The following is a 57,671-nucleotide window of genomic DNA, read 5'->3' on the forward strand; positions in this document are numbered from 1 at the left end:
GTTAAGTGATGAGTGCCCCATGAGTTTTTGTACTGCTATTTTGTCGGCACCGACTTCCAATAGTGTTGTTGCGAATGTTCGTCTCATATCGTGCGCTGTAAAATAATTTATTTTAGTGTTATTGATTATTTGTTCTAAAATCGTACTAATTCCCATTGATGATATGCGCTTGTTTGTTATTTCATCACTCTTAAGTATTTTTGAGAATAACGGTTTATTTCGTGCGTTAATATTTTCTAGTAGTCTTTTTACGGCTACAATAGTAAAAGAGGGTAAGTATATTTTACGTGATTTGTTGCCTTTGCCATGAATAGTAATGTGATTGTTTTTTATGTCTGTTGTGTTAAGTGATAAAAGTTCACCACGCCTTAGTCCACATCCAATCCCTAACGCAAAAAGCGCATAATTACGAATACTCTTATTATCCTTTTTGTTTTTAAAGTGGTTCTGAATTTTTGTTATTTCGTCAAAAGTTAACACTCGACCAGATGCCGCGCGAGTACCTTTTATTTTTTTTATTGTTTTGATTCGAGTATAATTTTCGATGCTGATAACGTCTTGTTTCCAACATTCATAAGCAACATTTTTTAATGCTGATAACGTTAGGTTAATGCTTGTGTGTGCTTTATCGTTGTTTTCTTCAAACCGCATGTATTTAAGTACAGCAAAGTGATTTAATTTCGACCAATCGCATTTACTGAAATCTCTACAATTAAAATAATAATCACAAAAAATTAACAATCTAGAGTAATATGTTTTGACGCTAAATTTAGATTCAAGAGTTAAAAGAAACGAATAAACAGGGTTATTTTCAGGTGAGCTTAAAAAAAGTTTCATTTTTTTGCCTTATTTTTAATAAAAACACAATAAAGCAAAGTTTGTACCTTTTAGCTGTTTCGATGTGTAAGAACAATGAAACGACTAAAAGGTAAAATATAACTGTTAATAACTTTCATTATGCACACTTAACACGGCACGACCAGAAGGATCAGCATTATTGCTAAAGCTTTCATCCCACGCTAGTGCTTCTTGTGTACTACAAGCAACAGATTTACCACCAATAACACAATCAGCAGCAGAAGGTAGCGGGTATTTTTCTTCGAAAACACAACGATAAAAATAGGCTTCTTTACTGTCTGGTGTATTAACAGGAAACTTGAATGCAGCACTTTCCAATTGTTGATCGGTAACTTGTGATTCTACATAATCTTTTAAACCATCAATCCAAGAGTAACCAACACCGTCAGAAAATTGCTCTTTTTGACGCCATAAAATTTCTTTTGGTAAATAGCCTTCAAAAGCAGAACGCAAAATGGCTTTTTCCATTTTGCCATTTCCACACATTTTATCTTCAGGGTTGATGCGCATAGCAACATCCATAAAGTGTTTATCTAAGAATGGAACACGCGCTTCAATACCCCAAGCAGACATTGATTTATTGGCACGCAAACAATCAAATTTGTGAAGACGGTCAAGTTTACGGTTAAGTTCTTCATGAAATTCTTGTGCGTTAGGCGCTTTATGGAAATATAAATAGCCACCAAAAATTTCGTCAGCACCTTCGCCAGACAATACCATTTTAATGCCCATGGCTTTGATTTTACGAGCCATTAGGTACATTGGAGTTGAGGCACGAATGGTGGTTACATCGTATGTTTCAAGGTGATAAATCACTTCTTTTAGCGCATCAATACCTTCTTGCTCAGTAAAAATAACACTGTGATGGATAGTTCCAATACTGTCAGCAACGGTTTGCGCAGCAACAAGATCGGGAGAACCTTCTAAACCACAGGCAAATGAGTGTACCTTAGGCCACCAAGCCTCACTTAAATCATTTTCTTCAATACGACGAGCAGCAAATTTTTGCGTAATAGCAGAAATTAATGATGAATCTAACCCACCTGAAAGTAACACACCGTAAGGTACATCAGTCATTAAATGGCTTTTTACTGATTCTTCTAGTGCTTCGCGAATTTTAGTTTTACTGGTTGTATTGTCTTTTATTGCGTCATACTTTTGCCAGTTACGTTTATAATAACGTTGTAATTCGCCAACATTACTATCAAAAATATGACCTGGAGGAAATTCACTAACCGTTTTACATACAGGCATTAACGCTTTCATTTCAGAAGCAACATAGAAGTTACCGTCAGCATCATAACCTGTGTATAAAGGAATAATACCAATATGATCACGCGCAATTAAGTAAGAGTTATTTGTTTCATCATAAATAATAAACGCGAACATACCTTGTAATTTATCAACAAAGTTAACGCCATGCTCTTTATATAAAGGAAGAATTACTTCACAGTCAGACGCTGTTTGAAATTCGTAATCTACCGTTAATTCACTTGCAAGCGTTTTATGATTATAGATCTCACCATTGACGGCTAAAACGTGGGTTTTATTCTCGTTATATAGTGGTTGAGCGCCATGCTCAGTATCAACAATAGATAAACGTTCATGCACTAAAATAGCATGTTCATTATTATATATTCCTGACCAATCAGGGCCACGGTGACGAAGAAGACGAGAACATTCTAAAGCTTTTGGACGAAGTGCATCAGCACCTGTTTTTATATCTAATATACCAAAGATCGAACACATTGAAGCGCTACTCCTTTAATTAATAGTAAGTCAAATTGTGAGAGGATTAGTGCAACAACACTAATCGCTGAGTGACACTGTGCCAGTTCGACAAAAAAAAGCAACAATAATCTGAATAATTACTAAATTAATTGAATATTTACCATTATTAGCCGAATTTTAGAGCAATAGATAAAAATTTTGCATTCTTAAGTATTCTTTAAGAAAGCAATACTAAGATATGCTTTAATGATGAAATGATTAAACTTTATATATCGAGCAGCACATTGAAACATTCATTAAAACAACTATATCTTGGCGTTTTTATACTTCTTGTATTGTTAACAAATAGTTCACATGTTAATTCACAAGAAATGTTGAATAGCAAAGCAGAGTTAGAGCAAGCGTTGATTAAACATAGGGGCGAGGTCGTATATATTGATTTTTGGGCATCGTGGTGTGGGCCTTGTCGAAAGTCTTTTCCTTGGATGAATAAAATACAAAGTCAATATCAATCGCAAGGCTTTACTATTATCAGTATCAATTTAGATGCGGATAAAAATTTAGCCAATAAATTTCTTTTAGAAACACCTGCAAATTTTGCTGTTATTTATGATCCTAAAGGAAAAATAGCTAAACATTTTAAAATACAAGGTATGCCAAGCAGTATGCTAATTGGCCGTGATGGTAAGATAAAATCACGACATACGGGTTTCTTTACGAACAAAATTTCAACTTATGAACAAGAAATAGAAGAATTATTAACCACTCACAACGAGTGAAATAAACGGGTGAACTAAATGATGAAAACAAAAATCCAACGCATGTTACTCATTTCAACGCTGGTTGCAATGTCAGGCTGTTCTAGTTTAGGTGTAGAACCATGGGAACGTGACTTATTAGCAAAAGATGAAATGTCTTTAAGTGCAGAGCCTATTGACGCTGCCCTTGATGATCATATTTATTTCAGTAAAGAAGCATCAAGTGGTGGAAAGGGGTTTGGCGGTGGTGGATGTGGTTGTAATTAAAGTCACTCGTTCTGTCGTCATGTTTTAGAAGTTACCCTAAGAATAAATAATTGGTAAGCATAATATGAAAAGTAAAATAGATAAAATAAATATCAAATCAGCATTAACCGTTGCTACCGTAGCACTGTTAGGAACAAGTAGTTTAGCGCAAGCTGAATCTTCTTCAACGTCAAGTGCTCAGGATAGTTCATGGGAATTTGACAGCGCGTTTTTGTTTTACAGTGAAGTAGACAGAGTGAGCGCAGGTGAAGCGATTTTAAATGCTAAAAAGACGTTTGATAATGATGAAGTATTGAATCTTAAATTAACAATCGATACGTTAACAGGTGCATCAGCAAATGGTGCTGTAGCTCAACCTACTGTTCAAACTTTCACACGTCCTTCAGGTAACGGTCAATATGATATTGCGGCAGGTGACACACCACTTGATGATACTTTTCATGATACCCGTGTACAACTTAATGGTCAGTGGACCCAACCTTTAGCGCCTGATTATACGGTGAGTGGTGGATTTCACCTATCTAAAGAATATGATTATTTATCTTTAGGTATAAATGGAAATATTGCCGTTGACTTTGACCGTAAAAATTCTACATTTTCAGCAGGCTTTAGTTATTTTCAAGATACTTTTACACCAGAAGGGGGAATTCCTAATCCTTTGACTTCTATGTTAATTGGGAATAGTGACGCATCTACATGGGATGACAGTTTTGCACAAACTCGAATCGGTAGTGAAGATGATAAAACGACAACAGATATATTACTTGGTTTCACCCAAGTGATTAATCGTAGAATGTTAATGCAGTTTAATTATTCTTACTCAATGGTTGATGGTTACTTAACTGATCCTTTTAAAATATTATCTGTCGTTAATAATACTGGAAAAACGCAAGATTATTTATACGAGTCACGGCCTGACTCACGTGTTAAACAAAGTGTGTTTGCACAATCCCTTTATCATTTTGATTCCTCAGTATTAGATGTGTCTTATCGATATATGTGGGATGATTGGGAAATAACTTCTCATACAATTGACTCGCGTTTTAGAATTCCATTAGGGGATGGTTTTGGTAAAGAAAGTTACATACAACCACATTTAAGAATTTACCAACAAAGTGCTGCTGATTTTTACCGACCTTTTATTACAGACGATGAAGCATTACCTGCTTTTGCGAGTGCTGATTATCGAATAGGTGAAATGACAGCGATAACGGTTGGATTCAAATACGGTATGTTGGTTAATAATGGTCATGAATTATCATTTCGATTAGAGTATTACCGACAAACACCGACAAATGCAGGTTTTGATGAACCTGGTGTATTAAATGATGTTGAACTTTATCCAACGGTTGATGCTATTATAGGGCAAGTAACTTATTCATTTTAGTGTTGATTGATTAATCCCTGCTGTAGAATGTGATTAAAAATTTGCACCTGTGTTTAACTAGAGTCTTAATTGAAAAATACCAGAACAGTTAACTTAGAAAAAAACAAAGACAGCTATAACCTTAAATTTAATGCTATGGCGAGTCCTTGTGAAGTTATTATACAAACATCGGATGAAGAGCTCGCCGTAAAATTGGGTAAACTCGTGTCGGCTGAAGTTTGGCGTATTGAAGATAAATATAGCCGTTATGATCAAAATAGTCTTTGTAGTGCAATAAATAATAATGCGGGTCAATCTGTCGTAATAGACGATGAGACTTTCCAACTTTTAAGTTTTGCTGATCAATGTTATCAGCTGAGTGATGGGCTTTTTGACATAACCTCGGGTGTGTTACGTAAGGTTTGGTCTTTTCAATCTCAGTATAACTCAAAGACAAACTTTCCCTCTGCAGCACAAATTAATACAACCTTGTTAAATGTAGGTTGGAATAAAATAAATTTTGATCCCAAGCAAATAACCTTAGCGAAAGGAATGGAAATAGACTTTGGTGGTATTGGTAAAGAATACGCGGTTGACCGTGGTATTATTGTAGCTAAAGAATTAACCAATCAACCGGTATTAGTTAATCTAGGTGGCGATTTGGCTGTAACGGGTGCTAGGCTTAATAATGAAACATGGCAAGTGGCGATAGAGCCACCAGACATCGATAGTGATCTTGTTAATGGTCATGAAAAAACTATTGATATGATTGTTTCACTTAAATCAGGTGCACTTGCTACCAGCGGTGATTCAAAACGTTTTTTAATTCACAAGGGTAAACGTTATGGGCATATACTCAATGCTAAAACTGGTTGGCCTATTTCAAAAGCACCGCGTTCGATTACTGTTGTTGCACCACAGTGTATTCAAGCGGGAATACTTGCAACCTTTGCTTTATTACAAGGGGGTGATGCCGAAGAGTTTTTAACGAACCAAGAGATTAAATTTTGGGCGAGAAGGTGATGTAAAGGAGAAATGGAGATTATATGCGTATACTTTTAGTTGAAGACGATATGCCACTTGCAACTGCATTACAAAAATCGCTGCAAGATGAAGGGTTTGTTGTTAATCATGTTAATCAAGGTAAACTGGCTTTAAATGCGTTGTCTACGTCTGATCAAGACATGGTTATTCTGGATTTAGGTTTACCAGATATCGGTGGACTTGAAATCCTAAAAAAACTACGCGATAAGCAGTCTATCTTACCCGTCATTATTTTAACAGCACGAGATTCAATTGAAAGCAAAGTCAAAGGTCTTGATTATGGTGCAGACGATTACTTAACAAAACCTTTTGAAATATCTGAATTAATGGCTCGACTACGTGTTATCGAACGTCGTTTAGGTACAGCAACGTCGTCGATAATATCGATTGGGGACGTAAAGCTAGACACTTTTGCTCATAAAGTGTTTTTGTATGATCTCGAAGCAAGTAAAGAAAACGAAATTATTTTTTCTAAAAAAGAATTTATGGTACTTAAGGCGCTTATGGAAAATGCAGGCCGAATATTGTCTCGTGAAACGATAGAGTCAAAACTGTATCATTGGGGCGAGGAGGTGCTTAGTAATGCCGTTGAGGTACATATTCATAAATTAAGAAAATACCTGCCTGAAAAGTTTATCCAAAATGTTCGCGGAGTTGGCTATATTATCAATAATAATAGCAAAGGTTAAAGTACACTTATGAGCATTCGCCGTTATCTAGTGTTAACTTTATTTTCTGTATTAACATTAATTACGTTTATTGCTGCCATTCAAGGTTATAAAAAAAGTATGGCTCAAGCTGAGCAACAGTTTGATCATCAATTATTAGATCTTGCAAACACTTTACTCTCTATTCACTCTGTGCCTACTTCTCAGCAGAAAACATTACAAGTTAAGCAGCACAGTAGTTTTGCTTTTCAAGTATGGAAAAACCAAAAGCTTGTATTAAAAAGTAATAATGCACCCGATCATCGTATTGCTAATAGCAACTCTAGAGAAACAGATGCGACGGATTTTTTTGAAGTTAATTTTCTGCAAACACGCTGGCGTGCTGTCGCTTTAAAACAGGAGACTAGTCAAGGAACGTTTGCGAATTTATATATTATTGTTGCTCAACCTTTAAGAACACAGTTTGCTTTAGCACAAACTTTAATTTTAGCCGCGGTAACTCCAATGATTATTGCCGTAATCGCTTTATCAATATTAATATTTATCATTATTACACAAGGTTTAAAACCATTACATCAATTAACCAAAGAGCTTAGTAAAAGAAGAAGCAATGATTTTTCACCGTTAAAAATTACCGTGCATAATAATGAATTGGCTGACATTGTTGCGACATTAAATGAATTATTCTCTCGTTTAGCTGCCGCATTTCAACGAGAGCGACATTTTGCCTCAGATGCAGCTCATGAATTAAAAACACCGTTAAGTGTACTTAAAATTGATACCCATAATCTCATTCAAGACTTAGTAAAACGGTCATCGAACAATCAAAATTCTGTGTTAACGTCTACAGAAGTAGCAAAATTTGAATCAATACGGGCTTTGAGCAGTAGTGTTGATAGAATGGGTCATGTTATTGATCAAATATTAAATCTTAATCGAACAAATCCCATACAAATTAGTAATGCAAGTCATTGTTTTAATATTAATATATTGTTGAAACAAGTGATTTCAGATTTATATAATGATATTTTAGATAAAGATCAAATAATCACGCTTGAAAGCGATGATATCATTTTGTCCGCACATGAATTTTCAGTCAATTTACTTGCCGTTAACCTGATTTCTAATGCGAATAAGTATACGCCCAATGGCGGCGAAATTAGGGTAAGTGTTAAACAACAGAGAGATATGACAGCGAACGATCAAGGTAACACTTCGCACTCAAGTATCTGCAATAAAGTAATGTTAATTGTTGAAGATTCGGGACCAGGAATAAAGTCAAACGAATATCAACGTGTGTTCGACCGATTTTACCGAGTTGGTGGTGACCAACATGATTCAACTATCATGGGATGTGGTTTAGGATTAGCCATAGTCAAGCATATTGCAGATTTACATAGTGCTGAGATTGCCTTATCACGGTCAGCATCATTAAAAGGCTTAAAGGTTGTGGTGACATTTCCAGGTAATGTTAATGAGAAGGAAATTGGCAATGACTAATGCTTATTTTACTCGCTTAACTAGCATCATTATCAGCAGTTTATTACTTCTGTTTACTATCAATGCTATGGCACAACAACGTCCTGAATATCATATTAAAATTGAAAATCATTTATTTTATCCCGCTAAAATCGATATTCCAGTTAATACAAAAGTTAAACTTATTATTTCAAATTATGATGAAACAGTTGAAGAGTTTGACAGTTTTAGCCTAAATAGGGAAAAAGTTATTTTCCCTAATCAAAAAGCTATTATTTTTATTGGTCCTCTGCCAGAAGGTGAATACAGATTTTTTGGTGAATACCATCCGCACAGTGCTCGTGGAACAGTTGTAGTAGTAAAAAATCCATTGACTCAAACTACAGAGAGTGGAGCACAACATGTTAATTAATACGGTTATTTTATTCTTACAAAATGCACTACCCATTTTTGTTATTACCACGTTGTTATTAATTTCCTTTTCAACAAAAGAACTAGCATTGATTAACATAAAATGGTTTATTTCAGGCGTAATATTTACAGCCGTCACTACATTTATTCTTAGTAAAAATTTGGAAAATATATCGCAAACATATGATGGTATGGGGGCAGAGCTGTTCCTCTCGTTTGGCTACTTATTGATTTACGTTTTTAGCACATTTCTATTTTTATTTAATGATAAACATTATACAAAACAATTAGGTTTTCTTGTTTTCTATATCATCACTTCTATCAATGGTTCTCATTTTATCATTTATTTAGCAAATTATTGGACACAAGCTCAACAAGTTGAGTCCATGTTTATAGGTATTATTTTAGGTGGTGGGATTTGTTTAAGTATTTCAATACTATTATATTTTTTATTGAAATCTGCTGATCAAAATTTCTACTTTCAAACCTCCAAGTATTTTTTATTGTTATTTTCATTAGGTCAATTAATGCACGCTATCGTACTTTTACAGCAAGTGGATATATTATCGAGTAGCCAAGCTTTATGGGATAGCAGCCGTTTCCTTACAGAAGATTCAGAAGTCGGGCAATTACTTACCGTATTATTCGGCTATGAAAGCACACCTTCATTACTACAAGTTATTATTTACATTATTGCATTTAGTCTTCCTGTAATGATAAGCAAGCTAACTACTATTCGCTTGTATACCTGCGGAGAAAAATCATGTTAACACGTTGTTTACTCTTAATTTTTATCTTTATTGTTGCATGGGGGGAAAACGCTTATGCTGACGGTGTAGTGGTTGATAAAGTTTATCATCCCTATGTTCTGCCGTATGAACAAGAGATTGAGTGGCGCTTGTTTTCGCATAGAGAAAGTGAAAATAACAAATTAGCCCAACGTTTAGCTTATGGGCAGTCGGTTAACGAGAATCTTATGTTGGAGTTTTATCTTGTGGGTGAGCGTGATAGATACAATGACTTTACTCTAACGTCTTATGAACTTGAAGCTCGTTGGATGTTAACCGAGCAAGGTGAATATTGGGCTGATTGGGGTGTTCTTTTTGAGATTGAAAAGGACAAACAACATCAAAATTGGGAAGTTACTTCGGGCATTTTGACCGAAAAAGAATTTGGTCGTACAAGCTTAACGTTAAATGCCTTTATTATTTACGAATGGGGGAAAACCCTCAAGAGTGAATTTGAAACAGAATTTCGCTTAAAATATCGTTATCGCTACCTTGAACAATTTCAACCTGCAATTGAATTATATTCAGGTGAAAATTATTTAGGCATAGGGCCTGCTTTTATGGGGTTACAACGATTTAGCGCACAAAAACAACTAAAATGGGAATTTGGTTTTATTACAGGTATTGATAGTCGCAGTAAAGGCCATGTATTTAGGGTGGCAATTGAGTTTGAATTCTAATGTTTTTACATTACGGTCATGAAGATATTTCATGACCGTAGAGAGTGAGAGGTGTTAAATTTATCTACATTAAATTAGCTATCCGTTAAATAATAACCTACGTGCTGGTGAAGTCTAACCAGCATTTCTTCTTTATCATTTACAAAATCTAAACTTTGAGCTAACGAGCGCAGTGCTTGTTGTATTTGGTTAACAAATTTACCGTAACCGTGTGACGTTTTATCTTTTATACTTGCTACAAAAATCAATTGAACAGTATCAACTAATATATCTGAATTCCATTTACAGGTATAACCACCTGTAGTGTTATTAGGGTTGTAGCCTAACATGAGTAATTCACCACTTGCGATAACATTTTCATCTTCAGCACTTCGTACAATAGGCACTAAGCCATTAGCGATTACTGCACCATTGTTTAAATTAAAATGTTTAGCAGCACGTATAAAGGCATCTGCAATGAGGTTGTATAGTTCATTATAACGATCGGGTGTTTTGTCTTCTATATTCACTAATGAGCGTATGCGACGATTAATGGGTAAATCAACCACAGCATAAGTTAATGCATCTTTAGATTCAGGGGTTTCAAGTCCATCAGTAGCATAGCGGTCTGTCATAGGACGAAATTTGTGCACTTGTTTACCTTCTACACCTTTATCCGCAGCAAATAGGTCATACGTTAAATGTTGGTGATCACAAATTCGAATTGTGCTGGTGTCTAATTCCAATAGTTTTGCATATTCACTGATAGTTTGTTTCACTTGTTGATGGAATTTTGCCGACTGAACTCGTACATCGCCACCATTTGCAAGAAACAATAAGGTTATTTTCTTAGTTCGTTTTGTCCCGTCAAAATAAGTATTTTGGCTTGTGTGATAATTTGGATTATACAAAAATAGTAGTTGTTGCTTTGTTTCTGAGGTCATTTTTTCGGGGCTATACCGAACACGAGCAAATTTATCGTTTGCAATAAATTGAATATTATCAAGCTGAAAATTATTACATAAATCAAAGTACATATTTGCCAGTGCTTGATAAAATTCAGCATAAGGTTCAGAAGCATTAATATCTACTAACTTACTGAACTTTGCTATTAATTGATCCGTTAATGGAAATTTGACCATTAAATATTGGTTTTCGCGAACAGAACTTGGGATGTGAACTTTATGTTGAGCGTTTCTCATACGTGTAATAGACATTTTTATACCTGTTTGGTCAATTAATAATGATTTAACTGTGTTTTATTATAGTTTTAACACTTTGATTATATATGTACGAAGAATGATGTAAATAAATTTCGGAAAATAATTGATAACTCGTTGTTAGAATTTTAAATGTATGATTCACAATAAATAGGCTTGTAATTTTATTGTTTTTAACGCATCGTTATAATCAATATATTGTTTAAATTTACAAATTTATAGAGTTGTATTACCAATGAAAAAATTAAAAAATGAAGCTGAACTATTAAAAAAAGCCCTTGTGATTGGTGAAAAATATGCGGTTAACCGAGGTTATAAGAGTTTCTCTGCGACTAATTCAGCAAAAGATAAAGTTGAAAGCCTATATCGTTTATTAGTGAATGATAAATTAATTCAGCCATTACCTATTGATAATGAAGACCAACCAAACATGAAGCATAAATTAGCATTGTGGATTGCTAAACAATTACCTGCTGGCCATGCGTTGCTTGGATAATACTTTAATAAAAAGTGCTAATGATGAAATAATTGAAACTGTATTGCCATAATCTGCAATAAATTGTCATTAGTTTGTCATAATCTCGGCAGCCTCAAAACATAATTGTTCTTCATGATAAAGCTTTACTTTCTTGTAGAGCTTTATATGAAAAATAACAACAATTTAATTCTATGCCAAGCTTCATCCCCCTTTAATACATACTGGAAAATACTATTCATTATTATATTGATGACTTGTAATAGCATGTCAAATGATGTGATTGCAGAGCAATATCTAAGTCAGAATATTCCTTATGAAAACATCAGTTCTGGTAGTTTATATTTTACAACAGGTCAGGGCTATTACCCTGCTGTAACGCAAAAAAGTGACTACCAAGTGACAGTTAATGGTTTGCTCGCTCAAGTGAATTTCACTCAAACTTTCAGAAATTCAACTGACGATTTTGTAGAAGCTGTTTATGTTTTTCCATTGATTGATGATGCATCAGTATCATCCATGATAATGGAAGTTGGCGAACGACGAATTGTAGGTAAAATTAAAGCAAGGCGCCATGCTCAACAACTCTACACCAAAGCGAAACAGCAGGGCAAAAAAGTGAGTTTAGTTTCACAACAACGGCCTAATTTGTTTACCACTAAGTTGGCAAATATCGCACCAGGTGAAACAATTAAAATATCATTAACTTATATGCAATCGGTAACGTTAAATAATGAAACTTTTGCATTACGTATTCCGCTAACATTAACGCCAAGGTATATTCCTAGCGTAAGGCATTTAAAGCGTGATAAAAAAGAAGAAAGCATTGCCAGTACAGGTAATGCAGCTAATACAACAGCAGTCACTATGAACACAACCACAACTAAAATTAATGCGAACGGGTGGGCAACTAATAATGCTAGCGTACCTGATGCTAGTGAAATAACCCCTTACCAAACAAGACTTTCTACAGCTGACACCAACGAATCGACAAATCTACAACAGCATGTTTCAATTACGGTTAATGTTAATGGTGGCTTGCCTTTAACTAACATTAGCAGCTTGTATCATACAATTGCTGAAACAAAGCAATTGAATACACGACTGATTACTCTTGCAAATACGTCAGTAAGGCTTGATCAAGATTTTGTTTTACAATGGCAACTTGCTCAAGGAAATACACCTAAAGCAGCTTTCTTCCAACAAGTAGATGGACAAAACGAATATCGATATGGGTTATTAATGCTGATGCCGCCAAAAGCTATTAACGAGAAGGCACTGAACAAAGATGTTATTTACATAATTGACACCTCTGGTTCAATGGGGGGTGTAGCCATTAAGCAAGCTAAACAATCACTTAATAAAGCTTTAGACTTTTTGAAACCTTCTGATACCTTCAACATTATTGCTTTTAATGATAATACTCAACGTTTGTATGATAAAAATAAGGGGGCCAATTTAAATAATATTAACCATGCCAAACATTGGCTTTCAACATTAAAAGCAGGTGGTGGAACTGAGATGTATTCCGCTATTGAGCAAGCGTTACAAGTATCGCCCAGTGAACGTAACTATCGACAAGTTATTTTTATAACTGATGGTAGCGTTGGCAATGAAGTGGAATTATTGAGTTTAATTGAAAAAAATCTTGCTAACACGCGTTTACATACTATTGGTATTGGATCTGCCCCTAATGGTTACTTTATGTCAGAAGCTGCGAAAGTAGGGCGAGGTACTTACCGTTATATTGGTAGCATTAATGAAGTCAATGACCAAATGACACAATTATTCAGTCAAATCAGTAAACCGTTAATGCACAATATCGAACTTACATGGCCGATAGCTGATGTTGAAATGTTTCCTAATAAAATCCCTGATCTGTATGCAGGACAACCGTTGTTGATAAGTGCCCGATGGCTTAAAAAACAAAATAAAGGGCATAATAATCAAAATAATAACCAGCAACTTAATCAATTAATCCAAATTACAGGCAAGTTAGCCGATAAATCTTGGCAAGAAAAAATAGCACCGAATTTCAGTACATCAATGGTCAACAATACAACAGAGAAAGACAACGGTGTCGCGCAATGGTGGGCTAAAAGTAAACTTGACCATTTAATTAGATTACGCCATCGCAGTGATGTTGAAACTCAAACAGCCCTTAAAAAACAAATTACCCAATTGGCTATTGAACATCAATTATTGTCACCATTTACCAGTTTTATTGCTGTTGAAGAAAAAATTAGTAGAAAAAAAGACGCCGCATTAAAAACACAGCCCGTAAAAAATTTAATGCCTAAAGGGTCAACACAACCTATACCATTAGCAAACACTGCACTAGGTATAGCTCAGTATTATTATTCGGCTTTATTTTTCATTGTAATGGCGATGCTGATGCAATTGTTTAAGAAAATAAGAACATAAACTATGTTTAAAAATAAATTTAATGATGGATTTATACCCAAAATAATAAGAAAAAGCTTTTCATCATATTTAATATTATTAATGCTAATTATCGCTTTTATAAGCTTTGCACAAGGAGGTTACATGCTTTTAAAGGCTAATGTAGCGCAGTACTTATTAAAGCAAGCTTGGGAAAAGCAATCCATCTATGAGAAAAGTAACACAACAAATACAGCAGAAGGCAGGCAAATAAAACCTTGGCCTTGGGCTGATTTTTATCCTGTGGCTAAACTCAGTTTTGACCGTATGAAAATTACACAAATTGTATTAAATAATGATTCTGGTCAAGCATTAGCATTTGGTCCTGGTGTAAATCAACGATTAGTAACCAATATTGAAAGTAACCAAGAGGTTGTTGTTATTGCTGCACATAATGACACACATTTTAGTATTTTAAACGATCTACAATTAAACGATAACCTTACTTTAACCCTCAAATCAGGTGTTCAGCAGACTTTCACCGTGGATAATACTTTAGTGATTGATTTACAAACACAGCAATTAGTGATGACAACAGAACAGGGCGAGAATCACGAGCAAGCGAGTAACCACAAATCGCAAGATAAGCCCATAAAAGAGCTTATTCTAGTTACGTGTTACCCTTTTGGTGGCATAAGCAATGACACCAATTTGAGGTATGTTGTTTATTTGAGTTAATTAGTTGTTTTTGTAACTAATTAATTTTAAAGGTTAAATAAAGATGGTGGGACATATTCTTTAAAGTGAAGTCGACATAAAGCTTGATAGCGTTCATTGAAGAATAATAAAAATAGAGTTGTGGTATAAAGATAACCTGTATTTAATAATTTGCTGTTGTATCAGTACCTGCTGTAGTGCCTTGTTCAAGTGTTAAAAGTAAATTATTAAGTAAACTACTCGCACCAAATCTAAAGTGTGTGCTTGTAACCCAGTTATCACCTAAAATATTTGCGGCTAAATCTAAATAAATTTTTGCATCCATAACATCTCTAACCCCTCCAGCGGCTTTAAAACCAGTATCGACCTTAGTATTATTTGTTGCTTTAATGACTTCTAGCATCACTTTAGCTGCTTCAGGCGTTGCATTCACACTAACTTTGCCTGTAGACGTTTTAATAAAATCAGCACCCGCCCGTATAGATACTTCACTGGCCAATTTGATTAATTCGGGGGTCTTTAGTTCACCAGTTTCAATAATAACTTTTAGTAAAACCTCTTTAGGACAAACTTTTTTACATGATTCTACCAACTCTAAACCAGTATGGTAATCACCGTTAATAAGGGCTTTATACGGAAAAACCACATCGACCTCATCAGCACCATAAGCTATTGCTGCTTTTGTTTCTGCTACAGCAATAGCTACGTCATCGTTGCCATGTGGAAAGTTGGTCACTGTGGCAATTTTTACGTTGGGCGTCCCTTGTGCAGCGAGTAGTTTTTTGGCTAAAGGAATAAATCGAGGGAATATACATATAGCAGCTGTATTGCCCGCGGGAGATTTTGCTTGTTGGCAAAGTTTTTGAATGTCAGCAGAAGTTTCTTGATCTGTTAAACTGGTTAAATCCATTAAACTGATTGCTTGTGTAGCTATTTTTTTTTGTGATTTAATTTGAGTAGTCATATGTGCGTTTTAAAAGTTAGGTTAAATATTGAGTGTAGTAAACACGATTAGGGTAAAGATGTGTTAAAGCGATAGAAATAAGCCAGCAATTGCAGCGCTCATTAAATTAGCAAGGGTTGCAGCAATCATAGCTTTTAACCCTAATTTTGCAATATCGGGTCTTCTATTAGGCGCCATAGAACCAATACCACCGAGTAAAATAGCGATAGAAGATAAGTTGGCAAAGCCACACAAGGCAAACGTAATAATTGCTTGTGTTGAAACACTTAAAGTGTCTTTAATTTCAACAAAGTTTACATAAGCAAAAAATTCATTTACAACAATTTTTTGCCCTATAAAGCTACCCGCTTGCAACATTTCATTACTTGGTACACCAATAATAAAGGCAATTGGCGCAAACAAATACCCTAAAAGCAATTCAATAGTAATGCCTTCAAAGCCTAATAAACTAGCGGTACCACCAACAAGTGTGTTTATTAATGCAATTAGCGCAATAAAAGCTAATAACATTGCACCTACATTGACAGCGAGTTTTAGTCCTGATGCTGCACCTGAAGCCGCTGCGTCAATAACATTAACAGGTTTGTTTCCAATATCTTCCGTAATTAAATCTTCTTGTGATAATTTTTCGTGTTCTGTTTCAGGTAAAATAATTTTAGCCATAAGCAGGCCACCAGGGGCAGCCATGAAAGATGCAGCGATTAAATACTTTAAATCAATTCCTAAACCTGCATATCCAGCTAAAATAGAACCAGCAACAGAGGCTAAACCACCCACCATAATGGCAAATAGTTCAGATTGTGTCATGTTAGCTATATATGGGCGTATTACCAAAGGAGCTTCTGTTTGACCTACAAAAATATTGGCTGTTGCGGATAATGATTCAGGCTTACTTGTTTTTAGTAATTTTTGTAAGGCGCCACCAATAATTTTTACAACCCATTGCATTACGCCTAAATAATATAACACAGCGATGAGGGATGAAAAAAAGATAATAACGGGTAATACGCGAACGGCAAAAACAAAGCCAACACCATTAGCAAACATAGCGTCTGTACCTAATCCGCCAAATAAAAAAGCAATACCAATATTAGCGCTATCAATGACTTGTTGTACACCACCAGAAATGGATGCTAAAACATCTTTGCCAAAGGGAATATATAGTACAAAAGCACCTAGACTTAATTGTAATAAAAACGCCCAACCTACAGTGCGAAGGTCAATCGCTTTTCGTTTTTTAGATAAAAACATGGCAATAGCCAGTAAAGCAAAAATACCAAATAAGCTGCGTAGTACTGTTAAATCCATGAAAACCTCAAGTTACTTTGTTGTTTATTATTATGTTACATGTTCTGAGTTATTTTCTAAGTGACAATTGGCGTATTTTGGCTTTTATTACTTCTATCGCCATTCTGTTTTTTCCGCCACGAGTAATAACAAGGTCTGCCCATGCTTTAGAAGGTTCAATAAATTGGTAATACATTGGACGCACCGTTGTTAAATATTGATTAGTAATAGACTCTAAACTTCGTTCACGCTCTTGTGTATCACGTTTTATGCGCCTAATTAAACAAATGTCTAGAGGAGTGTCCATGTAAACTTTTATATCAAAGCAATCCCTAAGTTGAGGGTTAGACAATAGCAAAATACCTTCAACTAATATTATTTTAGTTGGTCTTATCGTCATTGTATTTTCGGTTCTTGTATGCGTTTTATAGCAATAAACAGGGCACTGTATTTCTGTTTGTTCAACGAGTGTATTTATTTGACTACAAAGTAACTCATGTTCAAATGCTTTAGGATGGTCATAATTAGTTTTATTTCTCTCATCCATATTCAAATGCGATTGATCTCGATAATAAGCATCTTCTTTGATAATAGATATCCCATTAGCACCAAGTTCTGGTAATAATTCTTTATAAATAGTTTCAGCAAAAAGTGATTTTCCTGATGCCGAAGCGCCCGCGATAGCGATTACGGTCGTTTTACTTGGTTGTGTCATTAATGAATCCGTAGAAAAATTCTGGTTATCGCCATGAATAATTTGAGTTGAGTAAACAGTGTACTCTATCTGCATATAAATTATTTATTGGTTATCTTAACTAGACAAAAACAGCTCGGCAATACTCTCCTTGACGGCAAAGTAATAAAAAGCCCGAGAAATAGCTTGGCTAATCATAGTAAAAGCATTAAATTATCACAAGTTGACTAAGTGGTCATGTTTTTTTTGATTTTAAGGTGTTTTGTAATGGCAAGAGCAATAATTTTAGTGCTTGATAGTTTTGGTGTTGGTTATGCAAGTGACGCAACTAATTTTGGTGATGTTGGTGCCAATACTTTTATCAATATTGCTAAACGTTATTTAAAAGAACAAAACAAAGTTCTTCACTTGCCAAATCTTGGTGCCCTAGGTTTATATGAACTAAGCCAACACGCTAGCAGTGTTAGTATATGGCAAGAGTATGCGCAAGATTTAACAAACTCGAATATTGATCTAAATGACTTTTATGTAGAACCAACCCAAGGCGCTTTTGGTGCTATGGCAGAAATAAGTACAGGTAAAGATACGCCCAGTGGTCATTGGGAAATGGCTGGTGTACCCGTGTTATTTGATTGGACCTATTTTTCTAACAAAATAAATTCATTTTCTGCAGAGTTAATCGCAGAAATTAATAATAAAACAGGTTATGCAGGGCTTTTGGGTAACTGCCACGCATCAGGCACAGACATTATTAATCGTTTGGGATATGAACATATAAAAACAGGTTTACCAATATGCTATACCTCTGCCGACAGTGTTTTTCAAGTTGCAGCGCACGAAGAACACTTTGGTTTAGACAACCTATATCACTACTGTGAACAAGTGCGAGAATTATTATCAGCTGGGAATCTTAATATTGGTCGTGTTATTGCTAGACCCTTTGTTGGTGAAATATTACCTAATGATGAAAATACCTTTGTACGTACTGGTAACAGACGAGATTATTCAGTATTACCCCCAGCAACAACAGTATTAGAAAAAATTACTCAAGCAGGGGGACAAGTGATCAGTGTTGGCAAAATTGCAGATATTTTTGCGCACCAAGGTATTACTCAAAAAACTAAAGCTACAGGTATTGATGCATTGGTAGATGCCACTATAGCGCATATAAAAACAGCAGAAGATAATAGCTTGATCTTTACCAATTTAGTGAACTTTGACCAAGATTATGGTCACCGTAGAGACCCTATAGGTTATGCGCAAGCTCTAGAAAGCTTTGACAAACGTTTACCTGAAATATACAAACAAATGCATGACAATGATCTTTTATTGTTAACTGCAGATCATGGTTGTGATCCAACTTGGCCAGGTAGTGATCACACGCGCGAGCTTGTCCCTGTACTTGCTTATCATCATCAAATACAATCAGTTAATTTAGGCCTGAGAACAAGCTTTGCCGATTTAGGACAAACACTTGCTGAGTTATTTAAGGTAAGTCCTATGCAATATGGTAAAAGTTTTCTGTCTGACATATTGAGAAATAAGTAAATTACCTTTAATCTTTAAAACGTTGGAAAATGATAAAGATAAAAGGCTTATTAGAAAATAAGCCTTTTTAAATTTAGTAAATTGGTATCTTCGCGTTAGCTTGCAAGCCAAGTTTTAAATAAAGACCAAGCAATAAACCACATGACCAAGCCAATAGCAAAATCAATGGTACTTTTAACTTTTGGTTTGCTCAAATACACCGAAAGCTTCGCTGCGCTCAATGCCAAGGTTGAAAACCAAACGAATGAAGCGGTAATAGCACCAAGCAAAAAGTAAATTTTCGAATCACCATTATATTGCCCTCCAACACTACCAATAACCATTACAGTATCAATATATGCGTGTGGATTCAAAAAGGTAACAATCAAACTAGTTAGCACAATTACTTTCCAAGACTTTTGAGTTTGAATTTTATTTTTGCCTGTTTTTATACCATCAACTGATGCTTTAAATGACATAGCACCGTAAGATAATAAAAATAGAATCCCCCCCCAAGTTAGTAATGTGAAAAGTAAGGGGTTAGCTGACAATATCAAACTGCCACCTAATACGCCCAACGAAATTAAAAGCGCATCGTAGAGTATAAATAAACCTGCAGTCATCAAGTGATGGTTTTTATTAATTCCCTGAGAAAGTAACATTGAATTTTGACTTCCGATAGGAATGATCATACTCAAACTGAGCGTAAAGCCTTTAAGTGCTGCTAAAATGATCATGGTAATTACCTTTAAAATGTGAACATATCGAACATAGTTATTGACGAAATTTACTTGTTGTTGAAAGCTGTTATAAAAGAAAATGCAGTTTGCATTGTTCACAAAAATAAATATAATTAATAAATCTTAATTATTATAAGTAAATCTTATGTAGAGGTTCAGTTAGTTGGATTACAAATTACTAGCCGCTCTTGCTGCCATTGTAGAAACGCAAAACTTTGAATTAGCAGCAAATAAATTGCATATATCACAATCAGCCATTTCTCAACGTATTAAATTATTAGAGGAAAATTTTGGCCATCCTATGCTAATTCGTAGCCAACCCATTGAATTAACTTCTGTTGGAGAACAATTATTAAGCCATTTTAGAAAAGTTCAGCAGTTAGAAAGTGAAATTTTGCCTGAATTACTGCCTGACAAACCAAGCAAACCAATGAAAATAGCACTGGCTGTAAGCGCTGACAGTATTGCAACGTGGTTTCTTAAAGCGGTTACACCTGTGTTAAAAGAGCATTTAGTAGAACTCAATTTACTTATTGAGCATGAAGAGCGAACGATAGACAAATTACGATCAGGAGAGGCTATTGGTGCGGTTTGTTCTTATGAAACACCATTAAAGGGATATCGCTCATTTGAATTAGGCAAAATGAACTATTGCTTAGTTGCTTCAAAAAGCTTTCAACAAAAATATTTTAGTAAAGGTGTAACCCGTGATACGTTAAAAATGGCACCTGCTATTAGCTTTGACCATAAAGACGATATGCATGTACGTTTTATTGCTCAGCATTTTGATTTAGCCGCTAGTGAATATTACTGCCATAGCATACCTTCGTCAGAAGCTTTTGTGGAGTTGGCAAAACAGGGCGTGGCCTATTGTTTATTACCAGAATTGCAAATTAAAAACGAACTTGCGTCTGGCGAACTTGTCAGATTGTGCCCAGAAAAACAACTCATTGAAACATTGTATTGGCATAGTTGGGTTTTAGTAAAAGGAATAAATAAGAAAATATCACAAGAAATAATACGGGTAGGGCAAGCAATGCTAAATTGATGCGGTGTTAAATTAATATACATAGCGCTTAGGCTCACACAACGAGGTTAAGCGCAATGTATAATTAGCGATGAGAAAAGCGGGACTTATAAAACACTTTCTAATGTTAATTCCATCATATCTTTAAACGTACTTTCGCGTTCATCAGCGGTAGTTTTCTCACCTGTTTTAATGTGATCAGATACTGTTAGCACTGTTAAGGCTTTTTTGCCTAGCTCTGCAGCAACACCGTATAAACCTGCCGCCTCCATTTCAACAGCTAAAATGCCATGTTTTTCCATCACAGCAAACATTTCAGGTTGCGGTGTGTAAAACAAATCAGCTGTAAAAATATTACCCACATGTACTGGTTTATTTAAGCGCTCGGCAGTATTTACCACTTTATGTAAAAGTGAAAAATCAGCAATAGCAGCAAAATCATAGTTATTAAAACGCATTCTATTAATATTTGAGTCTGTACTTGCCCCCATGCCAATAATAACGTCACGAATGTTAATATCATCACGTACCGCGCCACATGAACCAATACGAATGATGTTCTCTACGCCAAATTCGTTATAAAGTTCAGTAGCATATATTGAAATAGAAGGAACGCCCATACCTGATCCCATTACTGATACTTGTTTGCCTTTATATGTGCCAGTGTAACCAAACATGTTACGAACACTGGTAACGCATTTGGCGTCCTCTAAAAAGTTTTCAGCGATAAATTTAGCTCTAAGCGGATCGCCAGGCATTAATACGGTTTGGGCGAAATCGCCTAAGTTTGCAGAAATATGTGGTGTGCTCATGAAATGTCCCTTGTTTAAGCTTTCGAAATAAAAGCATAATTCAAATATAAATCAGCAAGTTTTTAGCCTGAATTTCTTACATAAATACCATAATAAAGGTATTTTGGTGAAAATCGCTATCAAGGGTGTTTCACTGATCTTGTTATTTTACGAGTAGAATATTAGCAACTTGGTTGTAAAAATCAAATACTCACCTCAATTTTTGCTGTGTTATTTGTTATGTTAATTACACGCTTTTTAATAATGCTTTTTTCTCGCTATCTGATAAAAAGCACACATCAAGTGCATTTTCTTGTAATTGTCTAATGTCATCTTCACTTAGTAGTAATACCTGTTGTGCCACAGTGTATTCATTTCTTATTTCAATACCTTGTACCGCAGGATCATCGGTATTTAAACAGGCCTTAATGCCAAAATTAAGAAAAGCTTTTAACGGATGTTGGCTTAAATCGGTAACGGTACCTGTTTGAAAATTTGATGTTAAGCATGATTCAATAGCAATATTATTATTCACCATATATGTCATGAGTTTTTCATCTTCGATGGTTGCAACACCATGGCCAATACGTGTTGCACCTAAATCATTAATGGCTTGCCAAACACTTGCCGCACCGCCTGCTTCTCCTGCGTGTACGGTAACTTGTAATCCTGCGTTGCGTACTTGTTTAAAGTGTTCAACAAATAATTCTCCAGGAAAGTTAAATTCGTCTCCTGCTAAATCAACAGCAACAAGGTTGTTTTTATGAACTAATAGAGCGTCTAATTCCAATTGACATTGCTTAACACCAAAAGTACGGCTTAAAATACCAATAATATTAATGCTAATATCGAACGTTTTCATGCCTAATTTAACGCCATCAATAACCGCAGCAACTACGTCACTAATCGGTAAATTATGGTTCATTGACATATAATAGGGAGAGAACCGTAGTTCGGCATAGTTTAATCCAGCATGATATGCATCTTCTACGTTTTCAAACGCAATGCGCTTTACATCATCAAGAGATTTTAAAACAGCAACACCCCAATCTAACTTTTTCAAAAAAGCCAACAAGTCAGATTCACTGCCTTGTACTTGCACATGCGGTATAAAATCGTCGAACTGTGTTGCGGGTAAAACAATATCGTTTTTGGTTGCTAATTGCCAAATTGTGGCGGGTCGAATATTACCGTCTAAGTGCCTATGAAGGTCAAGCAAGGGCAAAGAAGTATCAATCATTCGCTATTTCTCTCTTGTTTTAGTATAAAGCGATTAATTATAGCGTTTTTTACTGGCTTGTTCATTCAAATATACTAGTAATAGCGCCTTAACACTGTTAAATTGACATCGGGATTATTTATTTGGATGTCTAGACGTAAATTAAGATAAATTAACCTACTAACATACAAATTAATTTAGTAGAGCAAAGAAAAGAGAAAGAACTATGTATCAAACTGACGATGTGCGCATCAATAAAATAAAAGACTTATTACCTCCTATCGCATTACTGGAACGATTTCCAGCGTCAGAGCAAGCCATTAAGTCGGTCGTTTCTGGACGAGCTGCAATTCACAATATATTTAACAATAAAGATGATCGCTTGTTGGTTGTGATTGGACCTTGTTCTATTCATGATCCTGAAGCGGCATTTGATTATGCTCAGCGATTAGTTGAACTACGAAATAAATATAAAGACAGTTTAGAAATAGTCATGCGTGTTTATTTTGAAAAACCAAGAACAACCGTTGGTTGGAAAGGGCTAATCAATGACCCATATATGGACAACAGCTTTAAGCTTAATGACGGTTTACGTATTGGCAGAAAGTTACTACTTGAAATTAACGAACTTGGTTTACCAACTGCGGGCGAATTTTTAGATATGATTACACCACAATACATGGCTGACTTTATGTGTTGGGGTGCTATCGGTGCTCGTACTACAGAATCACAAGTGCATCGTGAATTAGCATCAGGTCTTTCTTGCCCTGTTGGCTTTAAAAATGGCACTGATGGTACGATTAAAGTTGCCATTGATGCGATTGGCTCTGCGGCTGCTTCGCATCATTTTTTATCAGTAACTAAATTTGGTCACGCTGCTATTGTTGAAACAACGGGTAATAATGATTGCCATATAATTTTGCGTGGTGGTAGAACAACTAACTTTGACGCAGACAGCGTAAAAGAAGTAACCGAACAGTTAGACAAAAAAGGGTTGAATACTAAAATAATGATTGATTTTAGTCATGCAAACTCAAGTAAGAAATTTGAAAACCAAATGTTGGTTTCAACCGATGTTAGCAAGCAAATAAGCCAAGGCAATCACAATATTTTTGGTGTTATGGTTGAAAGTCACTTAGTAGAAGGAAATCAAAAGCTTGTAGACGGAAAAGCGCAAGTTTATGGTCAAAGTATTACCGATGCCTGTATAGGTTGGAATGATACAGAAACTTTATTAGCGCAACTAAGTGACGCGGTGATTACAAGACGTAGCCTGTAAATCATACATAAAACAGCATAAGCTATTAAAAAAGCTTAAAGCATGTTACAAAGTCTACTTAAATTAATTATTTATGTAGACTTTTTTTATGTCTGAGCTAATGCCTAAATTGAAACAGAAACCTGATTTAAAACCTGAGTTGATGCAAAATACCATTAAAACTATTTTAGCTGAAATAGAAACAGTAGTATTAGGTAAACCGACAGAATGCCGTTTAGCACTTACCTGTATACTTGCCAAAGGGCACTTACTTATTGAAGATTTACCTGGTATGGGTAAAACTACATTGGCGCATACATTAGCTCATACTTTAAATTTAAGTTACCAGCGCACACAATTTACCAGTGATTTGCTTCCGGCTGACATTTTGGGTATATCAATTTTTAATACCAATACTCATAGTTTTGAATTACACAAAGGCCCCATTTTTAATCAGGTTGTTTTAGCTGATGAGATTAATCGCGCGAGTCCTAAAACACAAAGTGCATTGCTTGAAGCAATGGAAGATTATCAAGTAAGTATTGATGGGGCAACGCATCAATTACCTAATCCATTTTTTGTTATTGCTACCCAAAACCCCTTGTATCATGCGGGTACTTATCCGCTACCTGAATCTCAGTTAGATCGTTTCATGATCAGAATATCATTAGGGTTTCCAAATGTAGAGGCTGAAAAAAATATTTTGCTTTCTAAAGCGTCGCCACTAAAAAATAATGCTAAGGATAACGGTAATGGCCTTATCAATGTAGAAGACTTGCTTGCCATGCAGGCAGCTGTTCAACAAGTTCATGCATCTGACACTATTATTGAATACATTATAGCTCTGTGCCATGTTAGTCGAAATGAAAATACCATTGCATGCAATCCTTTATCTCCTCGAGCTGGTAAAGCTATTTTAGCAGCGGCTAAGGCATGGGCATTCATTGATAACCGAGATTATTTGTTACCAGATGATATTAAGGCGGTTTTTCATTGTGTTTGTGAACATAGATTAGTGTTAAATGCGCAAGAGCAACAATTTGCAATCAGTGTAAGTGAACAAATACTGCAATTAGTTAATGTGTTAAACCCCTTAAATTGCTAGATAAAAAACCCTTTGTTATGAATGTGTTTAGCTTATTATCACGTATAATTGCGCAACCTACAAAAACGTTTATATCTAAACGTATTGACCGTTGGCTTAGTAAGCGCGTGCCAAGTAATTTTGAACATAAACTGTCAAACCGTAATATTTTTATTATGCCCACACGGTTTGGCTTGGCATATTTGTTTTTTGATATTTTATTATTTTTGCTTGGCACTAATTACCAAAACAACACCATTTTACTATTAAGTTATTTACTTGCGAGTTTATTTATTACCGTAATGATGCACAGCTTTTATAATTTTTCTCAGTTAACCTTTGCCTCAACACCAATTCAATATACTTTTGCTAACCAACAAACTTTTTTCCCAATAACCGTTAAAGCAAAAAAAATTCATTATGACCTTAATTTCCTGTTTCCTGCACAAAATCAGCAGGTAAGTTTAAATCTATCGCAAAAAGCGCGCTCAGTTACGGTTGAACATTGTGATATTGGTAAAACCCAGATTTTAATCCCTTATTTAGCTACAAAACGAGGCGTTATTAAATTAGGGCGAGTGAAGGTGTTCAGTGAGTATTCGTTAGGTTTTTTTATTACGTGGGCAATGTTAGATTTTTCACATCAACTGATAGTATTTCCTCAACCCAAAAAACTGACCAATAGCCAAAATTATTTGTCTGGACTTGAAGGTGAAGACCAACAAAACCAAAACAAACTAAATAATACTTTTTTAGGAAACGATGATTTTTCTGAACTAAAAAATTATATAACAGGCGAGTCACAAGCACGTGTTGCATGGAAACAACTTGCCCGTGGGCAAGGCAAACTTAGCAAGCATTATGAAACTCAAGAAGGAGGTTTACGTTGGTTAAAACTAAGCGATATGCCAAGTTTTGATCTAGAAACGAAACTAGGCTATTTGTGTTATTTAATTGTGGAATATAGTAAAAGTGATAATGATTTTGGATTAATATTAGATATTGATTCGTCGAGTAGAGTTAGAAATACAGCAATAAAAATTATGCCAAGCTCAGGCTACCAACATCAACAAAATTGTTTAATTGCGTTAGCTAAATTTAACCCACAAAGTGCAGGGTAAATAGCAATGTTGAATGTATCAATAAACAAAAAAAAACAGAGTCAACCATTTCAGTTAACACACCGCAATACATGGCTTTTATGGTGTTGTCAAATAATTAATATTGGTTGTTTAGCTGAAGAAATTAGTACTTGGATGTTAGCTATTTTAGCGTTATGTTTGTGTTGGCAAGCTCTTTTCAATATTAGGAAAATATCCCCTAAAAACAACAGCAGTAACAAAGTTATTATAAAAGATAAAACTAAAATAGCTTCTATTTTATTAACACTATTCGCCTTAAGTGGTTGTATAGCCATAGCCATAACGGCTACTAGCCTTGGTATATTAATTAGTATGGTACATTTGCTTACCTTTGCTTATGTGCTTAAAGCGTTTGAGATAAAACAAAGAAAAGATTTTTATCAAGTTTGTTTGCTTGGAATATTTTTATTAGCGTCAGCACTCATTTTTAAACAAAACTTACTGTTTTCGGTGTTAATTGCATTCGTTTTAATTGTTAATTTGATGGTTTTACTGCAGGCATTCTCACCCAAGCAAACATTATCCGTATCGGCAAAAACTATCGTGGTACTCTTAATACAAAGCTCATTACTTGCTATTGTTTTATTTGTTGTTTTTCCACGTTTAACGCCATTTTGGCAAGTACCTAATGCACAGTCAGCAAAAACAGGGCTGAGTAATGAAGTAAGTCCAGGAGATATAGCAAACCTTGCCTTATCGAGTGATTTAGCCTTCCGGGTAGATTTTAACGGAAAGAAAATTCCTCAATACGACAAACTGTATTGGCGTGCTATGACGTTAGAAAATTACGATGGTATAAAATGGACACGCACTAATCTACATGACAATAATGAGTTTACTGAAACACAGAAACTATTTACCCCAGTTACGTCTGGAGAAGGGCTTAATTACAATATCATTGTAGAACCAAATCATCAAAGTTGGTTGTTTGGCTTATCTGTAATTACAACTGACAACAGCAATGTACGTTTAATGGATGACTACACAGTGCAAAGCAAATCAGTGTTGAGCCAAATTAGTCATTATGAATTAATAAGTTACTTACAAACACCGTTAGATTTAAAAATTAGTAATAGAAAAAAACAGCGTAATTTACACATTGTGAATGGCAGTAACCCTAGGCTAGAACAATTAGCATATGAATTAAAACAAACATATGCTGACCCTGTTGATAGGTCTAATGCTGTTTTGGCATTATTTCGTGAACAAAACTATTTTTACACCTTAAAACCACCATTATTAGTTAACAATAGCTTAGACCAATTCTTTTTTGACACCAAAGCGGGGTTTTGTGTTTATTATGCAAGTGCTTATACCTATTTAATGCGTGCGGCAGGTGTTCCTGCGCGTATTGTTACGGGATATTTAGGAGGTGAATATAATGGTACAAGTGCTTTACAAGAAACAATTACAGAAGCTAACCCAATAGAAGACGATAAAAGGGATAATACAAAGCAGGGCGGTCATTTAAGTATTTATCAATATGACGCTCATGCATGGTCAGAAATTTGGCTAGAAGGCATTGGTTGGCAACGAGTAGACCCGACCGCAGCAGTTGACCCCCAACGGGTAGAAAGTGGTTGGTCTACTGAATTATTGTCTCAGCAATCTTCTTTAAATAACGACTTTTTAGGGCTGTATCAATACCGAAAAATGGCTTGGTTAAATGCAATTAGATTACAATTTGATGCACTTGATTACCAATGGACACGATGGGTATTAGCTTATTCAAGCGCACAACAATATGATCTTCTCAAACGCTGGTTTGAAGGTAATATACAATGGAAAGCAATAGCAATAGTGCTTGCCACATTGATACTGATAATGGTTTTATTAACCTTATTGTATCGCGTTAATGTTAATTTATTTAAACGTAAAAAATTAACAACGTGGTCATGCTTGTATCAACGTGTATTGAAAAAATTAGCAAAAAAAGGTACTAAAAAACCTATAAATATGTCTCCATCAGACTTTGCAAAACTCGTTGCACAACAACACCCTGAACTAGCAAAACAATTTAAAGAGTTTACTATAACCTTTGAAACACTAATGTATAGAGATTTGAATAACAAACAACAAACGGTTTATTTATCACGTCTTAAACAACAATATATTAGGTTAAAAAATATGTAAACATTACCAATTAATTAGAAATTTTATGTTACTACCTTGGAAAAAGGCTGAATATCTTTTACAACGAAGATAATTTACTCAAATTGACATTTTTATTATTGTTTTGTTAATTAATCCTTTACAAATAAGTCGTTAGTATTTAATATTCGCACCGTCTTTTAGCAAGCTACTTTTTGCATTAGATAATTGGTGAGATGGCTGAGTGGTCGAAAGCACCGGTCTTGAAAACCGGCAAGGGTTTGTAGCCCTTCTAGAGTTCAAATCTCTATCTCACCGCCACACTTTATAGATAAGCCTCTGTTTTTACAGGGGCTTTTTTATGTCTACAGGTTTCTGAACCGTCAAGAAGACCGTCAAATGTTCACCTTACTATAAAAATATACCTTATATAAAATTAATCGAACCTGTTCTTCGAACAGAACCCCATAACTTTCTATAAGGTTGCAGGTAAGCGCATTTACCTTCCTTTATTGTCCTTTTCAGTACAAACTGTCTCGCTGGTGAGCTTGAAAGGATTCCTGCTGATGCTTTTAATCGACTAGGAAAAACCATTGCGTTAACGGTTAACACCTGTAATGACAAAAAACAAATAGATCACTTTTCTAATATACAGTACATCATCAATTAAAAATTATTGGTCTTTAATACGATCTGAAAGTATTGCGAATGGATCTTTTTGGCTCTTATGTATTAAATTATATTTTTTGTCATTTAGTAGGGTATAATCTAAATTTTAATTACTAATTAAGTTGGATAACTTGTGGCAAATGAAAGGATTACAGAGAACTTTGTTCGAGAAAAATTGAGAGAAAAAAATTACTTTCAAGCCGATAACGGTATCGTTATTGAAGAACAAAAGTCTCAAATAAAACGAGTTCAAAATCTTTTAAAGACAGCAAGTAAAGCCAACACAGGTAAAGGCGGTTATCCTGAGTTTATTATAACTTGGGAATCTGATCCTAACTTTCTAATTGTTGTTGAGTGTAAGGCTGATACGAAGTTTCACGAAAGTAAAAACTTAGATAAAGCTAAAGATTATGCTGTTGATGGTGTATTACACTATGCAAAGTTCCTTTCTAAAGACTATACAGTGTTGGCACTTGCGGTAAGTGGAACATCAGAAGACTACACTTTAGTATCTAATTATTTAGTCCCGTGTGGTTCTAGTGAACATTCAGTGTTAACAAATGAAGAAGGTCTTGCAGTTAAGGAAATCTTACCTTTTGAAGACTATTATCGTTTAGCTTCTTATGACCCTCTTGTAGAAAGAAAACGACATAGTGATTTGCTCGCTTTTGCTAAAGAATTGCACGAACTTATTTGGACAGCCGCAAAGATTTCAGAAGAGGATAAACCTCTTTTAGTCAGTGGTACATTGATAGCTTTGATGAATCAGCCATTTCTCAAATCATTTCAATTTTATAGTGCAGAAGATATGCCCCGAAAGTGGCTTGAAGCTATTAAAGACGAACTTGATCGAGCTGATATCCCACAAGCAAAAAAAGATACTATGCTACAACCATACGCAGGTGTAGCAGGTCAACCAAATCTAGGTAAGCCCGATTCAAAAACTTCTAAAAAATATCCTCAAGGTGTTCTTAATGAAGTTATTAAAGAAATAAATGATAACGTATGGCCTTTTATCAGTATTTATCATAATTTTGACGTTGTAGGGCATTTCTATGGTGAGTTTTTGAAATATACTGCTGGAGATAAAAAATCACTAGGTATTGTTTTAACCCCAAGACATATAACAGAACTATTTTGCGATATAGCTAATATAACTAAGAATGATACTGTAATTGATATCTGTGCAGGAACTGGTGGTTTTTTGATATCAGCAATGCACGCAATGCTTAAAACAGCAATGACAGATGAAGAAAGGTTTGATATTAAGAAAAACCGCTTAATCGGTATTGAAAATAGCCCTAAAATGTTTGCTTTAGCAGCTAGTAATATGATTTTAAGGGGGGATGGCAAAGCAAACCTACATCAAAGCAGTTGTTTTGAACCCACTCTTAAAAAAGCCATTATTGAACCAGACAAGAATCGTGGCGTAAAACGACCAAATATTGGCTTATTAAACCCTCCTTATGCACAATCAAAAAGTGATGCCGAACTACACGAACTTTACTTCGTAAAGGAAATGTTGGATCTCCTTGAAAAAGGTGGGTTGGGTGTGGCTATCATTCCTGTAAGTTGTGTTATTAGCAATAACGAAGCGAAGAATGCAATTTTAGAAAAACACACACTTAAAGCTGTTATGTCGATGGCAAGTGAGCTTTTTTATCCTGTAGGTACTGTAACTTGTATCGTAGTATTTGAAGCACATAAACCACATAAAGAAACAAATAAAAAAACGTGGTTTGGTTATTGGAGAGATGACGGCTACATCAAAACAAAACATATGGGGCGTATAGACTTAAACCATCAGTGGCAAGACATTAAATCTCGCTGGTTAGAAGCATATAACAATAATGAGGTTCATACTGGTGAATCTGTAACCGCATATGTTGAAGCAGAAGATGAATGGATTGCAGAGGCTTATATGGAGACAGACTATACAAAATTAAAAAAGAGTGATTTTGAACAAATCGTTAAAAACTACGGTATATTCAAGTTAATGAGTAAGGTTTAAAGATGGTTGAGCTACAAGATATCTTTAATGTAATAAATGGAATTGCTGCAACTGGTTTAAAAGAAAAAGATCAGCCTTTCGAAGGTAGTATCGCTTATATTCGCCCCGCTAGTACCCAAGCTAGAACATTTAGAAGCTATATTAGTAAAGATTCTGTTTTAGAAGAGAAGCTTTTTCCTGAAGAGACTCTGTTCGTTTCAACTAACGGAGAGGGTAGCCATAGTTACTCTTATGTATCAACTTGTGAGTTTGTACCGAATAGTGATGTTTCTGTTTTGATTCCGAAATATGACCTTACTATTGAAGAGAAGCTGTTTTACGCTCAATGTATTACTGCTAATAGGTATCTTTTTTCTTATGGTAGAAAACCTAAAGGAAATAAATTAAAAACTCTTAAAATACCACACATCAATAATTTTCCTGATTGGGTAAATGATGTTTGTCTATCTACATTTACAGATGTACCTGTAAAGAAAAGTAGTAAAAACCCTCTTAATTATATTAATGATTGGAAAGAGTTTGCACTCGAAGAGTTATTCGACTTTAAAAAAGGTAAACGCTTAACAAAAGCAAATATGTTAGAAGGTAATACACCATTCATAGGGTCTACAGATAGTAATAATGGAGTAACTAATACTGTAGGGCAAGATGCTATTCACGATGGAAATGTTATATCGGTAAATTACAATGGTTCTGTTGGGGAGGCATTTTATCAACCTGTAGATTTTTGGGCATCGGATGACGTTAATGTTTTATACCCCAAAGAGGATTGCTTTAGTAGATTCAATTCGTATATAGCTTTATTTATAATCCCAATTATTAGGCTTAATAAGTTTAAGTTTAGTTATGGGCGTAAATGGCATATGGATAGAATGAAAGAGTCCCAAATTGTTTTACCCGTGAAAGATGGCCAACTTGATTTAAAAGTTATGGAAGACTTTGTTAAGTCTTTACCTTATAGCACCAACATTTAATCAACTTTCATTACAAGACTATGTGTAAGGTCACTAATACTCGTAGATAAGCTGATAACCAGCAACTAACCATTAGTAGCTGGTATCAATGATTACCCATCATTATATCTACGGGGTTAATAGTGGCCACTCATACTGTAAGGCTTACCGCACATATATCCCGTAGTTATATCAACAGCCAATCACTAGTATTAATAGCTAATGGTTACTTTATCTTCGGGGACTGAGGCGGTAACATCTGGTACAAGATAACCAACTACATTCATAGTCATTTGTCTGTTAAAAGCTGATACATAAAGTAATAGGCACCAGTATTTATTCTCATTGTATCGACTACAACTTATCTTAACTAAGAGTAGTAATAAGTACTTGATAATTGATCAGGAACGGCACATGTACCCGTAGTTATGAGAGCCGTCAATCGCTAGTATTAATCGTTAACGGTTAGCTAAGGTACAGCGATTACTGAACATCTTCAATAAATCAAACAATAACCAATAGTGCCTGTAGTTATGAGTACCGCTAAGCGTATCCTTGCTTAACTACGAGTAAGCGCAGTATTACTGTGAGTTGTCATTTAAACGGTTTAAATCTCATAGTTAAGTATTGGTATTTATTAAAGGTTTTATGGCTTTAAATCATTGTGTATTAACCCTAGGGCAGAACCACGATACAAAACTACTCCCTTGCCAGCTTAACTACGTTGGTAATAGTGATATAAATATTAACCTTTTAAAACTAGCGGTTGATTTATCTTATCGAGATTATTTGTTTCATTGAGTACTTACTAATTAGTGTGCTAATGCCTGTAGTTATGAGGATGGGTAATCGATAGCTATTACCATTTTTATTATATATAATAGGAGAAATCTATATATAGAAGGGGTTTCGGTAAGGTTTTATACCTATTTATTGTGGGTATACAAGCCCATGATTAAGGGGTATACTTTTAAGTACGTTCTACCCAGTGAATAATTAATATGACGGATAGTAATAGTGCTAAACTGAGTATACATCTCGATAAAGGTGAGCACTTAGAAACAAGAAAAGTAAAAAGTACTAAAAACCCTAATTTTACAAAAGTAGGTAATGGCACAATGAATAAACACGGTATAGAGTCTATAGACTTTTTGCAAGAACTTATGGACATGACCAAAGCTGAACAGCTGGTGATAACGACTATAAAAAACTTATACGAATGGGATAGCACTACAGGTGAAGTACACATCCCCTTGAGCAAAATGTTCGATAAACAAAATACTAAAACATTTTTAAAAGGTTTCGGGTTACTTAAAAAGAAAGACTTGGTTAGGCGAACAAAAACAGGACATTACATGGTAAATCCTAACGCTATATTCTTGCAGAACTACAAAGAAGGTTTAGTTTTATGGAACAAGGTTGAAGGTACACAATAACCCATATGTACCAGTAGTTATGAGAACCGCTAAGCCTGTACCAGCTTAACTAGGTGTAAGTGTAGTGCTACTAATCAATCAACAGTATTGCCTATTATACCCATAGCTACGGGTTAGCATGTGGTAGTAACTTTTAGTACAATCATGACCCCATCTGTACCGTAGTTAAGAGACAGGTAATCCATACCCCTACTAATACCCGTAGTTATTAGAGGCGCTACTCAATACCACATATATGGGTTTTATATTTTTTGTCATTAGCATTTGGCTTTTAAACACTGAACCTTACGCATCCATTTCACAGAACATTTCGCTTCACTAACACTACTCATTTCATTCACTTGCTTCGCAAGTTCATTCATTCGTAGTTTAGTTTGCTCAATTTCTGTTCATGGTGCGTCGGTCAGTGTTATGGGTTTACGTGGGGCGATTTAGTGAAATAACGTCTAAGTACACTTAAACTAAAAATTTAGTGAAATATCGCCAATTAGGCACATTCCCAATTAAGTACACCAACCTACACACTCGCTATATTGAAATATTTCTGCATTTTTTATCAAAATAGTACTTCCTTTGCGGCATATAAGGATATTGACCACCCCCCCTTAGTTCTCTAAAAGCCAAATTGAAATAGGGCATTAAGTACAAGTAAGGGGGGGTCTAGCGCAGTTATCTTTACCTACATAGACTTACACATAATAAAGCATACATATTTCGTTTTAATGCTTAATAGTTAAGCTTCCTCTTGGTTAGCTATACAGTCAGAAATCCAATCATTTATACTTGATTCTAGCCAACCAACAGCTGCTCCACCTTTAATTAACCTAATGCTCTTAGGAAATTTACCTTCCTTTGCTAAGGCGTAAATATACGATTTTGATAAGCCTGTACGTGAAGTTACTTCTTTAATTCGGATGATTTTAGTCATTTTAATACCTTAATAAATATACTCTGAACACCTATGTACTCAGTAGTTGAAGTAATTTTAAAGGGACTTTGTGAATAAAAAAATATGGGTATAGTGGTAAAGTTAAATACCACTATTTATGGTTAGATGTTTACTAGGAATTTATTTTATAGTGGTATTTTGGTTACCACTATTTATTAACAGTTTTTACGTTTTCCGACTTTAAACTTTACTTCAACACGCTTGTCTTTGTAAAAGGCATCAAGTCCACTGGTGAAAATATTCGAATCATTAGGATAATTTTTTTTATATTCATGACTTAGTAAATTGTAAAATGTTTCTTTTGTCAGCTCATTATCATATTCAGCTATGAATTGATCAAGTGGGACATCTGGTAGGGTTCTCTGAGTCCATTCATTTAGAAACTTGTATCGTTGATCAAGAGGAGAATGTTTTAATACCTCTTGTCGTGATGCTGATACGCAATCACTTACCTCTTTCTTGAAATTAATGAAATCTGACCTTTTGACAAATACTTTAGATAAGTCGATAAAAAGCTCACCAACATCATTGTTATTATCATTAACAACTTGAAATGATTCTCCATTTACTTTAAACCAATTAATACACGTGGTTGCTTTTTCTGCCGTTAAATAATAATGGTTTAATTTGAATTTAATTAAGTAAAACTCTTCAACATTTTGCTCTTCAGCATCATAATGATCTATGAATTCATTTCCATCATATATATCACCAAGAGGTATATTAATTGGCAATCCTTTTACTTCTTTATGGGTGCTCAATAATAAATCGCTTTCAAGAGAATACCTCTTCAGAATGTCAAGCTTTGCTCGTTGTTGCATGCTTGAAATACCCAATAACTCAAAAAGAACATTAATAGGTATTTGTTCAGGAATAATTATTTCATTTGTCATTAGACATAAGCCTTTTTATTTATTGGTGTAACATTACCTTCGCTTTTTAACCCGTCAAGATAGTCAGCCCAAGATTGCATCATATTGATACGCTTTTCCATCCATTGAGCTTTGTTATACGTAGCTCTTATACGATCTTTATTCGTATGAGCTAACTGTAATTCAATGATATCTGAATGGTAACCTAATTCATTAAGCATTGTACTTGCTGTGTGTCTAAAGCCGTGAGAGGTCATAAAACCAGAGCCAAACGGTTTACCTGTTATTGGGTTGATTAAGCGTTGAATAGCTCTTGTAGTTGTATTCTCGCTTAATGGCGTGTCTTTACTTCTGCTAGTAACAAATACGTATTCTTTATCACCTGTTACAGCCTTCATATCTTCCAAAATTTCGATAGCTTGATATGCTAAAGGTACATCAAGAGGCTTATTGTTCTTAAGCTCAGTTGCTGGAATATTGATAATACGATCATCAAAATTGATATATTCCCACTTTAAAAACCTGATGTTATAAGGACGAAGAAATATTAAAGGCATCAACTTTAATGCTTGAGTCACTGCAAAGTCTTGTTTGCCCGTAGGGCTGTCAATTTGGTTTAATAACACTCTTAAATCTACTGTAGATGTTATATGACCGAAGTTATTATCAATACGTCTATCAGGCTTAGGTAATAGCTCAGCTAAACCTTGTGCAGGGTTATTGTCAATGATACCTAAAATTAATATCTCGTTGAATACTCGCCTTAATATGTTCGCTAAACGAATAGCCGTTTCCTTAGCTCCTCGTTTACTGATACGTTGCATTACACCAAGCAAGTCAGCAGTAGTGTATTCGTTGATATACTTACCGTCTAAATACGGTATAAGGTTCTTATCAATACGTTGTTTTAAATCAGAGTAGGTTGCTTTAGCTAAAACTTGCTTGTCTAACCATTGGTTCATGTAAAAGCTAAATCGTTTGTTTTTAAGCTCGTCTTTTACTTTACGCTGTATTTTAATCTGCTTAGGGTTGATTCCCATAGCAACTAGTTCACGTGCTTCACGATGTTCTTCACGAGCTTTTTTTAAGCTAATATCAGGGTAGTTACCAATAGTATAACTACCTCTGGTGTTATCGAGCCTGAAGTCATATTTCCAACTTTTATAGCCTGTAGGTTTAATAAGTAAATATAAGCCACCACCATCTGATAACTTTCGAGGTTTATCTTCTGGTTTAGCATTTTTAACTGCGGTGTCTGTTAGTGACATAATATTTACCTGTATTTTAACAATGTGAGTGTGGCTTGCTGAAAAGACCGTCAGAAAGACCGTCATTTTCAGTTGTTAGTATAATACAATAAAGATCGCTATGGAAGGGTACTTCTTTATTTTCAATGAGTTATGTTGTAGTCGTGGACTCTATAATACGCTAAGAACCCTTGTGGGACGTTCTATCTCACCGCCACATTAAGAAAAACCCGTTAACCGAAAGATTGGCGGGTTTTTTGCTTTTCAGGGTTTATGGAAAAAGAGAATGGGTTTGTAGCGCTAAACCTTGAGTAGGGTTTAAATCTCTATTAATTGTAAGCTTTTGTAGTACGTTGAGCATACATATATTCTTGATCATTGTTAAAATAGGTGATTTATAAAGATAAGATGATATAAATGAGGGGTCCATGTACACACAGTATTTATGATTTTGTCCAATAACATTTTCACGAATCATTTTGAAGGTGTAACAACAAAGTTAATTTTATAATGCATTTAATTAACTGTTTACAAAAAGGTTTTTTGATGGAATTGTTAACACATGTGATATACGCCGTTTTTGGGTGTTATAAACGACCAAAATGGTGTTGAATAAGCTGTTATATTTCAAGGAGCACTCTTGACAGTCATTAACAATCAATCAGCTGAGCATTATACTTGGGGCAGTGAATGTGATGGTTGGCACCTTGTAAAGTCTGAAAGGCTAAGTGTAATCCAAGAAAGAGTTCCCTCTGGTTGTTCTGAACTTCGTCATTTCCACGCCAAAGCAGAACAATTCTTTTTTATCTTATCTGGTATCGCAACTATGGAACTTGAGGGAAAAATCTTCAGAGTAAAGCCAAATGAGGGTATTCATATCCCTGCTGGGTCAAGGCACCAGTTAAGCAACCAACACGAAACGGACTTAGTATTTACAGTAACATCGACACCACCAAGTCATGGTGATCGAATTGAAATATAATAAGAAATTCTACAGTCTCGTTAGCAGTATCAGGAGTATTGTTCTAGATGAATTCACCAGAATTATCAATTATATTATTAAGTCTAGTAATAGTTTTAGTTGCATACCTTTCTGTTTACCCTAAGTTAGCCGGAAATAGTTTTAATAGAATTTCATTTTATGACATTTTCACTTCAGGTTTTGCCTTGCTGGTCGTAGGTTTGAATTATTGGGGCAGCGGACATGAATTCAATTTGCTAATTTCTAATGTTAATTGGTTTTGGTTTACCCTAATTACGTACGGAGCAATTGAAATACCTATTGCCATTTGGTACTTCAAAAAACAAAATGTTAAAGTGTAAATACTAAAGTTTTATCTAAAAAGGGAGGTTCTAGTGTTTTTACATCTAAAGATTTTCCTAATTCAATTATAGATTTTAACGTAGAAGAGGCTGAGGATTCAAAACGAGTAATTACACAAGCTCGTTAGGAACCACGCAAGGGAGGAATATATGCGAAATTTAGCGGAAAAAATCTGGATTTTTGATGGAGATGCGGTATCTTTTTTATGCCTTCCATTTACCACTAGAATGACTGTTATTAAGTTATCAAATGGCGAGTTATGGATCCATAGTCCAATTAAACTAACAGGAGCTATTCAAGCTCAAATACAGCAGTTGGGAAAAGTTAAATATTTAATTGCTCCTAACCATTTACATCATTTGTTTTTAGCTGAATGGCAACTAATATATCCAGAAGCAATCTGTTATGGAACAAATGAGGTCATTAAAAAACGTAGTGATATAACGTTTCATTCTTCGCTGAATGAAGAACAAGAATGGCCTTGGGTTAAAGAAATAAGCCAAGAGTTGTTTTCGGGTTCACCGTTAATGGAAGAATGTGTGTTTTTCCATCGTGCTGAAAGTGTTCTAATAGTTACGGATTTAGTAGAAAACTTCACTGGTAAGGACTTTAACTATTGGCAACGACTTGTCGCGAAAATGGTTGGTATATTGGCACCTCATGGAAAAATGCCACTAGATTGGCGATTAAGCTTTATGTTTGGTAAATCTCAAGCACGCAAGCATATATCAAAAATATTTGATTGGGAGCCTAAAATAGTTGTCATGTCACACGGTGTTATTGTTGAACAAAATGCAAAAGATTTTTTAAAGAACAGCTTTAGATGGCTGACTTAACCTATTTGCACCTAATAAGCCACTGAACTCGGAATTGAGGTTATATGAAAAAATTAAGTCTATTTTTATTTATATTTTTATCAATGCCATCATTGGCTAATGAAGCTTCTTTGGAAGACAGAATGAAAGTTCTTGATACAGAGCTTTTTGAATCTTTTAACAACTGTCAGAGCCCTGAAGAGTTAGAAAAACATGCTAGTTATTTTTCTCCTGATGTAGAGTTTTATCACGATAACAGTGGTGTTACTTGGGATCGGAAAAGTATGATCTCAAATACTAAAAAAAACGCATGCGGTAACTACACTCGTACACTTGTAGCAGGTTCCTTCAAAGCCTATCCAATTAACAAGTTTGGTGCAATCACTGAAGGTGTTCACATTTTTTGTGAAACTAAAACTAAAAAATGTGAAGGAAAAGCTGATTTTGTTATGGTTTGGCGTAATGTAAATAATAAATGGGAAATTACTCGAGCATTGAGTTACGGGCATCGTGAAAACAAAGTATTTGACCCACTTGTTGAGCGCTAATGTTATTATTCTTATATATTTTGTCTTTCGGCTAAAGCGTTCGTGCTATACCAATATAGTGCATTATGATGAAACAACGCAAGCTTGCTAATGTCCTACAGACAATGCATGAGCAAACCGCTAATAAAGGCATGAACAAATCTATCGCCTCAATCAGCAATAGTTCATATCGCAACAAAGTAAAAAGTAAAGATTTTTGATTGTTAAGCGAAAATAATCCAGTTAAAGTAATTTTATTAAATAATAATATGAAAACGGGTAATTCTACAAGTTCGTTAGCTATACAAGGAAATTCAGTATCAAACTTCTGGCACTATTTACACTACTTATTCCTGCGATTGTACATGCTGGAAAAATCTATGAACAATTCCCAGACAAAGTAGATCCCAATGGCAAATATGTATTCTATTCGCATGGAAAAATTGTTGAAGGAAAAAATACTAATCCAATACACCCTAGTTGGGGGGAATATGACTTCCCGAAAGTTAAAGAGACTCTATCAAGTAAAAGCTACACTCTAGTTGCTTATCACAGACCTGAAAAGACCAACCCCAAAAAATTCAGTCTAAAATTGTCAAATGACGTTAAAAAATTAATTTCTCTTGGCGTTAAACCCCACAACATATCACTTGTAGGATTCTCGCGTGGTGGAGAAATTACAATTTTAGCTTCTAATAATTTACAGAACCCTGATGTGAATTTTATTCTTCTAGCTAGCTGTGCTAGCTTTATGAAGAATAGAGATCTTTTCAAAGTTTATGGTAAGGTTTTTTCAATTTATGAAACATCTGACATGGTTGGTTCTTGCCAATTCCTGATAAACCAAAGTACTGACGTAAGCTCATTTAATGAAATATTTATTAGTACAGGTAAAGAACATGGCGCATTCTTTAAGCCAATTTCAGAATGGGTTAATCCCGTTAAAAAATGGCTTGGCGATAAAGTATAACTAATACATATGTGCCTTCTGCCTGCCAATAGGCATAGTGTCTTGTTTAGCTGTCTTTTGGCTGAACAAAAAAATGCAAACATAAAGAATTCTGCCATGTAAGTCGATTCCGCAATAATATTAATGTAAAGTAGTACAGAATTTCATAGAGTCTTCTCCTTTTGGTTTAGTCGCTTTAAAGTTTAGCTTAGTGCTAGACTTTGGGGAGGAGGCTCAATTAGTACCAACCTACGTGCCAGTTAATAAGGGCATTAGTGCTCTAGGAGCCTCAATGAACATCAGAGTTATATTAAGTAGTATCTTAGTCATTGTTTTTAGCTTTAATAGTATGGCTGAATCTAAATCAGCTTCAGATATTCAAATTACAAAAATAGATGACGGAGTTTGGCTTCATACATCTTTTTATATTTATCCTAATGGTGTTAAATTTCCATCAAATGGATTGATCATCAAAGAAGGTCAAAGCTTAACTTTAATTGATACTGCATGGGGGGAGTTACAAACTGTAAATTTATTGAGTGCTATTGAATCACAAATAAAACTTCCAGTAACCAAAGCATTAGTTACTCATGCACATAGTGATCGAGCATCTGGTGTTGATATTTTGGAGTCTAAAGGGATTAAAGTTTTTTCGCATCCTTTGACAAAGCAGCTGACTATTGAACAAGGAGCTCCTGTTCCTGATAACGTTATAAATGAACTTAAAGAAGTAGGTTCATTAATTAAATTTGGTTCTTTCGAAGTCTTTTTTCCAGGAGCAGGGCATGCAATGGATAACTTAATGGTATGGCTCCCGGAAAGAAAAATTTTATTTGGTGGCTGTGCTATACGATCTTTTGACGCTAAGTCTGTGGGTAATATAGCACATGGAGATATTAATTCTTGGTTGAAAATCACCAAGCAATTAAAAGATAAATATAAGGATGCTACTATTGTTGTACCTGGTCACGGAGATATTGGGGGCTTTGAATTGTTTGTGCATACCGAAAAATTAATACAAGATAAAGTCAATGCAAACGAGAATTAACTAGGACATCCATTCTTAATTGAATAAAACACGAACCTTTATTAAACTTTAATTTCCAACCTTAATAAAGGATTATTGCAATGACGATCGATAGAACAAACGTGATCAGTTTATTTACAAGAAACCTTCACAAAAACGGTTGATATATAGCAACACTGATTAATCGAAATAAGCTGGTTTGTGTGCTTACTAAACGTAAGCATCGTCCGTCAGACGAACCAATGATATTAAGGTAGGATGTCCTTCATGATATCGACTGGACTTCCCATACATATTAAATGTAGTATTAAAAGCCATCTTCCCATAACTCATTGGTTAATCTTGTAGCTGAAATTTCTTTACAACCACTTCTATCAGTACCTGACCACAAAGGAGTGAAATCTGATTTGTTTTGGGATTCAGCCTTTATTCTCAAAGGGTTAATCGCTATTGAAGCATAAGGAAACTCGGGCACTTTACTTGCTATAAAGTCTAGCTCTTTCATTATTTTATTAGTAATACCTCTTGCTAATCGTCCTGAGAATATATTAGTCAAAGCGGTTACGCTGCTTTTTGACTTTAACGCTTCCCTGTAAATAGCACTTGTTTTTACTTCATCACACAACAAATAAGAGGTTCCAATTTGAACTCCTGAAGCACCTAGGCTTATCATTTCTTTGATGTCCGTGTTTGTAGCTACACCTCCCGCAGCAACAACAGGTACAGACAATTCATGTTTCAAGCAAACTAAAAGTTCTGATGTGGGAAGTTGAGTTGAGGGGTTTGAAGTCATAAACATACCTCTATGACCTCCAGCTTCACAACCTTGTGCAATAACAACATCAGCTCCATTTTCTTCTAGCCATAGTCCTTCTTGCTTGGTCGTAGCTGAAGAAATTACAATCGTTCCCCATGATTTAATTCTTGTTACAAGCTCAGGGGATGGAAGGCCATAATGAAAACTAAGTATTGGGGGGCTATGGGGCTCTAATACATCAGCAAAGCCTGTATCAAAAGGAACTCTTAAGCTATAATTTTTGTTCTGTGGTTTGACCGAAAAAGAATTGTAATACGGTGAAAGCTGTTCTTCCCATGCTTGAAGTGCCTGATGATCTATTTTAGGCATTTTGTGACAAAAAAAGTTTAAGTTGTAATTTTTATTTGAATGTTTTCTAAAATTTTTAATCTCAGATAAAACCTGTTCTTTTGTTAGCATCCCACAAGGAATAGAACCAAGCCCACCACATTGTGATACTGCTACAGCCAATTCCCAGTTTTGTACTCCAGCCATAGGAGCTTGAATTATTGGCTTTTCAATTCCTAGAATTTTACATAGATTAATCATTATTTTTCCTTATTTACCCGTTTGTGATGCGCTTTTTTTAGTAAAAACTATTTCTGTACATTATTGTATTACACCATTAATAATCATAAAAGTGATTTGAAATGAATTTAAATATCATATATTGTGATATTAAATTTATATAAAGACGTAAATAATGCAAATAAAATCACTTCGCCTTTTCATTGAAGTAGCAGAGACTGGAAGTTTTGTTGCTGCAGCAGAGCGCCAACACACTGTTCAATCAAATGTGACAGCTCATATAAAAAAATTAGAAGAAGAGTTAGGTGCTCAATTGATCCATCGTAAAGGTGGTGCTAGATTAACCACAGCAGGTAGAGATTTGGTCATTTATGCTAAACAAATACTCAAATCTCATGATGATGTTTTAGAGTTATTTAAAGGCGATGAGAGTAAGCTTAGTCGCTTACGAATTGGTGCAATGGAAACAACAACAGCATTACGTTTACCTCCTGTATTATCGGCTTTTCATGCCCGTTATGCTCGAATAGATATTACTGTTGAAACAGGTCCAACAGCTCAACTTGTAAAAAATTTAATAGACGGTGATGTAGATGGTATTTTTATTGCTGGAAAACCCGAGCATAAGCGCTTTCAATTTGTAAAAGTATTTTCTGAAGAGCTGGTACTTGTTGGCCCTAACACATTGTATAAATTTCCTACCACAGAGCAATTATTAGAAAAGGCTTTTCTTTCATTTCGACAGGGGTGTAGTTACCGTCAACGTATTGAGCAATGGCTTTCCTCTTGCGGAGTCAATGCCACTCGTATTTTTGAATTTGGTAGCATAGATGGCATATTAGGTTGTGTGGCATCAGGTATGGGGTACACCATTATGCCTTTGTCTACAGTTGAAGCTCATCAAGATAGATTTGAAATTGGTTATCTCAAATTACCATCGTCAATCGCTAATATAGACACTTATTTTGTTACAGCTAAACAGCCAACGTGGACACCATCTCTTGCCCGTTTCGTTGATATTTTAAACACCATGAAATTACCTCTACTATAGGGAAAATATAATACTTGAAATTGGGGATTTAATTGCAGCTGAGCTTGCTAGTTACAAGTTTTATGAGCTGCGAAAAATAAAATGGTCTGTGTTTTTAACATGTAACTAACTTTACTTAGTTTTTGTTAATAAATCTAAAAATGTTCTCACCTTAGGAGATAAGTGCTTTCTGCTGGGATATAAGGCATAGATGTCGATGGGTATTTGTTTGTAGTCTTCAAACAAAATGAGAACTTTTTTTTCTTCAAGTTCTTTTTCCATATAAAATGCAGGTAAACGAGATATTCCTTTGTGTTGTAATACCATGGCTAGTTCCATTTCTGCGTTATTACATAAAATAGTTGCTGGTACATCTACCTGAGAGTGTTCTCCCGATAAGGTTTCAAACTTCCATTTAGTTGGGCTTTTAAGATTACTATAGCTAAGGCATTTATGAGTTAATAAATCTTCAGGTTTTTTTGGTGTTCCATTTAGCTGTAAATATTGTTTAGTAGCGACAATATGAGATTTATATGAGGCTATTTTTTTACATACAAGTGTAGAGTCTTCAAGCTGTTGCGTAGCCCTTATAGCTAGATCATAACCTTCCTGAATCACATCAACTTTTCTATCATTAAAATTCAGGTCTAGTTTTACATCGGGATATAACTGCGTGTACTCAATTAAAGTTGATTGTAAGTGAGTCATACCATACCCAATGGGGCAACTCATTTTAAGTACACCTTTAGGCTCGGTATTGGCTTGATTTATAATGCCTAGTGCTTGTTCTGCATCTATGATCATTTGCTCACATTGTTGAAAAAAAGCTTGCCCCTCTGGCGTTAAGCTTATTTTTCGTGTTGTGCGGCTTAACAACCTTACGCCTAAACGAGACTCTAACTTATTAATTTCTTTACTGATATATGACGTAGAATGGCCATTAATAAGTGAAGCAGCAGTAAACCCACCGCTATTAACAACTTGTGTAAATAGTACAACACCATCAAATAGTTTTAGGTTTTTATTCATGATTAATTCTTACCTTGCTCCATTACATTTTATTTTCGAAGCATAAACGTATAACACAAAGATTAATAGTTGTATGGAAATAAAGTTTACATAAATACAGTATTAATGATTAATTGGAAATTATATAGAATGACGTCATAGAAAATTTAATTAATTGTGAACGCGACTTCTTAGAAGAGTATTCAACCTATCCTTAGATATGAAGAGAGATTTAAATGAAAATTTTAGCCTTTGGTGCCAGCAACAGTAAAAACTCAATCAATAAGCAATTAGCCACTTATGCCGCAAGTTTAGTTGAAAATGCAGAAGTTGAAACTTTAGATATTAACGATTATGAAATGCCTATTTTTAGTATCGATAGAGAAAATGAAATTGGTCAACACCCACTAGCAAAAGATTTTTGCCAAAAAATTGCGGAAGCTGATGCTTTGATTATTTCTTATTCTGAACATAATGGCACTTATTCTGCTGCTTACAAAAATCTATTTGATTGGGCTTCAAGAGTTGTGCAAAAGGTTTATCAAGAAAAACCAATGATAATTTTAGCAACCTCTCCAGGCCCAGGTGGCGCAGCTAATGTATTAAATACAGCAGTAACTTCAGCGCCATTCTTTTCAGCTAGTGTTGTTGGTTCATTATCAGTACCAAACTTTTTTGATAATTTTAATCAAGATAAACAAATTCTGGTGAATGATGAGTTAGCTCAAGAGCTCCAAACTATTGTTAATAAATTAAACTAAAATACATATCCAAACACCGTTTTATAAATGCTGAATAATATCTATTATAATATAAGATATTTTTGGCATTTATTTTTAACTTAATTCGAGAACTATTAAAAAATAAAAAGGGCAACTATTCTAAATTTTTCGGTTTTGATTCTTGTGGCATGTGGTTAATCATTTTTAAATTGTTTCCTAGCCTAAAATGTTTAGCAAGATCAACCCTTATAATATTAGAGATAGTAGCCCAGTGCTTTGGACAAGTAAGAAGGTAAAAGTTATTTTGAACGAATAAGGAAACACTGATTATATAATTTACCTAGCAGAAATTTCAGCTGAAAATTTTATGTTGTGTTCGTCGTCAAACTGATTATTTAATTAGAGGCACAGTGACAAACTGATACGCTATAAAATATGCTAGTTGTTAAAAGCTAAGCAGATTGCAAAGAAAAACATTGCTGTTTTAGCCACTGGCTTAATTTCATTATTTCAGGTTGTTTTGCGCGTGTTTGTTTATAAATAAAATAAAAATTATCTCCTGTAATAAGCTCATGCATTGGTATGCGAACAATGTTTTGTTTATGATTTTGGTCAATGGCGATGTAATTATTAATTAGGCTTATACCTAAATTATAACGTGTCGCTTCAGCGGCAAGCAGTACATGGCTAAATTGATTTATTTTTACATTATTTGGCAATTCAAACCCGCCACTTGCACACCAATGTAACCAGTCGTCACCTACTATTTCATGTGTGTTTGTGTATCGTACTGATAACAGAGGATGTTGCCATAAGGTATCAGGAAGCGGTTTGTTTTTTATTTGCTCCCAAAGTTTTTCACCGCATGCAGGATAGAGTTTTTCAGTAAATAATAATTGATTAACAAAGTTGCGTTTGGGTGGGTTAACTGTAATAAAGCAATCAGCAAATCGGTCATTATAGTCAGGTTGATCACCAACCATATTCAAAGTTAACTCCGTCTCAGGGTATTGTTTTCGGAAATCTTCTAGTTTTGGAATTAACCAGTTAACGGCAACTGAACTGTATAAAGCTAAACGGATACTGCCTGATTTACCATGACGAATAGTTTGACTTGCATTGGAAATGTCGGCGAGTGAATTACTTATTTCTGCAAAATAGTGTTCGCCAATGTCTGTTAACGAGAAAGATCGTCCTTGCCTGTGAAACATTGTCTCGCCTAAATATTCTTCTAGTAATCTAACTTGATGGCTTACCGCGCTTTGAGTCACATTTAAACTGTCAGCCGCTTTTGAAAAGCTATTTAACCTTGCGACAGATTCAAAACATTGTAAAGCGCGTAAAGGGGGTAATTTCATTATTAATTTATCTCATACTTAAATAATTTTAATCATTATACATCATATTGAAACTTAAATAAGCTAGCGGCATTAACGTTGTAGTAACGTAAATCAATTTATCTTTAGTTGTAATTTCTTAATTTTATTTGGAGTTGAAATGCCAAAAATAACTGTAGGATTAGCAATGATTTTACTCATTTTGGGCAATATCGTTGCTGTTTTTTCAGATGCGTTGATAAAATCGTTGTCGCCAGACACAGCGGTTTATCAATTTGTATTCTTTCGTCAAACAACTGCGGTACTTATTTTACTGCCTTTTTGCTTGTTTAATAGAAAAAACAGTTTGTTTTATGGTATAAAATGGCACTTTGTCAGGGGGCATGTTTGGTTATTAGGAGCAATATTTATGGTATTCTCTATTAATGCTTTACCATTGGCAACAGTGAATGCAATTTTTTATACCGCTCCTTTGTTAATGCTGCTTTTAGGAATGGTTTTCTACAAAGAAAAGTTAACCCTTCATTCGGTTCTTGTCGCTATTTTTGGCTTTATCGGTATTTTGGTTGTTGTAAAACCAACACAAATAAATTTGGCAGCATTTGCGGCACTTATTGTTGCGTTAACTATAGCTACAAATAATTTATTGATCCGTAAACTACCACTTCATCATAATGTATTTCAAACGTTACTGCTTACTAATTTAGTTGGTATTCCAACTGCGTTAGGGTTGGCGTTTTGGGAAAATAAACCTTGGGATTGGTATCCAATGGTAACAGCAACGGGATCTAATGTTTTTATTTTAATTTATACGGGTATTTGCGTATTTGTTTATAGAGCCGTAGAAGCAAACAAAATTTCAAGTGTTGAATATACTGGTTTATTGGGCGCTGTGGCGGTAGGAATATTATGGTTTGATGAAGCGCCTGATATAAGTTTGGCAATTGGTTCTGTGTTAATTATTGTCCCGTTAATTTGGTTAGCTAAGTTTGAATCAAGAAAATATATTGCCTCTGAACAAACCTCCCGAGAATTATAAAGTTGTTTTATATTTAAGTGAAGCAAGTAAACAGGCGAGTCTTTCTATTTTACTATTGGATAATTGTCGGTAATCAAAATAGGGACAAACAATAAGATTATTTTTTTTATCTATGGCAAATTCATTATCTAGCCACGTTAAATTTGCCGATAACTTTTTGCTTACTATTAGTTGATTTGCATAGGTTTTTCCACAAATAATATGCAGTGTGGTTTTATTAATTGAAAGTTGAGGGGGTGAAAATAACAATGCTGTATGTGAGCTTTTTTGCAGTAAAAAATTTTCACGGTACTTCTGCCAAGTCGTTTCGTTTGATGAATAGTTGAAATTGTTTGTATCTAGGGCGTAAAGCAATTTTGCATACACATTAAATACTTTGCGCCATCCATTGCCGCAGGCGGCATTGATCGCTTTTATTTCGTCTGAAGATAATGGCGTAATACTTGTTAACTGTTGATATTCAGGCATATTAGGCTTGTTTGCTATATATACAGCGATAGTGAAATTTTTACAGCCTAAACCAATATTGTTCAATTGATACTACCTAAGTTAAAGAAGGCTTTTAAAGCGTAATTTGTATTGTAAAGTTTAATAAAGGGAAGTAAACCCTGTTTTAAAAGTTGTTGACGATATTTGAAACAGGGACTTGCAATTTATATCTTAGTTTTACGTTAGGCTTTTATTTAATTGAATTAGGAATAGCCACACGATAATCGTTTAATGCACGTTGATACCAAGTATATACCACGTCATCTTTGTTTAAGAAGGTTTTAGTGCTTGAATTAGCGATCCACAAAAAAGTGCCAAGTAAACAAATATCACGATAATCAGGTTCATCACCACCCAAATAGTTTTGTGTGCTTAATGTTTCTCTTACTGAAGCCAATTCATTTTGTAACCCTTGAATGTGCTTTTCTGGTGTTGCGGCAAACGCTTCTAAACTAGTGCCAAGACGGTCTTCCCTTGTTTGACGAAAATACTCTTTATCTTGTTCAGCAAGTAAATTATAAAGCTCTAAAATAAGAATGCCTGGAATATGTTTAGACAACACAGTTGATACCCATTGATTGAATGTATCAGCTTTTTCTTTCACATCATCATCAGCAAATAAACGTGGTGAGTCGGCGTATTTATCTTCTAAATATTCAGCGATAGTCCAGGAGTCATTAATGATACTTTCGCCATCAGAAATTACAGGTAATAAAGATTGTTTAGACATGGCAAATTTTTCTTTTTCAGTAAACCAAACGGCTTCTGTTTTAAAAGGAAGTTGTTTATGTACTAACGCGAGTTTTGTTTTCCAACAATGTGGAGAAAAAAATTGACTACGATCTGAGCCTGATAATTCATAAAGAGTAATGGGCATAATATTTCCTTAAAGTGGGTTTGCTTAAAGTGGGTTTGATATATGAGGCAAAAGATTTCAGTCTTATTTGTGAAGTATATATTGTAAATGCCATCCTTGACAAGTATGTCAAAAATGACAGTAATGTCAACAATAAGTTAAGATAGGTAAATATGAAAATCCACTCATGTAAATAAGTAGAGAAACGATGGTTGGTATACGTAAATTTGACGAAGAAAAAGTATTAAATATTGCTATTAATGTATTTTCAAAAAAAGGCTTTAATGCCACTACTATGCTTGATTTAGCTAAAGAAACAGGCGTGCAACGAGGAAGTTTATACAATGCATACCAGAATAAGAATATGCTTTTCTTCAAAGCTTTTAGTTATTATACAGATAATTTTTTGAAATTTATTGAAGATGAATTACAGGATTCTGATGCTGAAAAAGCATTTACTCAATTATTTAAAACAATTGCAAATCGTTTATGCAGTGATCAAGAAGAAAAAGGGTGTTTTAGTACGCGTGCAATTATGGAAGCGGCACAAAAATGCCCTGATATTCATGTATGCCTTACGCGCTTTCTTGATGGCCTAGAAGTTATTATTAAAATGCGTCTAGAACAGGCAATAAAAGATCAACAATTTATAGGAAATGCACAATCAACTGCACGCTATCTAGTTGCCTTAACCCGCGGTATAGCAGTAATAGAACGGGTATATCATGATAACGCTAGAATGACAGAAATCTGTCAAACAGCGTTGTCATTTATGCCGTTTAAAAAGGTTTAATATTGAATTGTTAAATGCTATTTTGTAGGGGAATAGCTTATTAAACCGAGTAAATAAAACCTAGTCGCTTTTAAGTGGTACGAGTAGCACGGGTTTTGTTGATCTATTAACAACTTTGTCTGCAACTGAACCTATAAACAAGTTGTTTAAAACACTGTGGGCATGGCTTCCCATCACAATCATGTCAACATTTCTCTCTTCGGCTATTTTAATGATTGTTGAAGCTGGTGAGCCTTCAATAATATCTGCAACAGGCTTACCGCCAGGAAATTCTGCTCCATCTAATTCTTCCATGCAAAATTTATCAATGCGTTCTTTAATTTTTTTGTGTAAATCATCAATAGAACGTTGGTATAAACTCTCAACAGTGTCTTCTGCCATATAAGAATTAATAATTGCAGCTGTGTTCGGGTTCATTGGTTCAATAACATATAAAAAGTGAATTTTCGCGTTATTTTGTTTAGCAAGACTTACCGCCATACGAAAAGCAGGTCGTGTATGTTTGCCTAGATCTGTAGCATATAATATTGTATTAACTGGGGTCATAACAGTACTCATATTTATCTGGAGAATAATTAAAATAAGCATACGAAATAATAGAAAACTTAGTTTGATTTAAATCAATGTTAATTATTACTATTACACTTATTAAAGAAAATGATTATTAATTTAAACTATATAATGTCATTAGCTATTTTGGCCTTGCTAGTTTCATTGCGTTAACTATAGCTTTAACAGAGTTTGTTTCGAACAAATTTTCTAATGAAACAGGTAGCTTTTGTAGCCAATTAGGATGTTCGTCAATTGTACCCGGTATATTTACTTGTTCTTCGCATTCAATTGCATCTTCAAGAGGAATTAATTGAATGTGACTTGGGGAAGCAGCCAAATATTTTTGTACCGCTACGCTTAATTCGGTAGACATGGTTGCTGGATTTTGCACAGGCGCTTTTGCCATATTAATCACTTGCATGTCATTTAGCGCGTCAATAAGCATTGCTCTTTCGCTTGCACGGTTATTTCGCTCGTGTTCTCCAGCTTCTATTGTTGGGTAAAGCTTTAGTTGTTCACGCCATTGTAAGTCGCGCCCTTGCCACCAACCAGTTAATGTTGGTGTGTCGTGGGTAGCAATAGTTACCACTGATTGTTCAGGATATAATCCGGGACGTTTAAATAAGCCCGATTCCCAACGTTCAAAAAACATAACTTTAAAAGATAATAAACCCGCGTTGTGCATTATTTCACTAAAACCATCAGGTACATTACCTAGATCTTCACCAATAACAATGCATTTATTTCGCTGAGATTCCAACGCGATAATTCTGAGTATTTCATCAAATGGAAACGAAATATACATACCTTCGTCCGCGGCCATATTGGGTGCAACCCAGTATTGACGCATTAAGCCTAAAATATGGTCGATACGCAGTGCACCTGCATATTGCATATTGTTACGTAAAGCATTCACTAAAGGTAGATAACCTTTCGCTTTTAATGCAACGGGGTTCATTGGTGTTAATCCCCAATTTTGCCCTAAAGCATTCATTGCGTCGGGTGGCGCGCCAATTGATGCGCCAGCAACATACAAGTGTTGATCTGACCAAACATCGACACCTGACCCATCACAACCAACGGCTAAGTCTAAATACAAGCCAATTTTCATTTTATTAGCGTGTGCTACTTGTTTTACATTAGCCAATTGACAATGTGCTAACCATTGAATAAAACAAAAATAATCAATACGATTTTTATATTGGTTTTTAAATTGAGTAACTTCAGGGCTTTGTTCTTGTTGGTATGCTAAAGGCCAATCGTTCCAACCATATGCATGCTCATTAATAGATCTAAAATATTCATACAGAGCGTCGAAAGTAGCAAATTTAAGTAAATTTTCACCTTGTTCTTGTTTAAATTGGGTAAAAGCTTGGTGTTGTTTTGAATATAGACTGGTGTATTTATCACAAAAGTCTTCATAGAGTAATGCTAATGCTTCAAACTTAAGTGCTGCAACATCAACGTAATTCACGTGTTTACATGTTTTTGTCTGTAATAGTTTTTGTTGAAAACTTTCACTACTCATTAAATTTATAACTTTTTCGCATGCAGAAAATTGTGCAATGGCAGCGGTTACATCAATATAAAGAGGATTTAAAAAACATCGGCTAGAAGGTGAATATGGGCTTATATGTGAAGGGTTGTTTTGGTAAAGTGGATGTAAAGGGTTGATACCAATCGTTGCTGCCCCATGTTCAGCAGATCGCTCAACCAAGGTATGTAGATCACCAAAATCACCAATTCCCCAATTATTTATACTTTTCAATGAATATAATTGTGCAGTAAAGCCCCAAACTTTTTTCTTACTAGCATCTTTAGGGCTATAACACGTTTTTGGTGCATAAATTAATGGGCAGCTTTCTGTATTTGTACTATGAGTAATTTCAAGTTGATGGTATCCCGCGTTAAGTATGGGTAAGGGAAGTTGATACTGACAATACCTTGTATTATTTATCTCGCATTCATCAATTAAATCTAATGTATCTACCGATATACATTCTGTTATTATTTCAGAAAATTCGGTGATTATTTTATAATCAATATTTACTTGGTTTGTTGTTGCATTGAGACTGACAGGTATACTTATTTTGATAAAATGTTGTGCTTCTTCAAGCTTAACAATATGTGATGTGGGCAACATAGTTTGCCATTGAGCATTTTCTAAATGTTGTATAGAGTTTATAAGAGACTGGTTATCTAATTGGTAACCCATAGCTGACAATAATGCTTGTCTTGCTTGATCTTTAGCAAAGACTTGCTCACCCAAAGTGCCAGTGTAACTTGAATAAAACCCGACTAACTCAGCTAACCTTTCAACTAAATGCATCTGTAATCCTTGTTCATCATGAAATAAAATTTCATTTTTTGTAATTTAAACAAAAAAGAAATGAAAACCACACGGATTAATCCTTGTTATTAACAATAAATATTATAACTACCTTATTAAATGTTATTTTACTACACAAATTATTTGGTAGAGAATGTACATAGTTTATACTTAATGCTCAGGTTTGTTTACTATTCATTTTAGATCAAATAACAAGATTACTGGAGAGGAATAATGTTAACTAAAAAATTTTTTAAAACAAAAGATGAAGCGGAAGTTACTTTTGAATTTAACCGTAGTGATGTTTTATCGGTTGCCTTGGTTGCAGATTTCAATAATTGGCAACCCATTGAAATGAAGTTCAATAAGAAAACAAAAAGTTTTAAAACTAAAGTGAGGCTCCCAAAAGGTAGTTCTTTTCAATTTCGCTATTTGTTAAACAATAACGAATGGCAAAACGATTATAAAGCAGACCAATACTTGCCCAATGTGTTTGGCACTGAAAACAGTGTGGTAACCACATTAAATTAAATAATTTATGTATTTATTGATAAAATAATGCTTAACTAGTTTATGTTATACATTCACACAAATTTTTATCTATAAAATGTTGAATTCAACATATACGAGTTTCCGGTACTTATCTTAATAGCAAGTATGTATGAAATTGGAACGGGAGATTTATGGAAATGTATAAAATGGAACCCGGCAGTGCGTACCCTATAGGGACTACCGTTGATGGTTTAGGAGTAAATTTTTCTTTATTTTCGGCTCATGCTGAAAAAGTAGAATTATGCATTTTTGATGAACAAGGCCAACAAGAATTAACACGGTTTTCTATGCCGCTTTGCGAGCATAATCTGTGGCATGGCTACCTTAAAGGAGCTAAAGCAGGGCTTGTTTATGGTTATCGTGTTTATGGTCCTTATCGACCTGAGTTTGGTCATCGTTTTAACCACCATAAATTATTATTAGATCCCTATGCAAAGGCATTAACAGGGCGTTTTTCTTGGTCTGACCGTCATTTTGCTTATAAAGTTGGCGACATAAGGAAAGATTTATCGTTTGATGAAAGAGACAATGCTGATGTGATGTTTAAAGCCGTTGTTGTTGATCCTTCTGCTTCTGGTATACCAAGAAACCCAATTGCTTGGCAAAATACTGTTATTTATGAAGGGCATGTAAAAGGCTTAACTGCCATTAACGATAAAATACCTAGCGACTTAAGAGGCTCATTTTTAGGCATAAGTCACCCCGCAATGATAGCGCATTATCGTGCTATTGGTATTACCACTATTGAGTTATTACCTGTTCAGCAATTTATTTCAGAGCAGTTTTTAATAGATAAAAACCTTTCTAATTATTGGGGATATAATTCATTAGGTTTTTTTGTTCCCCATAAAGATTATTTAAACCAAAATCAACTAGTTGAATTTCAACAAATGGTTGACCAATTGCATCAAGCAGGTTTCGAAGTCATTATTGATGTGGTGTACAACCATACTTGCGAAGGTAATTGGCTTGGACCAACGTTAAGTTTTCGCGGTATAGACAATAAATCTTACTATCGATTAAACCCAACAGAGCCACGCTATTATATTAATGATACGGGTTGCGGCAATACGCTTAATATTAGTCACCCACGAGTTTTACAAATGGTTATGGACAGCTTACGTTATTGGGTAAATATAATGGGCGTAGATGGCTTTAGATTTGATCTGGCAACCATTTTAGCTCGCGAGGTTACAGGATTTGATCCCAGCAATGGTTTCTTAGATGCCGTTTTACAAGACCCTGTATTAGCAAAAGTGAAAGTCATTGCTGAACCTTGGGATATTGGTCCTGGTGGTTATCAGTTAGGAGCTTTTCCTGCACCTTGGTCTGAGTGGAACGACCAATATCGCGATGCTATCAAACGTTATTGGCGCGGTGATAAAGGTATGCTGCCTGAATTTGCTCGTCGCATTCATGGTTCAAGTGATATTTTTGAACACAGTGGTCGCCAACCTTATGCTAGTGTTAATTTTTTGTGTAGCCATGACGGTAATACTTTGCACGATTTAGTGAGTTATAAAAAACGTCATAATGAAGCTAATGGCGAAAATAATAGAGATGGGCATTCTGAGAATTTTTCGAACAACCATGGTGTTGAAGGAGAAACTAATGATGTCACAATATTAGCTGTACGATTAAGACAAATGAAAAACATGCTAACCACATTATTATTTTCTCAAGGAGTACCAATGCTGCTTGCGGGTGATGAGTTAGGGCGTACTCAACAGGGAAATAATAACGCCTATTGTCAAGACAATGAAATAAATTGGCTTAATTGGAACGATAAATCAGAATTTAGTGAAGAACTTACGCCATTTGTAGCGAGTTTAACGCAATTAAGAGTACGTTTCCCAATGCTTTCTTATCGTCGCTTTATTCATAAAGATGATAAAGATTCTCAAGTAGATATAACGTGGTTTCATCCTTCTGGGCAGCCTATGCATAAAGACCATTGGCATGCTCATCATGCTGCAACATTAGGTTATATGATACATGAGAAATTATCAGGCTCGCCTGTGTTGTTATGCTTATACCATGCAGGAAAAGACCCGATAGAATTTCAATTACCAGAGGTAGAAGATGTAGGCCATTGGCAAGTGATTGTAGACACTAATGCCAGTGCTATTCAAGAAGAACGCCATATACCCGCAGAACGAAAAATTACGATGGTACCTTTCTCAACTATCGTGTTATTAAATGATTGATGCCAGTAATCATAAGTGGCCTTATTAACACTAGGAGTTATTAACTCGTGAAAAAAAAGAATCCAGTATGTGAAATAGCCGAAACCGATAGTAGTGTGTTAATGAATGATCGCACTTTCTCTGAAGATTTAGCGCGTCATTTTCATTTTTCATTAGGACGAGATACAGTACAAGAGTCGCATTTATATCTTTATAATGCACTTGCCATTACTATTCGTGATCGCCTAGTGGCGCAATGGAGAAAAACACGGACAGACAGAGTAGGGCAACGTCGTGTCGCTTATATTTCTCTTGAATTTTTAATGGGTAGAGCACTTAACAACGCTATTTTGAATTTAAATTTAGACAATACCGTTAGAAAAACACTACACGATTATTGTTGTGAACTGGAAGAGGTAAAACAGGCAGAGCATGATGCTGGACTAGGCAATGGTGGTTTAGGACGTTTAGCGGCTTGTTTTTTAGATAGTTGTGCTAGTTTAGCGTTATCTGTTATTGGTTATGGTATTCGTTATGAATACGGCATGTTTAACCAACAAATTAGAAATGGCAAACAAGTTGAACACCCTGACAATTGGCTTCGACATGGCAACCCATGGGAAATTCCTGCCCCAGAAAAAGCGGTCAGAGTTAAGTTTTTTGGTAACGTCGATGTGATTACTCAAAAAGATGGTAAACAATATCGTCAATGGAATAATACTCACGACGTACTAGCCGTTCCTTATGATATGCCAATACCCGGTTATCAAAATGGTATTGTTAATACGTTAAGATTGTGGAAATCTGAAGCAACAGATGAATTTGATTTAGATGAATTTAACGCAGGTAGTTATACCGAAGCCGTGGCTCGGAAGAACCTTGCAGAACAAATAACTATGGTGTTATACCCAAATGACACCAGTGAAAATGGTAAAGAATTACGTTTAAGACAACAGTACTTTTTATCTTCCGCATCACTACAAGATGTGATTAACACTCATATAGAAGTTTATGGCGTTAATTTTGATAATTTTGTAGAGTTTAACGGCTTTCAATTAAACGATACACATCCAAGTATAGCGGTTGCAGAGTTGATGCGAATTCTGATAGACGACTATAGCTTATCTTGGGATCACGCATGGCAAATTACCTCACAAACTATGGCGTACACTAATCACACTTTATTACCAGAAGCTCTTGAAAAATGGCCTGTCAGACTATTTGAGAACTTATTACCGCGTATTTTAGAAGTTATTTATGAAATTAACGCACGATTTTTACAACAAGTTGCCGTTTTTTGGCCTGGCGATTGTGAAAAACAGCGGATGTTATCTTTAATTGAAGAAGGAACAGAGCCTCACATAAGAATGGCCCATTTGGCTATTGTAGGGAGTTATTCGGTAAACGGTGTTGCTGCTTTACATACACAATTATTAAAAGCTGGTTTGTTTCATGATTTTTATCAATTATGGCCAGAAAAATTTAATAACAAAACCAATGGTGTTACGCCTCGTCGCTGGTTATCTCACTGCAATAAATCGTTATCTACGCTTATTAGCAGTAAAATAGGTAATGAATGGGTTGCTGATTTTTCACAAATTGCCAAGCTGAATGATTATGCTGGCGACAAAACATTTCAACACAAATGGCAAGAAAGCAAATTGGCTAACAAAGTAGCCTTAGCTAACTATGTTGAGCAAGCAACAGGGGTAATATTTGATGTTAACATGATGTTTGACGTTCAAGTTAAACGTATACATGAATATAAGCGTCAGTTACTTAACATTTTACATGTTATTGCCCTGTATGATCGAATACGTAAGGGTGATACAGATGATATTACACCGCGCTGTGTATTAATTGGCGGTAAAGCTGCGCCAGGCTATGCCATGGCAAAACAAATTATTAAGCTCATTAACAATGTTGCAGACACAATTAATCTAGACCCTAAAGCAGCAGGATATTTACGGGTTGCTTTTATTCCCAATTATAATGTTTCGGCAATGGAGATTATTTGTCCTGCCACGG

The 57,671-nt window shown here is 34.9% G+C and carries 53 protein-coding genes and 1 tRNA gene (1 of these 54 running past the window's edge); 35 read left to right on the forward strand and 19 right to left on the reverse strand.

Annotated elements, in window-relative coordinates; all coding sequences use genetic code 11:
- Both ACE1OF_RS04910 and asnB read right to left on the reverse strand, forming a co-directional pair.
- A partial coding sequence (locus tag ACE1OF_RS04910; protein WP_448893131.1) for a tyrosine-type recombinase/integrase occupies positions 1-837 on the reverse strand: 837 nt, incomplete at its 3' end.
- A gap of 105 nt (positions 838-942) precedes the next feature.
- The gene (gene asnB / locus ACE1OF_RS04915; protein WP_448893132.1) at positions 943-2,607 is read right to left on the reverse strand and encodes an asparagine synthase B; all 1,665 of its coding nucleotides are present in this window, start codon (positions 2,605-2,607) and stop codon (positions 943-945) included.
- A 266-nt stretch (positions 2,608-2,873) separates the two neighbouring features.
- Here asnB and ACE1OF_RS04920 point away from each other — a divergent pair, with 266 nt between their 5' ends.
- The 9 genes from ACE1OF_RS04920 to ACE1OF_RS04960 all read left to right on the forward strand — a co-directional run bounded on the left by ACE1OF_RS04920 (position 2,874) and on the right by ACE1OF_RS04960 (position 10,050).
- A complete protein-coding gene (locus tag ACE1OF_RS04920) occupies positions 2,874-3,368 on the forward strand; it encodes a TlpA family protein disulfide reductase (protein ID WP_448893133.1) in 495 nt (164 codons plus the stop codon).
- 21 nt (positions 3,369-3,389) lie between these two features.
- Positions 3,390-3,614, forward strand: a complete 225-nt coding sequence (locus ACE1OF_RS04925) for a DUF4266 domain-containing protein (RefSeq protein ID WP_448893238.1) — start codon at positions 3,390-3,392, stop codon at positions 3,612-3,614.
- 64 nt (positions 3,615-3,678) lie between these two features.
- Positions 3,679-5,001 carry a DUF3570 domain-containing protein gene (locus ACE1OF_RS04930; RefSeq protein WP_448893134.1) on the forward strand — a complete coding sequence of 441 codons (1,323 nt, stop codon included), beginning with the start codon at positions 3,679-3,681 and terminating at the stop codon, positions 4,999-5,001.
- Positions 5,002-5,070: 69 nt separating this feature from the next.
- On the forward strand, positions 5,071-6,003 hold the full coding sequence (locus tag ACE1OF_RS04935) for an FAD:protein FMN transferase (RefSeq protein ID WP_448893135.1): 933 nt from the start codon (positions 5,071-5,073) through the stop codon (positions 6,001-6,003).
- Positions 6,004-6,026: 23 nt separating this feature from the next.
- Entirely contained in the window at positions 6,027-6,713 is a 687-nt protein-coding gene (locus ACE1OF_RS04940) for a response regulator (protein ID WP_448893136.1), read from the forward strand.
- A 9-nt stretch (positions 6,714-6,722) separates the two neighbouring features.
- Positions 6,723-8,192 carry an ATP-binding protein gene (locus tag ACE1OF_RS04945; protein WP_448893137.1) on the forward strand — a complete coding sequence of 490 codons (1,470 nt, stop codon included), beginning with the start codon at positions 6,723-6,725 and terminating at the stop codon, positions 8,190-8,192.
- On the forward strand, positions 8,185-8,583 hold the full coding sequence (locus tag ACE1OF_RS04950) for a cupredoxin domain-containing protein (protein WP_448893138.1): 399 nt from the start codon (positions 8,185-8,187) through the stop codon (positions 8,581-8,583). Before ACE1OF_RS04945 ends, ACE1OF_RS04950 begins: the two co-directional genes overlap by 8 nt.
- Complete coding sequence (locus ACE1OF_RS04955) at positions 8,573-9,352, forward strand: hypothetical protein (protein WP_448893139.1); 780 nt, start codon at positions 8,573-8,575, stop codon at positions 9,350-9,352. The genes ACE1OF_RS04950 and ACE1OF_RS04955 overlap by 11 nt, the downstream gene beginning before the upstream one ends.
- Positions 9,346-10,050: a hypothetical protein gene (locus ACE1OF_RS04960; protein WP_448893140.1), complete on the forward strand. Its 705-nt coding sequence runs from the start codon at positions 9,346-9,348 to the stop codon at positions 10,048-10,050. The genes ACE1OF_RS04955 and ACE1OF_RS04960 overlap by 7 nt, the downstream gene beginning before the upstream one ends.
- A gap of 74 nt (positions 10,051-10,124) precedes the next feature.
- Here the strand turns inward: ACE1OF_RS04960 and ACE1OF_RS04965 are convergent, their stop codons facing one another.
- The gene (locus tag ACE1OF_RS04965) at positions 10,125-11,246 is read right to left on the reverse strand and encodes a DUF3083 family protein (protein WP_448893141.1); all 1,122 of its coding nucleotides are present in this window, start codon (positions 11,244-11,246) and stop codon (positions 10,125-10,127) included.
- 238 nt (positions 11,247-11,484) lie between these two features.
- On the opposite strand from ACE1OF_RS04965, the gene ACE1OF_RS04970 reads away from it, so the two are divergent.
- From ACE1OF_RS04970 to ACE1OF_RS04980, 3 genes are all read left to right on the forward strand, one after another.
- On the forward strand, positions 11,485-11,745 hold the full coding sequence (locus ACE1OF_RS04970) for a DUF5062 family protein (protein ID WP_448893142.1): 261 nt from the start codon (positions 11,485-11,487) through the stop codon (positions 11,743-11,745).
- Positions 11,746-11,892: 147 nt separating this feature from the next.
- Entirely contained in the window at positions 11,893-14,148 is a 2,256-nt protein-coding gene (locus ACE1OF_RS04975; RefSeq protein ID WP_448893143.1) for a marine proteobacterial sortase target protein, read from the forward strand.
- Positions 14,149-14,229: 81 nt separating this feature from the next.
- On the forward strand, positions 14,230-14,844 hold the full coding sequence (locus ACE1OF_RS04980; protein WP_448893239.1) for a class GN sortase: 615 nt from the start codon (positions 14,230-14,232) through the stop codon (positions 14,842-14,844).
- 142 nt (positions 14,845-14,986) lie between these two features.
- On the opposite strand, the gene deoC is transcribed toward ACE1OF_RS04980, so the two are convergent.
- The 3 genes from deoC to udk form a co-directional block, all read right to left on the reverse strand.
- Positions 14,987-15,787, reverse strand: coding sequence for a deoxyribose-phosphate aldolase (gene deoC, locus ACE1OF_RS04985; RefSeq protein WP_448893144.1), 801 nt, complete (start codon positions 15,785-15,787; stop codon positions 14,987-14,989).
- Between the two features lie 63 nt (positions 15,788-15,850).
- A complete protein-coding gene (locus tag ACE1OF_RS04990) occupies positions 15,851-17,095 on the reverse strand; it encodes a NupC/NupG family nucleoside CNT transporter (RefSeq protein ID WP_448893145.1) in 1,245 nt (414 codons plus the stop codon).
- Positions 17,096-17,144: 49 nt separating this feature from the next.
- Positions 17,145-17,789, reverse strand: a complete 645-nt coding sequence (gene udk / locus ACE1OF_RS04995; RefSeq protein WP_448893146.1) for a uridine kinase — start codon at positions 17,787-17,789, stop codon at positions 17,145-17,147.
- 246 nt (positions 17,790-18,035) lie between these two features.
- Here udk and ACE1OF_RS05000 point away from each other — a divergent pair, with 246 nt between their 5' ends.
- Positions 18,036-19,316 carry a phosphopentomutase gene (locus tag ACE1OF_RS05000; RefSeq protein WP_448893147.1) on the forward strand — a complete coding sequence of 427 codons (1,281 nt, stop codon included), beginning with the start codon at positions 18,036-18,038 and terminating at the stop codon, positions 19,314-19,316.
- Positions 19,317-19,411: 95 nt separating this feature from the next.
- Here ACE1OF_RS05000 and ACE1OF_RS05005 read toward each other — a convergent pair whose 3' ends face one another.
- Complete coding sequence (locus tag ACE1OF_RS05005) at positions 19,412-20,032, reverse strand: LysE/ArgO family amino acid transporter (protein WP_448893148.1); 621 nt, start codon at positions 20,030-20,032, stop codon at positions 19,412-19,414.
- A gap of 166 nt (positions 20,033-20,198) precedes the next feature.
- On the opposite strand from ACE1OF_RS05005, the gene ACE1OF_RS05010 reads away from it, so the two are divergent.
- Positions 20,199-21,083 (forward strand): LysR family transcriptional regulator ArgP, encoded by an 885-nt coding sequence (locus ACE1OF_RS05010; protein ID WP_448893149.1) that lies wholly within the window; start codon positions 20,199-20,201, stop codon positions 21,081-21,083.
- Between the two features lie 86 nt (positions 21,084-21,169).
- Here ACE1OF_RS05010 and deoD read toward each other — a convergent pair whose 3' ends face one another.
- Positions 21,170-21,874 (reverse strand): purine-nucleoside phosphorylase, encoded by a 705-nt coding sequence (deoD, locus tag ACE1OF_RS05015; RefSeq protein ID WP_448893150.1) that lies wholly within the window; start codon positions 21,872-21,874, stop codon positions 21,170-21,172.
- A gap of 226 nt (positions 21,875-22,100) precedes the next feature.
- On the reverse strand, positions 22,101-23,093 hold the full coding sequence (add, locus tag ACE1OF_RS05020; protein WP_448893151.1) for an adenosine deaminase: 993 nt from the start codon (positions 23,091-23,093) through the stop codon (positions 22,101-22,103).
- Positions 23,094-23,298: 205 nt separating this feature from the next.
- Between add and aroG the strand changes: the two genes are divergently transcribed.
- From aroG to ACE1OF_RS05060, 8 genes are all read left to right on the forward strand, one after another.
- Positions 23,299-24,351: a 3-deoxy-7-phosphoheptulonate synthase AroG gene (gene aroG / locus ACE1OF_RS05025; RefSeq protein WP_448893152.1), complete on the forward strand. Its 1,053-nt coding sequence runs from the start codon at positions 23,299-23,301 to the stop codon at positions 24,349-24,351.
- A gap of 142 nt (positions 24,352-24,493) precedes the next feature.
- Positions 24,494-25,435 carry an AAA family ATPase gene (locus tag ACE1OF_RS05030; protein ID WP_448893240.1) on the forward strand — a complete coding sequence of 314 codons (942 nt, stop codon included), beginning with the start codon at positions 24,494-24,496 and terminating at the stop codon, positions 25,433-25,435.
- A 17-nt stretch (positions 25,436-25,452) separates the two neighbouring features.
- Positions 25,453-26,535, forward strand: coding sequence for a DUF58 domain-containing protein (locus ACE1OF_RS05035; RefSeq protein WP_448893153.1), 1,083 nt, complete (start codon positions 25,453-25,455; stop codon positions 26,533-26,535).
- Between the two features lie 6 nt (positions 26,536-26,541).
- Positions 26,542-28,689 (forward strand): transglutaminase family protein, encoded by a 2,148-nt coding sequence (locus tag ACE1OF_RS05040; RefSeq protein WP_448893154.1) that lies wholly within the window; start codon positions 26,542-26,544, stop codon positions 28,687-28,689.
- Between the two features lie 188 nt (positions 28,690-28,877).
- Positions 28,878-28,968 (forward strand) — tRNA-Ser (locus ACE1OF_RS05045).
- Positions 28,969-29,449: 481 nt separating this feature from the next.
- Positions 29,450-31,327 carry an HsdM family class I SAM-dependent methyltransferase gene (locus ACE1OF_RS05050; protein ID WP_448893155.1) on the forward strand — a complete coding sequence of 626 codons (1,878 nt, stop codon included), beginning with the start codon at positions 29,450-29,452 and terminating at the stop codon, positions 31,325-31,327.
- Between the two features lie 2 nt (positions 31,328-31,329).
- Entirely contained in the window at positions 31,330-32,301 is a 972-nt protein-coding gene (locus ACE1OF_RS05055; protein WP_448893156.1) for a restriction endonuclease subunit S, read from the forward strand.
- A 980-nt stretch (positions 32,302-33,281) separates the two neighbouring features.
- Complete coding sequence (locus ACE1OF_RS05060) at positions 33,282-33,716, forward strand: hypothetical protein (protein ID WP_448893157.1); 435 nt, start codon at positions 33,282-33,284, stop codon at positions 33,714-33,716.
- Between the two features lie 733 nt (positions 33,717-34,449).
- Here the strand turns inward: ACE1OF_RS05060 and ACE1OF_RS05065 are convergent.
- The 3 genes from ACE1OF_RS05065 to ACE1OF_RS05075 all read right to left on the reverse strand — a co-directional run bounded on the left by ACE1OF_RS05065 (position 34,450) and on the right by ACE1OF_RS05075 (position 36,805).
- On the reverse strand, positions 34,450-34,644 hold the full coding sequence (locus ACE1OF_RS05065) for a helix-turn-helix transcriptional regulator (protein WP_448893158.1): 195 nt from the start codon (positions 34,642-34,644) through the stop codon (positions 34,450-34,452).
- A 176-nt stretch (positions 34,645-34,820) separates the two neighbouring features.
- On the reverse strand, positions 34,821-35,558 hold the full coding sequence (locus ACE1OF_RS05070) for a hypothetical protein (RefSeq protein WP_448893159.1): 738 nt from the start codon (positions 35,556-35,558) through the stop codon (positions 34,821-34,823).
- Positions 35,558-36,805, reverse strand: a complete 1,248-nt coding sequence (locus ACE1OF_RS05075) for a tyrosine-type recombinase/integrase (RefSeq protein WP_448893160.1) — start codon at positions 36,803-36,805, stop codon at positions 35,558-35,560. The genes ACE1OF_RS05070 and ACE1OF_RS05075 overlap by 1 nt, the downstream gene beginning before the upstream one ends.
- 619 nt (positions 36,806-37,424) lie before the next feature.
- On the opposite strand from ACE1OF_RS05075, the gene ACE1OF_RS05080 reads away from it, so the two are divergent.
- The 6 genes from ACE1OF_RS05080 to bla all read left to right on the forward strand — a co-directional run bounded on the left by ACE1OF_RS05080 (position 37,425) and on the right by bla (position 41,447).
- Positions 37,425-37,766, forward strand: a complete 342-nt coding sequence (locus tag ACE1OF_RS05080; protein WP_448893161.1) for a cupin domain-containing protein — start codon at positions 37,425-37,427, stop codon at positions 37,764-37,766.
- Positions 37,767-37,813: 47 nt separating this feature from the next.
- Positions 37,814-38,107, forward strand: a complete 294-nt coding sequence (locus tag ACE1OF_RS05085; protein ID WP_448893162.1) for a hypothetical protein — start codon at positions 37,814-37,816, stop codon at positions 38,105-38,107.
- Between the two features lie 150 nt (positions 38,108-38,257).
- A complete protein-coding gene (locus ACE1OF_RS05090) occupies positions 38,258-38,944 on the forward strand; it encodes a DUF4336 domain-containing protein (RefSeq protein ID WP_448893163.1) in 687 nt (228 codons plus the stop codon).
- A gap of 44 nt (positions 38,945-38,988) precedes the next feature.
- Complete coding sequence (locus tag ACE1OF_RS05095) at positions 38,989-39,471, forward strand: nuclear transport factor 2 family protein (RefSeq protein WP_448893164.1); 483 nt, start codon at positions 38,989-38,991, stop codon at positions 39,469-39,471.
- Between the two features lie 571 nt (positions 39,472-40,042).
- Positions 40,043-40,420 (forward strand): hypothetical protein, encoded by a 378-nt coding sequence (locus tag ACE1OF_RS05100; RefSeq protein WP_448893165.1) that lies wholly within the window; start codon positions 40,043-40,045, stop codon positions 40,418-40,420.
- A 271-nt stretch (positions 40,421-40,691) separates the two neighbouring features.
- Entirely contained in the window at positions 40,692-41,447 is a 756-nt protein-coding gene (gene bla, locus ACE1OF_RS05105; protein ID WP_448893166.1) for a subclass B1 metallo-beta-lactamase, read from the forward strand.
- A gap of 286 nt (positions 41,448-41,733) precedes the next feature.
- Here bla and ACE1OF_RS05110 read toward each other — a convergent pair whose 3' ends face one another.
- Positions 41,734-42,771, reverse strand: coding sequence for an NAD(P)H-dependent flavin oxidoreductase (locus ACE1OF_RS05110; RefSeq protein WP_448893167.1), 1,038 nt, complete (start codon positions 42,769-42,771; stop codon positions 41,734-41,736).
- 154 nt (positions 42,772-42,925) lie between these two features.
- Between ACE1OF_RS05110 and ACE1OF_RS05115 the strand changes: the two genes are divergently transcribed.
- On the forward strand, positions 42,926-43,801 hold the full coding sequence (locus ACE1OF_RS05115) for a LysR family transcriptional regulator (protein WP_448893168.1): 876 nt from the start codon (positions 42,926-42,928) through the stop codon (positions 43,799-43,801).
- A 111-nt stretch (positions 43,802-43,912) separates the two neighbouring features.
- Here ACE1OF_RS05115 and ACE1OF_RS05120 read toward each other — a convergent pair whose 3' ends face one another.
- On the reverse strand, positions 43,913-44,809 hold the full coding sequence (locus ACE1OF_RS05120) for a LysR family transcriptional regulator (RefSeq protein ID WP_448893169.1): 897 nt from the start codon (positions 44,807-44,809) through the stop codon (positions 43,913-43,915).
- 215 nt (positions 44,810-45,024) lie between these two features.
- Between ACE1OF_RS05120 and ACE1OF_RS05125 the strand changes: the two genes are divergently transcribed.
- Positions 45,025-45,549 carry an NADPH-dependent FMN reductase gene (locus ACE1OF_RS05125; protein ID WP_448893170.1) on the forward strand — a complete coding sequence of 175 codons (525 nt, stop codon included), beginning with the start codon at positions 45,025-45,027 and terminating at the stop codon, positions 45,547-45,549.
- A gap of 413 nt (positions 45,550-45,962) precedes the next feature.
- Here the strand turns inward: ACE1OF_RS05125 and ACE1OF_RS05130 are convergent, their stop codons facing one another.
- Entirely contained in the window at positions 45,963-46,868 is a 906-nt protein-coding gene (locus ACE1OF_RS05130; RefSeq protein WP_448893171.1) for a LysR substrate-binding domain-containing protein, read from the reverse strand.
- 139 nt (positions 46,869-47,007) lie between these two features.
- On the opposite strand from ACE1OF_RS05130, the gene ACE1OF_RS05135 reads away from it, so the two are divergent.
- A complete protein-coding gene (locus ACE1OF_RS05135) occupies positions 47,008-47,886 on the forward strand; it encodes a DMT family transporter (RefSeq protein WP_448893172.1) in 879 nt (292 codons plus the stop codon).
- Here the strand turns inward: ACE1OF_RS05135 and ACE1OF_RS05140 are convergent.
- Together ACE1OF_RS05140 and ACE1OF_RS05145 are read right to left on the reverse strand one after the other, a co-directional pair.
- The gene (locus ACE1OF_RS05140) at positions 47,881-48,420 is read right to left on the reverse strand and encodes a DUF6942 family protein (RefSeq protein ID WP_448893173.1); all 540 of its coding nucleotides are present in this window, start codon (positions 48,418-48,420) and stop codon (positions 47,881-47,883) included. The genes ACE1OF_RS05135 and ACE1OF_RS05140 overlap by 6 nt on opposite strands.
- Before the next feature lie 145 nt (positions 48,421-48,565).
- Positions 48,566-49,252, reverse strand: a complete 687-nt coding sequence (locus ACE1OF_RS05145; RefSeq protein ID WP_448893174.1) for a glutathione S-transferase N-terminal domain-containing protein — start codon at positions 49,250-49,252, stop codon at positions 48,566-48,568.
- A gap of 187 nt (positions 49,253-49,439) precedes the next feature.
- Here ACE1OF_RS05145 and ACE1OF_RS05150 point away from each other — a divergent pair, with 187 nt between their 5' ends.
- Complete coding sequence (locus tag ACE1OF_RS05150) at positions 49,440-50,024, forward strand: TetR/AcrR family transcriptional regulator (protein WP_448893175.1); 585 nt, start codon at positions 49,440-49,442, stop codon at positions 50,022-50,024.
- 60 nt (positions 50,025-50,084) lie between these two features.
- On the opposite strand, the gene ACE1OF_RS05155 is transcribed toward ACE1OF_RS05150, so the two are convergent.
- Both ACE1OF_RS05155 and malQ read right to left on the reverse strand, forming a co-directional pair.
- Complete coding sequence (locus tag ACE1OF_RS05155) at positions 50,085-50,570, reverse strand: universal stress protein (protein ID WP_448893176.1); 486 nt, start codon at positions 50,568-50,570, stop codon at positions 50,085-50,087.
- Between the two features lie 145 nt (positions 50,571-50,715).
- A complete protein-coding gene (gene malQ / locus ACE1OF_RS05160; protein WP_448893177.1) occupies positions 50,716-52,905 on the reverse strand; it encodes a 4-alpha-glucanotransferase in 2,190 nt (729 codons plus the stop codon).
- 234 nt (positions 52,906-53,139) lie between these two features.
- Here malQ and ACE1OF_RS05165 point away from each other — a divergent pair, with 234 nt between their 5' ends.
- From ACE1OF_RS05165 to ACE1OF_RS05175, 3 genes are all read left to right on the forward strand, one after another.
- Positions 53,140-53,436: an isoamylase early set domain-containing protein gene (locus tag ACE1OF_RS05165; RefSeq protein WP_448893178.1), complete on the forward strand. Its 297-nt coding sequence runs from the start codon at positions 53,140-53,142 to the stop codon at positions 53,434-53,436.
- Positions 53,437-53,588: 152 nt separating this feature from the next.
- Complete coding sequence (glgX, locus tag ACE1OF_RS05170; RefSeq protein ID WP_448893179.1) at positions 53,589-55,664, forward strand: glycogen debranching protein GlgX; 2,076 nt, start codon at positions 53,589-53,591, stop codon at positions 55,662-55,664.
- 101 nt (positions 55,665-55,765) lie between these two features.
- On the forward strand, positions 55,766-57,671 hold the 5' portion of the coding sequence (locus ACE1OF_RS05175; RefSeq protein ID WP_448893241.1) for a glycogen/starch/alpha-glucan phosphorylase. Its footprint extends 503 nt past the window's final position; 1,906 of the gene's 2,409 nt are visible here — the first part of the coding sequence; the start codon lies at positions 55,766-55,768; its stop codon lies off the right edge, out of view.

The organism is Colwellia sp. E150_009 (genome assembly GCF_053543955.1).

Coding starts and splice junctions, on each gene's coding strand:
- ACE1OF_RS05095 (WP_448893164.1), top strand. CDS start 38,989: ATGAAAAAATTAAGTCTATTTTTATTTATATTTTTATCAATGCCATCA.
- ACE1OF_RS05110 (WP_448893167.1), bottom strand. CDS start 42,771: ATGATTAATCTATGTAAAATTCTAGGAATTGAAAAGCCAATAATTCAA.
- add (WP_448893151.1), bottom strand. CDS start 23,093: ATGATTGATACTTCTTTGCCCTTGCTTGACCTTCATAGGCACTTAGAC.
- ACE1OF_RS05040 (WP_448893154.1), top strand. CDS start 26,542: ATGTTGAATGTATCAATAAACAAAAAAAAACAGAGTCAACCATTTCAG.
- ACE1OF_RS04955 (WP_448893139.1), top strand. CDS start 8,573: ATGTTAATTAATACGGTTATTTTATTCTTACAAAATGCACTACCCATT.
- ACE1OF_RS05145 (WP_448893174.1), bottom strand. CDS start 49,252: ATGCCCATTACTCTTTATGAATTATCAGGCTCAGATCGTAGTCAATTT.
- ACE1OF_RS05070 (WP_448893159.1), bottom strand. CDS start 35,558: ATGACAAATGAAATAATTATTCCTGAACAAATACCTATTAATGTTCTT.
- ACE1OF_RS05090 (WP_448893163.1), top strand. CDS start 38,258: ATGCGAAATTTAGCGGAAAAAATCTGGATTTTTGATGGAGATGCGGTA.
- ACE1OF_RS05075 (WP_448893160.1), bottom strand. CDS start 36,805: ATGTCACTAACAGACACCGCAGTTAAAAATGCTAAACCAGAAGATAAA.
- ACE1OF_RS04925 (WP_448893238.1), top strand. CDS start 3,390: ATGAAAACAAAAATCCAACGCATGTTACTCATTTCAACGCTGGTTGCA.
- ACE1OF_RS05000 (WP_448893147.1), top strand. CDS start 18,036: ATGGCAAGAGCAATAATTTTAGTGCTTGATAGTTTTGGTGTTGGTTAT.
- ACE1OF_RS05125 (WP_448893170.1), top strand. CDS start 45,025: ATGAAAATTTTAGCCTTTGGTGCCAGCAACAGTAAAAACTCAATCAAT.
- ACE1OF_RS05130 (WP_448893171.1), bottom strand. CDS start 46,868: ATGAAATTACCCCCTTTACGCGCTTTACAATGTTTTGAATCTGTCGCA.
- ACE1OF_RS05065 (WP_448893158.1), bottom strand. CDS start 34,644: ATGACTAAAATCATCCGAATTAAAGAAGTAACTTCACGTACAGGCTTA.
- ACE1OF_RS04930 (WP_448893134.1), top strand. CDS start 3,679: ATGAAAAGTAAAATAGATAAAATAAATATCAAATCAGCATTAACCGTT.
- ACE1OF_RS05030 (WP_448893240.1), top strand. CDS start 24,494: ATGCAAAATACCATTAAAACTATTTTAGCTGAAATAGAAACAGTAGTA.
- ACE1OF_RS05055 (WP_448893156.1), top strand. CDS start 31,330: ATGGTTGAGCTACAAGATATCTTTAATGTAATAAATGGAATTGCTGCA.
- aroG (WP_448893152.1), top strand. CDS start 23,299: ATGTATCAAACTGACGATGTGCGCATCAATAAAATAAAAGACTTATTA.
- ACE1OF_RS05035 (WP_448893153.1), top strand. CDS start 25,453: ATGAATGTGTTTAGCTTATTATCACGTATAATTGCGCAACCTACAAAA.
- asnB (WP_448893132.1), bottom strand. CDS start 2,607: ATGTGTTCGATCTTTGGTATATTAGATATAAAAACAGGTGCTGATGCA.
- ACE1OF_RS04960 (WP_448893140.1), top strand. CDS start 9,346: ATGTTAACACGTTGTTTACTCTTAATTTTTATCTTTATTGTTGCATGG.
- ACE1OF_RS05165 (WP_448893178.1), top strand. CDS start 53,140: ATGTTAACTAAAAAATTTTTTAAAACAAAAGATGAAGCGGAAGTTACT.
- ACE1OF_RS04950 (WP_448893138.1), top strand. CDS start 8,185: ATGACTAATGCTTATTTTACTCGCTTAACTAGCATCATTATCAGCAGT.
- malQ (WP_448893177.1), bottom strand. CDS start 52,905: ATGCATTTAGTTGAAAGGTTAGCTGAGTTAGTCGGGTTTTATTCAAGT.
- ACE1OF_RS04990 (WP_448893145.1), bottom strand. CDS start 17,095: ATGGATTTAACAGTACTACGCAGCTTATTTGGTATTTTTGCTTTACTG.
- ACE1OF_RS05005 (WP_448893148.1), bottom strand. CDS start 20,032: ATGATCATTTTAGCAGCACTTAAAGGCTTTACGCTCAGTTTGAGTATG.
- ACE1OF_RS05135 (WP_448893172.1), top strand. CDS start 47,008: ATGCCAAAAATAACTGTAGGATTAGCAATGATTTTACTCATTTTGGGC.
- ACE1OF_RS04980 (WP_448893239.1), top strand. CDS start 14,230: ATGCTAATTATCGCTTTTATAAGCTTTGCACAAGGAGGTTACATGCTT.
- ACE1OF_RS05120 (WP_448893169.1), bottom strand. CDS start 44,809: ATGAATAAAAACCTAAAACTATTTGATGGTGTTGTACTATTTACACAA.
- bla (WP_448893166.1), top strand. CDS start 40,692: ATGAACATCAGAGTTATATTAAGTAGTATCTTAGTCATTGTTTTTAGC.
- ACE1OF_RS05060 (WP_448893157.1), top strand. CDS start 33,282: ATGACGGATAGTAATAGTGCTAAACTGAGTATACATCTCGATAAAGGT.
- ACE1OF_RS04975 (WP_448893143.1), top strand. CDS start 11,893: ATGAAAAATAACAACAATTTAATTCTATGCCAAGCTTCATCCCCCTTT.
- ACE1OF_RS04970 (WP_448893142.1), top strand. CDS start 11,485: ATGAAAAAATTAAAAAATGAAGCTGAACTATTAAAAAAAGCCCTTGTG.
- udk (WP_448893146.1), bottom strand. CDS start 17,789: ATGACACAACCAAGTAAAACGACCGTAATCGCTATCGCGGGCGCTTCG.
- ACE1OF_RS05155 (WP_448893176.1), bottom strand. CDS start 50,570: ATGACCCCAGTTAATACAATATTATATGCTACAGATCTAGGCAAACAT.
- deoC (WP_448893144.1), bottom strand. CDS start 15,787: ATGACTACTCAAATTAAATCACAAAAAAAAATAGCTACACAAGCAATC.
- deoD (WP_448893150.1), bottom strand. CDS start 21,874: ATGAGCACACCACATATTTCTGCAAACTTAGGCGATTTCGCCCAAACC.
- glgX (WP_448893179.1), top strand. CDS start 53,589: ATGGAAATGTATAAAATGGAACCCGGCAGTGCGTACCCTATAGGGACT.
- ACE1OF_RS05085 (WP_448893162.1), top strand. CDS start 37,814: ATGAATTCACCAGAATTATCAATTATATTATTAAGTCTAGTAATAGTT.
- ACE1OF_RS05150 (WP_448893175.1), top strand. CDS start 49,440: ATGGTTGGTATACGTAAATTTGACGAAGAAAAAGTATTAAATATTGCT.
- ACE1OF_RS05115 (WP_448893168.1), top strand. CDS start 42,926: ATGCAAATAAAATCACTTCGCCTTTTCATTGAAGTAGCAGAGACTGGA.
- ACE1OF_RS04945 (WP_448893137.1), top strand. CDS start 6,723: ATGAGCATTCGCCGTTATCTAGTGTTAACTTTATTTTCTGTATTAACA.
- ACE1OF_RS04940 (WP_448893136.1), top strand. CDS start 6,027: ATGCGTATACTTTTAGTTGAAGACGATATGCCACTTGCAACTGCATTA.
- ACE1OF_RS04965 (WP_448893141.1), bottom strand. CDS start 11,246: ATGTCTATTACACGTATGAGAAACGCTCAACATAAAGTTCACATCCCA.